General features: G+C 38.3%; 55 protein-coding genes, 1 tRNA gene and 1 pseudogene (1 of these 57 running past the window's edge). 37 read left to right on the plus strand and 20 right to left on the minus strand.

The annotated features are described in order from the left end of the window. Nucleotides 1-293: transposase (locus B0B05_RS01635; RefSeq protein ID WP_143745927.1), on the plus strand; the 293-nt coding region annotated here is incomplete at its 5' end. Between the two features lie 141 nt (nucleotides 294-434). Here B0B05_RS01635 and B0B05_RS01640 read toward each other — a convergent pair. Both B0B05_RS01640 and clpB read right to left on the minus strand, forming a co-directional pair. After that, complete coding sequence (locus B0B05_RS01640) at nucleotides 435-1,403, minus strand: zinc metalloprotease (protein ID WP_076781770.1); 969 nt, start codon at nucleotides 1,401-1,403, stop codon at nucleotides 435-437. A gap of 213 nt (nucleotides 1,404-1,616) precedes the next feature. Then, on the minus strand, nucleotides 1,617-4,208 hold the full coding sequence (clpB, locus tag B0B05_RS01645) for an ATP-dependent chaperone ClpB (RefSeq protein ID WP_076781771.1): 2,592 nt from the start codon (nucleotides 4,206-4,208) through the stop codon (nucleotides 1,617-1,619). A gap of 430 nt (nucleotides 4,209-4,638) precedes the next feature. Between clpB and B0B05_RS01650 the strand changes: the two genes are divergently transcribed. The 7 genes from B0B05_RS01650 to B0B05_RS01685 all read left to right on the plus strand — a co-directional run bounded on the left by B0B05_RS01650 (nucleotide 4,639) and on the right by B0B05_RS01685 (nucleotide 10,246). Continuing rightward, a complete protein-coding gene (locus tag B0B05_RS01650; RefSeq protein WP_076781772.1) occupies nucleotides 4,639-5,430 on the plus strand; it encodes an enoyl-CoA hydratase/isomerase family protein in 792 nt (263 codons plus the stop codon). Continuing rightward, nucleotides 5,431-5,844, plus strand: coding sequence for a hotdog fold thioesterase (locus B0B05_RS01655; protein ID WP_076781773.1), 414 nt, complete (start codon nucleotides 5,431-5,433; stop codon nucleotides 5,842-5,844). A 180-nt stretch (nucleotides 5,845-6,024) separates the two neighbouring features. After that, nucleotides 6,025-6,642 carry a hypothetical protein gene (locus tag B0B05_RS01660; protein WP_076781899.1) on the plus strand — a complete coding sequence of 206 codons (618 nt, stop codon included), beginning with the start codon at nucleotides 6,025-6,027 and terminating at the stop codon, nucleotides 6,640-6,642. Between the two features lie 112 nt (nucleotides 6,643-6,754). Continuing rightward, nucleotides 6,755-7,045, plus strand: a complete 291-nt coding sequence (locus tag B0B05_RS01665) for a winged helix-turn-helix domain-containing protein (RefSeq protein WP_076781774.1) — start codon at nucleotides 6,755-6,757, stop codon at nucleotides 7,043-7,045. Nucleotides 7,046-7,428: 383 nt separating this feature from the next. Then, on the plus strand, nucleotides 7,429-8,265 hold the full coding sequence (locus tag B0B05_RS01675) for a metallophosphoesterase (protein WP_076781775.1): 837 nt from the start codon (nucleotides 7,429-7,431) through the stop codon (nucleotides 8,263-8,265). Nucleotides 8,266-8,270: 5 nt separating this feature from the next. Then, entirely contained in the window at nucleotides 8,271-9,662 is a 1,392-nt protein-coding gene (locus B0B05_RS01680) for a DUF4153 domain-containing protein (RefSeq protein WP_076781776.1), read from the plus strand. An 86-nt stretch (nucleotides 9,663-9,748) separates the two neighbouring features. Continuing rightward, complete coding sequence (locus tag B0B05_RS01685) at nucleotides 9,749-10,246, plus strand: hypothetical protein (RefSeq protein WP_076781777.1); 498 nt, start codon at nucleotides 9,749-9,751, stop codon at nucleotides 10,244-10,246. A 109-nt stretch (nucleotides 10,247-10,355) separates the two neighbouring features. On the opposite strand, the gene B0B05_RS01690 is transcribed toward B0B05_RS01685, so the two are convergent. The 3 genes from B0B05_RS01690 to B0B05_RS01700 form a co-directional block, all read right to left on the minus strand. After that, the gene (locus B0B05_RS01690) at nucleotides 10,356-10,907 is read right to left on the minus strand and encodes a YMGG-like glycine zipper-containing protein (protein ID WP_076781778.1); all 552 of its coding nucleotides are present in this window, start codon (nucleotides 10,905-10,907) and stop codon (nucleotides 10,356-10,358) included. Nucleotides 10,908-11,089: 182 nt separating this feature from the next. Then, on the minus strand, nucleotides 11,090-11,725 hold the full coding sequence (locus B0B05_RS01695; protein WP_076781779.1) for a peroxiredoxin: 636 nt from the start codon (nucleotides 11,723-11,725) through the stop codon (nucleotides 11,090-11,092). A 135-nt stretch (nucleotides 11,726-11,860) separates the two neighbouring features. Then, nucleotides 11,861-12,400 carry a hypothetical protein gene (locus B0B05_RS01700; protein ID WP_076781780.1) on the minus strand — a complete coding sequence of 180 codons (540 nt, stop codon included), beginning with the start codon at nucleotides 12,398-12,400 and terminating at the stop codon, nucleotides 11,861-11,863. Nucleotides 12,401-12,516: 116 nt separating this feature from the next. Between B0B05_RS01700 and B0B05_RS01705 the strand changes: the two genes are divergently transcribed. The 5 genes from B0B05_RS01705 to B0B05_RS01725 all read left to right on the plus strand — a co-directional run bounded on the left by B0B05_RS01705 (nucleotide 12,517) and on the right by B0B05_RS01725 (nucleotide 17,568). Continuing rightward, the gene (locus tag B0B05_RS01705; protein WP_076781781.1) at nucleotides 12,517-14,268 is read left to right on the plus strand and encodes a glycoside hydrolase family 3 protein; all 1,752 of its coding nucleotides are present in this window, start codon (nucleotides 12,517-12,519) and stop codon (nucleotides 14,266-14,268) included. 72 nt (nucleotides 14,269-14,340) lie between these two features. Next, a complete protein-coding gene (locus tag B0B05_RS01710; protein WP_076781782.1) occupies nucleotides 14,341-14,718 on the plus strand; it encodes a GxxExxY protein in 378 nt (125 codons plus the stop codon). Nucleotides 14,719-14,807: 89 nt separating this feature from the next. Then, nucleotides 14,808-15,968, plus strand: a complete 1,161-nt coding sequence (gene bshA / locus B0B05_RS01715) for an N-acetyl-alpha-D-glucosaminyl L-malate synthase BshA (protein WP_076781783.1) — start codon at nucleotides 14,808-14,810, stop codon at nucleotides 15,966-15,968. Nucleotides 15,969-16,066: 98 nt separating this feature from the next. Further along, nucleotides 16,067-17,329 carry a DUF2851 family protein gene (locus B0B05_RS01720; RefSeq protein ID WP_076781784.1) on the plus strand — a complete coding sequence of 421 codons (1,263 nt, stop codon included), beginning with the start codon at nucleotides 16,067-16,069 and terminating at the stop codon, nucleotides 17,327-17,329. 17 nt (nucleotides 17,330-17,346) lie between these two features. Continuing rightward, a complete protein-coding gene (locus B0B05_RS01725; protein ID WP_394332780.1) occupies nucleotides 17,347-17,568 on the plus strand; it encodes a PspC family transcriptional regulator in 222 nt (73 codons plus the stop codon). 167 nt (nucleotides 17,569-17,735) lie between these two features. On the opposite strand, the gene B0B05_RS01730 is transcribed toward B0B05_RS01725, so the two are convergent. From B0B05_RS01730 to B0B05_RS01740, 3 genes are read right to left on the minus strand one after another with little or no spacing between them, the layout of a single operon-like run. Further along, a complete protein-coding gene (locus tag B0B05_RS01730; protein ID WP_076781786.1) occupies nucleotides 17,736-18,509 on the minus strand; it encodes a succinate dehydrogenase/fumarate reductase iron-sulfur subunit in 774 nt (257 codons plus the stop codon). Between the two features lie 23 nt (nucleotides 18,510-18,532). Then, complete coding sequence (locus B0B05_RS01735) at nucleotides 18,533-20,542, minus strand: fumarate reductase/succinate dehydrogenase flavoprotein subunit (protein ID WP_076781787.1); 2,010 nt, start codon at nucleotides 20,540-20,542, stop codon at nucleotides 18,533-18,535. A 14-nt stretch (nucleotides 20,543-20,556) separates the two neighbouring features. Further along, nucleotides 20,557-21,216 (minus strand): succinate dehydrogenase cytochrome b subunit, encoded by a 660-nt coding sequence (locus tag B0B05_RS01740; RefSeq protein WP_076781788.1) that lies wholly within the window; start codon nucleotides 21,214-21,216, stop codon nucleotides 20,557-20,559. A gap of 203 nt (nucleotides 21,217-21,419) precedes the next feature. On the opposite strand from B0B05_RS01740, the gene B0B05_RS01745 reads away from it, so the two are divergent. Beyond that, complete coding sequence (locus B0B05_RS01745) at nucleotides 21,420-23,027, plus strand: AMP-binding protein (RefSeq protein ID WP_076781789.1); 1,608 nt, start codon at nucleotides 21,420-21,422, stop codon at nucleotides 23,025-23,027. Between the two features lie 48 nt (nucleotides 23,028-23,075). Here the strand turns inward: B0B05_RS01745 and rpoN are convergent, their stop codons facing one another. Next, nucleotides 23,076-24,539, minus strand: coding sequence for an RNA polymerase factor sigma-54 (gene rpoN / locus B0B05_RS01750; protein ID WP_076781790.1), 1,464 nt, complete (start codon nucleotides 24,537-24,539; stop codon nucleotides 23,076-23,078). Between the two features lie 160 nt (nucleotides 24,540-24,699). Further along, nucleotides 24,700-25,821: a 3,4-dihydroxy-2-butanone-4-phosphate synthase gene (gene ribB / locus B0B05_RS01755; RefSeq protein WP_076781791.1), complete on the minus strand. Its 1,122-nt coding sequence runs from the start codon at nucleotides 25,819-25,821 to the stop codon at nucleotides 24,700-24,702. A gap of 324 nt (nucleotides 25,822-26,145) precedes the next feature. Between ribB and B0B05_RS01760 the strand changes: the two genes are divergently transcribed. From B0B05_RS01760 to B0B05_RS01790, 7 genes and pseudogenes are all read left to right on the plus strand, one after another. Then, nucleotides 26,146-26,216 (plus strand) — tRNA-Cys (locus tag B0B05_RS01760). Nucleotides 26,217-26,568: 352 nt separating this feature from the next. Further along, nucleotides 26,569-26,985: a hypothetical protein gene (locus B0B05_RS01765; protein WP_076781792.1), complete on the plus strand. Its 417-nt coding sequence runs from the start codon at nucleotides 26,569-26,571 to the stop codon at nucleotides 26,983-26,985. 110 nt (nucleotides 26,986-27,095) lie between these two features. Further along, a complete protein-coding gene (locus B0B05_RS01770; RefSeq protein WP_076781793.1) occupies nucleotides 27,096-28,433 on the plus strand; it encodes a UDP-N-acetylmuramate--L-alanine ligase in 1,338 nt (445 codons plus the stop codon). Nucleotides 28,434-28,438: 5 nt separating this feature from the next. Then, on the plus strand, nucleotides 28,439-28,777 hold the full coding sequence (locus B0B05_RS01775; protein WP_076781794.1) for a helix-turn-helix domain-containing protein: 339 nt from the start codon (nucleotides 28,439-28,441) through the stop codon (nucleotides 28,775-28,777). Beyond that, nucleotides 28,750-29,160: pseudogene (locus B0B05_RS01780) on the plus strand (SDR family NAD(P)-dependent oxidoreductase); the annotation flags it as partial. The gene B0B05_RS01775 and the pseudogene B0B05_RS01780, both read left to right, overlap by 28 nt. 155 nt (nucleotides 29,161-29,315) lie before the next feature. After that, on the plus strand, nucleotides 29,316-31,391 hold the full coding sequence (locus B0B05_RS01785) for a TonB-dependent receptor plug domain-containing protein (protein ID WP_084173852.1): 2,076 nt from the start codon (nucleotides 29,316-29,318) through the stop codon (nucleotides 31,389-31,391). Between the two features lie 104 nt (nucleotides 31,392-31,495). After that, a complete protein-coding gene (locus tag B0B05_RS01790) occupies nucleotides 31,496-31,975 on the plus strand; it encodes a thioredoxin family protein (protein WP_084173853.1) in 480 nt (159 codons plus the stop codon). Between the two features lie 169 nt (nucleotides 31,976-32,144). Here the strand turns inward: B0B05_RS01790 and B0B05_RS01795 are convergent, their stop codons facing one another. Further along, nucleotides 32,145-32,828 (minus strand): Bax inhibitor-1/YccA family protein, encoded by a 684-nt coding sequence (locus B0B05_RS01795; RefSeq protein ID WP_076781795.1) that lies wholly within the window; start codon nucleotides 32,826-32,828, stop codon nucleotides 32,145-32,147. 367 nt (nucleotides 32,829-33,195) lie between these two features. Between B0B05_RS01795 and B0B05_RS01800 the strand changes: the two genes are divergently transcribed. From B0B05_RS01800 to B0B05_RS01830, 7 genes are all read left to right on the plus strand, one after another. Next, nucleotides 33,196-34,350: a homogentisate 1,2-dioxygenase gene (locus tag B0B05_RS01800; protein ID WP_076781901.1), complete on the plus strand. Its 1,155-nt coding sequence runs from the start codon at nucleotides 33,196-33,198 to the stop codon at nucleotides 34,348-34,350. 151 nt (nucleotides 34,351-34,501) lie between these two features. Further along, nucleotides 34,502-35,989: a succinyl-CoA:acetate CoA-transferase ScpC gene (locus B0B05_RS01805; protein ID WP_076781796.1), complete on the plus strand. Its 1,488-nt coding sequence runs from the start codon at nucleotides 34,502-34,504 to the stop codon at nucleotides 35,987-35,989. A gap of 136 nt (nucleotides 35,990-36,125) precedes the next feature. Then, the gene (hppD, locus tag B0B05_RS01810) at nucleotides 36,126-37,256 is read left to right on the plus strand and encodes a 4-hydroxyphenylpyruvate dioxygenase (protein WP_076781797.1); all 1,131 of its coding nucleotides are present in this window, start codon (nucleotides 36,126-36,128) and stop codon (nucleotides 37,254-37,256) included. Nucleotides 37,257-37,347: 91 nt separating this feature from the next. Then, the gene (gene fahA, locus B0B05_RS01815) at nucleotides 37,348-38,598 is read left to right on the plus strand and encodes a fumarylacetoacetase (RefSeq protein ID WP_076781798.1); all 1,251 of its coding nucleotides are present in this window, start codon (nucleotides 37,348-37,350) and stop codon (nucleotides 38,596-38,598) included. A 49-nt stretch (nucleotides 38,599-38,647) separates the two neighbouring features. Continuing rightward, a complete protein-coding gene (locus tag B0B05_RS01820) occupies nucleotides 38,648-39,055 on the plus strand; it encodes a GxxExxY protein (protein ID WP_076781799.1) in 408 nt (135 codons plus the stop codon). An 83-nt stretch (nucleotides 39,056-39,138) separates the two neighbouring features. Then, complete coding sequence (locus tag B0B05_RS01825) at nucleotides 39,139-39,972, plus strand: flavin reductase family protein (protein ID WP_076781800.1); 834 nt, start codon at nucleotides 39,139-39,141, stop codon at nucleotides 39,970-39,972. Between the two features lie 27 nt (nucleotides 39,973-39,999). Continuing rightward, on the plus strand, nucleotides 40,000-40,245 hold the full coding sequence (locus B0B05_RS01830; RefSeq protein WP_076781801.1) for a hypothetical protein: 246 nt from the start codon (nucleotides 40,000-40,002) through the stop codon (nucleotides 40,243-40,245). A gap of 8 nt (nucleotides 40,246-40,253) precedes the next feature. On the opposite strand, the gene B0B05_RS01835 is transcribed toward B0B05_RS01830, so the two are convergent. From B0B05_RS01835 to truA, 4 genes are all read right to left on the minus strand, one after another. Next, nucleotides 40,254-40,565, minus strand: a complete 312-nt coding sequence (locus B0B05_RS01835; RefSeq protein ID WP_245799165.1) for a type II toxin-antitoxin system RelE/ParE family toxin — start codon at nucleotides 40,563-40,565, stop codon at nucleotides 40,254-40,256. After that, complete coding sequence (locus tag B0B05_RS01840) at nucleotides 40,565-40,798, minus strand: hypothetical protein (RefSeq protein WP_076781803.1); 234 nt, start codon at nucleotides 40,796-40,798, stop codon at nucleotides 40,565-40,567. The genes B0B05_RS01835 and B0B05_RS01840 overlap by 1 nt, the downstream gene beginning before the upstream one ends. 57 nt (nucleotides 40,799-40,855) lie before the next feature. Continuing rightward, entirely contained in the window at nucleotides 40,856-42,604 is a 1,749-nt protein-coding gene (locus B0B05_RS01845) for an ABC transporter ATP-binding protein (RefSeq protein WP_076781804.1), read from the minus strand. Nucleotides 42,605-42,774: 170 nt separating this feature from the next. Beyond that, on the minus strand, nucleotides 42,775-43,509 hold the full coding sequence (gene truA, locus B0B05_RS01850; protein ID WP_076781805.1) for a tRNA pseudouridine(38-40) synthase TruA: 735 nt from the start codon (nucleotides 43,507-43,509) through the stop codon (nucleotides 42,775-42,777). Between the two features lie 206 nt (nucleotides 43,510-43,715). On the opposite strand from truA, the gene B0B05_RS01855 reads away from it, so the two are divergent. The 3 genes from B0B05_RS01855 to B0B05_RS01865 all read left to right on the plus strand — a co-directional run bounded on the left by B0B05_RS01855 (nucleotide 43,716) and on the right by B0B05_RS01865 (nucleotide 45,101). Then, nucleotides 43,716-44,021 carry a hypothetical protein gene (locus B0B05_RS01855; protein ID WP_076781806.1) on the plus strand — a complete coding sequence of 102 codons (306 nt, stop codon included), beginning with the start codon at nucleotides 43,716-43,718 and terminating at the stop codon, nucleotides 44,019-44,021. A gap of 15 nt (nucleotides 44,022-44,036) precedes the next feature. Next, complete coding sequence (locus B0B05_RS01860) at nucleotides 44,037-44,534, plus strand: metallophosphoesterase family protein (RefSeq protein WP_076781807.1); 498 nt, start codon at nucleotides 44,037-44,039, stop codon at nucleotides 44,532-44,534. 72 nt (nucleotides 44,535-44,606) lie between these two features. Beyond that, nucleotides 44,607-45,101, plus strand: coding sequence for a Smr/MutS family protein (locus B0B05_RS01865; protein WP_076781808.1), 495 nt, complete (start codon nucleotides 44,607-44,609; stop codon nucleotides 45,099-45,101). Nucleotides 45,102-45,104: 3 nt separating this feature from the next. Here B0B05_RS01865 and B0B05_RS01870 read toward each other — a convergent pair whose 3' ends face one another. After that, entirely contained in the window at nucleotides 45,105-45,653 is a 549-nt protein-coding gene (locus B0B05_RS01870; RefSeq protein ID WP_076781809.1) for a YqgE/AlgH family protein, read from the minus strand. A 245-nt stretch (nucleotides 45,654-45,898) separates the two neighbouring features. On the opposite strand from B0B05_RS01870, the gene pdxH reads away from it, so the two are divergent. Both pdxH and B0B05_RS01880 read left to right on the plus strand, forming a co-directional pair. Beyond that, complete coding sequence (pdxH, locus tag B0B05_RS01875) at nucleotides 45,899-46,549, plus strand: pyridoxamine 5'-phosphate oxidase (protein WP_076781810.1); 651 nt, start codon at nucleotides 45,899-45,901, stop codon at nucleotides 46,547-46,549. A 364-nt stretch (nucleotides 46,550-46,913) separates the two neighbouring features. After that, the gene (locus tag B0B05_RS01880) at nucleotides 46,914-47,495 is read left to right on the plus strand and encodes an N-acetylmuramoyl-L-alanine amidase family protein (protein ID WP_076781811.1); all 582 of its coding nucleotides are present in this window, start codon (nucleotides 46,914-46,916) and stop codon (nucleotides 47,493-47,495) included. Between the two features lie 15 nt (nucleotides 47,496-47,510). Here B0B05_RS01880 and B0B05_RS01885 read toward each other — a convergent pair whose 3' ends face one another. The 3 genes from B0B05_RS01885 to B0B05_RS01895 form a co-directional block, all read right to left on the minus strand. Further along, nucleotides 47,511-48,302, minus strand: coding sequence for a lysophospholipid acyltransferase family protein (locus tag B0B05_RS01885; protein ID WP_076781812.1), 792 nt, complete (start codon nucleotides 48,300-48,302; stop codon nucleotides 47,511-47,513). 44 nt (nucleotides 48,303-48,346) lie between these two features. Continuing rightward, on the minus strand, nucleotides 48,347-48,976 hold the full coding sequence (locus B0B05_RS01890) for an NUDIX hydrolase (RefSeq protein WP_076781813.1): 630 nt from the start codon (nucleotides 48,974-48,976) through the stop codon (nucleotides 48,347-48,349). A gap of 115 nt (nucleotides 48,977-49,091) precedes the next feature. Then, entirely contained in the window at nucleotides 49,092-50,453 is a 1,362-nt protein-coding gene (locus B0B05_RS01895) for a TolC family protein (RefSeq protein WP_076781814.1), read from the minus strand. Between the two features lie 383 nt (nucleotides 50,454-50,836). Between B0B05_RS01895 and B0B05_RS01900 the strand changes: the two genes are divergently transcribed. The 4 genes from B0B05_RS01900 to B0B05_RS01915 all read left to right on the plus strand — a co-directional run bounded on the left by B0B05_RS01900 (nucleotide 50,837) and on the right by B0B05_RS01915 (nucleotide 55,523). Then, nucleotides 50,837-51,526: an ABC transporter ATP-binding protein gene (locus tag B0B05_RS01900; protein WP_076781902.1), complete on the plus strand. Its 690-nt coding sequence runs from the start codon at nucleotides 50,837-50,839 to the stop codon at nucleotides 51,524-51,526. Between the two features lie 125 nt (nucleotides 51,527-51,651). Beyond that, entirely contained in the window at nucleotides 51,652-52,881 is a 1,230-nt protein-coding gene (locus B0B05_RS01905) for an ABC transporter permease (protein ID WP_076781815.1), read from the plus strand. Nucleotides 52,882-52,993: 112 nt separating this feature from the next. After that, entirely contained in the window at nucleotides 52,994-54,262 is a 1,269-nt protein-coding gene (locus B0B05_RS01910) for an ABC transporter permease (RefSeq protein WP_076781816.1), read from the plus strand. 67 nt (nucleotides 54,263-54,329) lie between these two features. Further along, nucleotides 54,330-55,523 carry an efflux RND transporter periplasmic adaptor subunit gene (locus B0B05_RS01915; RefSeq protein WP_173786321.1) on the plus strand — a complete coding sequence of 398 codons (1,194 nt, stop codon included), beginning with the start codon at nucleotides 54,330-54,332 and terminating at the stop codon, nucleotides 55,521-55,523. Between the two features lie 78 nt (nucleotides 55,524-55,601). Here B0B05_RS01915 and B0B05_RS01920 read toward each other — a convergent pair whose 3' ends face one another. Further along, nucleotides 55,602-57,671, minus strand: partial view of a TonB-dependent receptor domain-containing protein gene (locus tag B0B05_RS01920; RefSeq protein WP_076781818.1) — the 3' portion only. 510 nt of this gene lie beyond the right edge of the window; the window shows 2,070 of its 2,580 coding nt (coding positions 511-2,580); its start codon lies beyond the right edge, outside the window — the gene reads right to left on this strand; the stop codon is at nucleotides 55,602-55,604.

Raw genomic sequence — 57,671 nt, forward strand, 5'->3', positions numbered from 1 at the left:
TTGATAATCAAAGCATTGTTTTCACGGATAAAAGCACATCATACGTTGATATTTCAGATTTTGTTGAACTTCATATCACCGAAAAATCTGATAAAGAAACTACCAACGAAACCTTAAAATGGGTTCACATCACCATCAGCAATGCTAAAAGAAATCTATTGGGAAATTATCATAAAATCAAAAGAAAATATCTTCAATTGTATCTCAACGAATTTATTTACAAACTAAATCGAAGATATTTCGGAGACAAACTATTCGAAAGGCTCATTATTGCTAATATTACAGCAGTATGATTAAAAACGGATATACATATTTTTTTTTGTTATCTAAAAAAAATACGTGGTGTTCTAAAAATAGTCATTTTAAAATTTAAAAAAGGAAAAGCTGCCTTTGCCAATGCAAAGACAGCTTCGTGATATAATGTATAATTTATATTAATAAACTCTTAGTCCAGATCTAGATCCACCGGAAGCTACTACTGACTGAATTCTGCTTTTTTGACCAGCCGAGAACATAAACATTGCGGCATCATTTACATAGTCCATGTAATTCATAAACATAACAGATCTAGAAGTTCCGCTACAAGTATTATACAACGGATATGTTGGTGTTCCATAGTTTGCACCAGTCTGAGTAGGTGTATCAGCAACCAAGTCATTACCGCAAGTCGCATCACCCCAGATGTGTCTTAGGTTTAGATAATGACCAACCTCGTGCGTCGCCGTTCTACCAAGGTTGTAAGGCGATGTAGCGCCTGTTTTTCCAAAATAGGGTGCAGCAATTACAACACCGTCATTCCATAATCCTGCGGATTCTGGGAATGTAGCATAGCCAAGGACTCCGCCCATATTTCCAACTACCCAAAGATTGAAGTAGCTGCTTGGAGTTGTGGCGTCAATACCACCCGTGGATGCTTTTTTCATAGCATCATTCGTTCCCCATTTTGTCTTTGTTGTAGATTTTCTAACCGTTTTAATCAGGTGAAATCTGACTTTTGTATCACCTGCTTTTACACCTGAAAATTCTGTTGGAATTTTTGATGCGTCAGTGTTTGTTCCAGCGAAATCAGCGTTGAGAATGGCAATTTGCTCAGCGATTCTTGCATCTGAAATGTTTTCTGCACTGGTTTTATAAATGACGTTTACGACAACTGGAATATCAACACTACCATCAGCTAAAACCTTTCCCGCAAAAGATTGTACAGCAGATTCTATATTAGCATAACGTTGTCTTGCTGATGCATCACTTTTTAAAAGCTCAGCACGAATTTCTTCCGAAGGACAACTTCTTCTGGATGCTGTGGACGTGGTTGGGTTCTCAGAAGTTATGCTTTCTGTTTCATTAGTGTTGTTACATGCTGTAAGAACAGCAGCAGAGATCAAGTAAAAGAATGTTTTCTTCATAGGATTATATTTATAATTGTACTCAAAAGTATAAATTATTATCAATTAAACAAATAAAATAGTAATGAATATTTAAGTATAGTTGTATTATGTTAAGAATGAGTTATTTTAAAACAATGTATAAAAATTGGTTAAGTCAAACAAAAACTGCGTTTTACAATTTGTAAAACGCAGTATGTAAAGAGTTTTTAATATGAAGAAAAATTTAAATTTTTATTCCACCGGTCTGAAAACCAAACCTGTTTCCTCAAAATAATCTAGGGTAATTCTGTCGCCATCATTGATATTGCCGGCAAGGATTTCTTTGGAAAGTTTATTGAGGACTTCCTGCTGAATCACTCTTTTCAACGGTCTTGCTCCGAAAACTGGATCGTAACCTTTGTTGGTGAGATAATCCAAAGCATCTTGTGTTGCAGTCATAATGATATTGCGTTTTGCTAACATATCATTAAAGCCTCTCAGCTGATATTGAACGATTTTTGCGATTTCTTTTTTTCTTAAAGGCTGGAATAAAACTATTTCATCAATTCTGTTGAGGAATTCCGGACGAAGTGTTTGTTTTAATAAATCAAAAACCTGAATTTTGGTTTTATCAACAATTTCATCTTGGTTTTCTTCTGTGATATTTTCAAAATTCTCCTGAATGATATGCGAACCTAAATTCGAAGTCATAATGATAATCGAGTTTTTGAAATTCACAACTCTACCTTTGTTATCCGTTAATCGTCCGTCATCCAAAACCTGCAACAACGTGTTGAAAACATCAGGATGCGCTTTTTCGATTTCGTCTAAAAGTACCACAGAATAAGGTCTTCTTCGAACTGCTTCAGTTAATTGTCCACCTTCATCATAACCTACATATCCCGGAGGAGCACCAACTAATCTCGAAACACTATGACGCTCCTGATATTCACTCATATCAATTCTCGTCATATTGTTTTCATCATCAAATAAAAACTCAGCCAAGGCTTTTGCCAGCTCGGTTTTTCCGACTCCGGTTGTTCCTAAAAATAAGAACGAACCAATTGGTTTTTTATCGTCGCTTAATCCTGCTCTGTTTCTTCGGATTGCATTTGCCACGGCTTCAATGGCTTCTTCCTGGCCGACCACTCTCTTGTGGAGCTCGTCCTCCAGATGTAATAATTTTTCTCTTTCGGATTGTAAAAGTTTGGTGACAGGTATACCTGTCCATTTTGCGATGACTTCGGCGATGTTTTCAGAAGTTACTTCTTCCTTAATCAGCTCATTTTGGTCATTCTGCATTTCCAGTTCCAGTTTCTGCAGTTGATCTTCTTTTTCACGGAGTTTCCCATATTGGATTTCTGCAACTTTGGCATAATCTCCGGTTCTGGAAGCACGTTCAGCTTCTAATTTCAGAGCTTCAATCTCTTTCTTAACCTGTGTAAGATCTTCAGATTTTTGTTTTTCTTTCAGCCATTTTGCATTGATTTCATTTCTCTGTTCAGAAATTTTAGCAATATCTTCCTTCAAATGGTCAATTTTCGCCTGATTTCCTTCTCTTGAAATGGCCGCCAATTCAATTTCCAACTGCATCAATCGTCTGTCGAGAACATCCAGCTCTTCTGGTTTTGAATTGATTTCCATTCTCAGTTTAGCCGAAGCTTCATCAATCAAATCAATCGCTTTATCCGGTAGAAATCGGTCTGAAATATATCGTTGAGACATTTCCACTGCCGCAATAATCGCTTCGTCTTTGATTCTTACTTTGTGATGCGCTTCATATTTATCTTTGATACCACGAAGGATCGAAATTGCAGATTCGGTATCCGGTTCTTCCACCATTACCTTTTGGAAACGTCTTTCCAGCGCTTTATCTTTTTCAAAATATTTTTGATATTCGCTGAGTGTGGTTGCACCAATGGCACGCAATTCACCTCTTGCCAAAGCAGGTTTTAGGATATTAGCAGCATCCATGGCGCCTTCTCCGCCTCCGGCTCCCACCAAAGTATGGATTTCATCAATGAAAAGGATAATCTGTCCGTCTGATTTGATAACCTCATTCACAACAGATTTCAAACGCTCTTCAAACTCACCTTTATATTTTGCACCGGCAATTAAAGCACCCATATCTAAGGAGTACAAAGTTTTATCCTGCAAGTTTTCAGGAACGTCACCATTGATAATTCTGTGTGCAATTCCTTCTGCAATCGCAGTTTTACCAACTCCGGGTTCACCAATCAGAATCGGATTGTTTTTGGTTCTTCTTGAAAGAATTTGTAAAACTCTTCTGATTTCTTCATCACGACCGATTACAGGGTCAAGTTTCCCTTCTGCAGCGAGTTCGTTGAAATTTTTAGCATATTTATTTAAAGACTGATACGTTTCTTCTGAACTTGCAGAAGTCGCTTTCGAACCTTTTCTCAATTCTTTGATTCCGCCTTCCAAAAGGTTTTTCGTAACGCCCATATCTTTTAGCATTTTTGAAGCTTCTGAATTGGTTTCTAAAAGTGAAAGCCATAAATGTTCAATCGTTACGAATTCATCGCCCATTTTTTTGGCGATGTTGACCGCATCAAGCAAAACTTTGTTTGCTGATTGGGAAAGGTAGATGTTTCCACCTTCAACTTTTGGTAGTCTTTCCAGATTTTCGCGGTTGCGTTCTCTCAAAAGATTGGCATCCACTTCAGATTTTTTGAGTAGAAAAGGAGAAATATTTTCGTCTACCTGAAAGATGCCTTCCAGCAGATGTTGAGGTTCGATTTGTTGGTTGCCAAATTCCAGTGCTACCTGTTGGGCCGCCTGAATGGCTTCCTGTGATTTTACAGTGTATTGGTTTAGATTCATATTATTTTTATTAATGTTATTATTTAGTATTGCAGCAAATTTTATGCAATTTCTATCCTTAGAAATTATTTTTTTTGAAAACCTAAGAGATTAAAAGTTTTTCATTTTAATCTCTTAAGGCTTCTGTCAATTATTTATTCTTCAACAGCTTCTCAAAAAGTATTCATTTTAGTTTTTATGTTGAAATTAGGAAAAAATGTCTGGTTATCATATTGTTTGCTGTAGTTTTGAGTGACTTTCTGTCGTGTTTTTAGTGACCGATTCGATTTTTAAATTTAATAAATTTTGATCATAAAAGTTTCTTATAATCTTAGCAAACTTTTGACAAAGATAAAATAAATAAGTGAACCTTTCTGGAAATCTAATCTTGTAAGCGTAGCTGTTTTTCGTTAAATTGTAAATAATCTTTATATTTGAAAAAACCAAAATTATGTATTCGCAAATAGATATAGACACGCACTTTGATGGGCGGTTACAGCTGATCCATCTTAACCAGCCCGAGAGCTACAACAGTCTCACGCAAATTATGTTACACGAATTGCGCACTGCAATCCATAAGTGTAGCGAAGATGCCAATGTCAGATGTGTCGCCATTACAGGGAAAGGAAAAGCTTTTTGCGCAGGCCAAAACCTGAAAGAAGCGTTGGCTTTTGGGGACGGCGACAGGTCTATCCAGAGATTTGTGATAGAATATTATAATCCGCTTGTACAGGAGATTGTAAACTGCAGAAAACCTGTGATAGCAGTGGTTAATGGCCCTGCTGTGGGTGCTGGTGCGATGCTGGCTTCGATTTGTGATTTTACTTTAGCGACAGAAAGTTCTTATTTTTCTTTTGCTTTCGCTAATATTGGTTTGATTCCTGATACGGCAGGAACGTATTATTTACCGAAATTAGTAGGAAGACAGTTGGCGAGTTATTTATCTTTCACAGGGAAAAAAGTTCCAGCGACAGAAGCTAAAAAAATTGGCTTGATTGCTGATGTTTTTTCTGACGCAGAGTTTGTGGAGAAGTCTATGGAAGTTTTGACACAATTGTCTCATGCTGCAACAAAAGCATTGTCTTTCACCAAAAAAGCCTTTAACAAATCCTACGATGCAACACTGAAGGAACAGCTGGATTATGAATCCATTATTCAACAAGATGCAGCAGAAACCGAAGATTTCAAAGAAGGCGTTGCTGCCTTTATCGAAAAACGGCTGCCAAAATATAGAGGTAAATAAATGACAGCAAGAGAAACAGCAGATTATATCTTTTCCAAAGACCAATTTTCGCAATGGTTAGGAATAGAATTATTAGATATCAAAGACAATTACTGCCTTATAAAAATGCCTATAAAATCTGAAATGATTAATGGTTTGGGAACTGTTCATGGCGGCGTTACATTCGCTTTTGCAGATTCGGCACTGGCTTTTTCCTCCAATAACAACGGCGATGCTGCGGTGGCGCTCAATTGTTTTATCAGTTTTTCAAAAGCGGTAAGAGAAGGGGATATTCTGGTTGCGGAAAGCGTGCTTCTTACCGATACCAGAAAAACGGCGGTATACGATATCATCATTACAAATCAGGATGATGAGGTGGTTGCAGGTTTCCGCGGGACAGTTTATAAAATAGGCAAGAAGGTTACTGAGTTATAATTTTTGGGCAGCTTATCCGCGCTCCGTTCCCGCTATTTTTTTGCATGGCTTATCCATCACAAAAAAATGAGCTCCACTCAGCTCGGGCTGCAAGCAATTCTACGCATAAATATCAAAAACTTCAGAATTTATTTTGAAGTTTTGATTTATTTTATAACTTTGTATTTCAAAGTTCTTTTTATGGAATCAAAAAATTATCAGGATGAGTTAGCGCATATCCGTCAGATGATGGAGCGCAGCTCAAGATTTATTTCATTAAGCGGATTGTCCGGCGTTATTGCAGGAATTGTCGCTTTGTTGGGTTCTGTTTATGTCTATTTCATTTTCCAGAGGGAAGGCATCAATTATTTTGATGGACAAAGAAATATTTACACACCATCTTTAGCCAAAGAATTATTTTTTGTAGCTATTATGGTCTTGATTTTGGCGATCTCCAGTGGATACATTTTCACAGCACGGAAAAGCAAAAAACAAAACCTCAGAGTTTGGGATGCTACTACCAAGAGGCTTCTGATCAACTTTGCGATTCCGTTGGTTGCTGGTGGTTTTTTCTGTCTGGCACTTTGGTATCACCATTATTTTCCTTTAATTGCGCCTTCAATGCTCATTTTTTATGGATTAGCTCTGATTAATGCTGAGAGATACACTTTGTCCGATGTCAAATACCTGGGGATTTGTGAAGTCATTCTTGGTATAATTGCCTTGTTCTGGCTTGGTTGGGGATTAATTTTTTGGGCGATAGGTTTTGGTTTTCTGCATATTTTTTATGGTACTATGATGTATAGGAAGTATGATTAAACGATAATTGTCAAATCATCTATTTCAAAATTCATTATAAATATATTCATTGAAAATTATCATAGGAAAAAAGATAAAATTAATAAAATAACAACAGATCAGCTGACAACTAATGCTAAACATCAATCAACTCAACAAAGAATTTGAAAGCCGTGTAAGACTGGGCATTATGTCCGTTCTTATGGTAAACGACTGGGTTGATTTTACCGAAATGAAAAACCTGTTGAAAGCAACTGATGGTAATCTTGCAAGCCACAGCTCAGCTCTTGAAAAGGCTGAATATATAGAGGTGAAGAAAGAATTTGTTGGTAAAAAACCGAAAACCTCTTACCGTGTCACTCAAAAAGGACGAAGTGCTTTCACCGAACACATTAATAATCTCGAAAAACTACTGGGTAAATAATCTCAATTTTTTTTGGAAAATAACTTTGTAATTCAAAGAACTTTTAAATTTATATTATGATGACAACTAAAAAAAGAATTCTATTGTACACCGTTCCTCTGGTGTTTTTATCAATCCCTTTTGTCGCTGGATTTTTCACAAAAGAAGTTAATTGGTCTGTAACTGATTTTATAATCGCTGGTGTGTTATTATTTACGACCGCATTTACAGTGGATTTTATTTTGTCAAAAGTAAAAAATGAGAGGTCGGCAGTTTCTCTACATTTCATTAATCCTTATAGCACTTTTCCTGATTTGGGCAGAACTGGCCGTTGGCATTTTCGGAAGTCCATTCGCAGGTAATTAAAAATTTTCACTTTCAACTTTGAAATTCAAAGTAAACTTATGACCCGGAAATCATTCATCAAAAAATCGTTTTTAGCAACCGCTGGTATATCGTTGCTGTACAGTTGGAAAATAGAACCCTTTATGCTGGAATTTGTCCACCAGGATTTACCCATCAAAAATTTGCCTTCCCGGCTTCATAACAAAATTCTTATGCAGATTTCGGATTTGCACGTGGGCAATCGTTTTGATTGGCATTACCTGATTGATTCTTTCAAAAAAGCAAAAACCTACCAACCGGATTTTGTAGTTTACACAGGCGACTTTGTCTGTTGGGAAGATAATCCGGAACAATTTGAACAGTTGAAAATCGTCATGAAGGAAGCTGTTCTCGGGACTTTAGGAACTGTTGCCATCCTCGGAAATCACGATTATGGCGCAGAGTGGAGGGATGAGTTTGTAGCCAACGAGGTTTCTAAAATTCTCAGCAATTCTAATATTGAGGTTCTGAGGGACTCAAAAGCAGAGATCAACGGGCTCCATATCTATGGATTCGAAGAATTGTGGGGAACCAATTTCCATCCAGAAAAATTGACTAAGATTGTTAATCCAAGCGAAGCCAATCTGGTGCTTTGCCATAATCCTGACGTTTGCGATTTGGATGTCTGGAATGGTTATAAAGGCTGGATCTTGTCTGGGCATACACATGGCGGGCAATGCAAACCGCCATTCCTGCCACCACTCATTCTGCCGGTAAAAAACAGAAAATATACCTCAGGCCTTTTTGACTTAGAAGACGGACGCATGCTTTACATCAACAGAGCTTTGGGCCATTCTTACCAGGTACGCTTCAATTGCAGGCCGGAGATCACCATTTTTACACTTAAATCTATCTAAAAATTATGAAAAAACAACACCTTATCTTCATCACCTTATTAGCGGTTATTATTCTTTTTTACAGAGAATATATTGCACTGAACCTTGGGATTTTGGGAATCCTTCTCAGTATTTTAACGTTTACACAAACAGAACCAAGACTTAGGACGAGGAAGTTTATGGCACTTTTTGTAACTTCTGTATTTTCATCATTGGCATTTGCATGGTTTGGAGATGCTATTTCTTTCGTCGCTGTCTTTGTTTCTGTATTTTTATTGAGGTTCACCGGGACTTATCCTCGCCTAAAACCATTGTTCTACATTGAGATTTTGTTTTTTAATCTCTTTACATTTTTCGGCAGAGTATTCGATATAGAACAGTGGTACGCAAAATCGAGCGAACGGAGTTTTACCAAGAAGCTAATTACTTTTATCCTGATTCCGGGATTGTTTGTTATTATTTTCTTTTTCATCTACGCATTCGGGAGCGATCATTTTGCAAGTCTTTTCAGGGATTCTGAGTGGGATTTTCAGCCATTAACATTCATAGTTGTTGCAATGATTGGATTTTATTTAGGTTTTATTTTCTGGAATTTCGGTGTAGAAAAATTCATTTTTAAACAAAATAATTGGCTTAATGATAATTTTGTAGATTCGGAAAAACCTGAAAAACCAACATTTTCTTTTCTGGATATCAATTCTGAAAGAACAAGTGGTGTTATCACATTTTTTGCGCTGAATATATTGTTGTTGATTTTTATAATCACGTATAATTATGAACAGTTTTTTGAGGTCAAAAGCCTGCCGAGAGATTTAAGCGCAGAGACGCATGAACGCGTCAATGCGGTTATCATGTCTATTGTGATGGCAATTTTGGTTATATTATTTTACTTTAAAAAAGGATTTAATTTTGATAAGAAATCACAAATTCTTAAAATCTCAGCCAAATTATGGATCATTCTGAATGCTGTTTTGGTAATGTCGGCATCGCTGAAAAACTCAGAGTATATCGTCAATTTTGGGTTTACGTATAAACGTCTGGGTGTCTGCGGTTTTCTGGCTATGGCCCTCATTGGTTTGATTTTCACCTTTGTCAAAATTCAGAAGAAAAAGACCAATGCTTTTCTTTTTAACAGGATGTTTTGGGCTTGTTATGGCTTGATTTTGGTTTGCAGTTACGTCAATTGGGGCGGGATAATTACATCAGCCAATATTAAGAGACAGGACTTTTCTGTGAATTACCATTTAGAAAATGTTAATTACAATGAAGCAATTTTGCTCGATTATGCTAACAAAACGGCCAATCCAAAACTGAAAACTCAACTCACGGAAAGAATCAGATTTTATCAGAATGAAACTTTTCTTTCAAAAATTTTATTTTATGAATTCGTGACGATTGAGAAACATAAACAACAATAATGATTGGCGGTTGCAAATGATTTAAAAGAAAAATATCTCCATATGAAACAATTAATATCAATTCAAATTCTAAATGATAATAGACAATGAAAACACTGAACTTCACAAAATTACCAAAAACTAGTATTAAATATTTAGCATTGATACCTCTATTGATGGTCGCCTGTAAAAAAGAACCGGCGGTAACAGAACAGAAAGTAGATACCATTAGTACAGTAGAAAAACCTGTGGACACAATCTCTACAATTCTGAAAACCGAGAAAGAATCCAATCAGAATATTATAAGCGTGGATGCGTCGAAGTTGCCTATCCGCCTTAACTTGGAAATCAAAAATCCTGATGATCAGATTATACTGAAACTGCAACATCTCAATCAACCCAAGATTCATGCTTATCTCAAAACGGAAAAGCCAATGAATGTCCGTTTTAATCAGATCAGGATGCCTGATAATACATTTGATGGCCCATTTTCGCAAACCCTGGATTATGATACTAAGCAGGAAGGTGAGTACTGGTTGATTCTTGCAAAAAGCAATATGGCGTCAGGCAATCCTACCGGAAAATTCTTTTTGAAAGTTGAATAAAAAATTGAGAATTTCTATTAACTCCTACGATCTCATAAACATTCCCATAAAAAAAGCTGTTTCACAATTTGTAAAACAGCTTTTTTTATGTAATTGTCTTAATAATTCGTTACTTTTTTTGGACCCTTCCCGATTTTCGGTCATCGGCTCTACCAATGGTATAACCTGTAGCGCCTCCCGCTATACCACCTATGACAGCTCCTAATCCTGGGTTTTTCTTGGAAATAATTGCACCGGCTGCCGCACCACCTACTGTACCAATTACAGTCCCTTTAGCTGCGCTGCTCCAGCCTTTTTTCTTTGTGGCAGTAGTTCCTGAAGTGCCTGACGAAGCGGCAGATGAAGATGATGAATTATTAGAAGCAACGCTACCTGAAGAAGAATTTTTTGAAGTTGATTTTCTTTTGCTGACGCTGCGGTTAACTTCTTCCTTGCGTGCCTGTTCTTTGTCTTCTGCCACTTTATTAAGGCTGTCTTTTTGACGTTCGAAGTTGATTTTCTCTTTTTCTATTGCTAATTTTTGCTTTTCCAGATCAATCTGCCTGCTTTGGTAATCCAGCTTTTGCTGCTCAAGCGATGCTGTCTGCATCTTTTCGTCATCTTTTTTACAAGAAGATAACGTGATGATAGATAGTGTTGCTAGTAAAAATAATCCTTTCATAACTTTTAATTTTTCACAAAAATGTGAGTTCTAAATAAAGACATTCCAATTTTGATTCCAAATTGAAAAAATGCCTGTTAAAATTTGTTAAGTAGGATTCGCTGTTTAATATTTAGGGCAAATAAAAAGCCGGAAGAGTAACCTTCCGACTTCTATCTAATCATCCTTTTAAGATTTCAATATTATTTATTGGGCTGCGGTGTATACCTAAGATAAGGTTTTACCACTTTTACGCCTTTTGTAAATTTTTTCTCAGCATCTTCCTGTGATACAGCCGGCGGAATAATGACTTCATCACCATCTTTCCAGTCAACCGGGGTTGCGATACCGTAGCCGTCAACCAATTGCAGAGAATCCAAAACACGAAGGATCTCTGTAAAATTTCTGCCGGTGGAAGCCGGATAAGTAATAATCAATCTTACTTTTTTGTTCGGATCAATAATTAATAAAGACCTTACTGTTAACGATGCACTGGCGTTGGGATGAATAAAATCATAAAGTTCAGACACTTTTCTGTCCTGATCTGCAATAATTGGGAATTCAACTTCCGTATTTTGAGTTTCATTAATATCAGAGATCCAGCCCTTGTGGTTATCAACACCATCTACGCTCAGGGCGAGGACTTTGGTATTCCTCTTATCAAATTCGGGTTTCAGAGAAGCGGTTTTTCCTAATTCGGTGGTACAGACAGGTGTATAATCTGCAGGGTGCGAAAACAAAATTCCCCAGGAATCCCCGAGATAATCATATAAATTAATTGTTCCTAAACTGCTGTCAGCTGTAAAATCCGGAGCAGTGTCACCTAGTTTAATAGACATATTGTAAATATTTTTTGATTAACGGATAACAAATGTAGTAAATAAAAGAAATAATTCATACTAAGTTAGTATAAATTATTATTAATTAAAAAAAAACCGCTCTGTTCAGAACGGTTTAGTCTTATTTAAGATATATTATTTCAGCGTTGTTACGTTGCTGTCATTGATGTTATATTTTTTAATCACATCCTCATATGACATTTTGCGGAGATCCGTAGCGTTTGCATTTTTATTACCATAAATAGTAGGAACTAATACAACTCTAAAAGTTTGATTGTTCATATACCTACTTTTAATATCTGAGGTTGCGGCGCTTAGATTAAAACTTGAATCTAAATTAATCTGTACATTATTTGTAACAAAATTATAATTATATTCCAAACTACCATTATCAACATAATAAGTTTTAGGTAACGATTGCCAGTATGGTGCATTATTATTGTCATAATCTCTTCTATATACAAGAATAATATCCTGACTCAGCATCCCACTAAAATCATGAGGATAATAATAAGTAAAATCGTTAACCTTCGTGAAGTTAAAAGTTAAGTCAAATACAGCTGGATATTCTACATTAACATTGTTATTATTTGAATCATTGTCATCACTGTTATCACAGCTAATTATAAACAAGCTGGAAATCAACAGAATTAGTAAAGGCCAAAATTTTTTCATAAGTTTTATTATTTACGTTGTTATTTTTAGTTACAAATTACAGACCACAAAAATAGCATTTATCACAGGAATTAATATCTTTATGGAAACTTTCTAAAAATATAGATTCCCAAATAATGAAAAGGTTAAGTGTTCTGGCTCTCATTCTTGTTTCAAAATTGTATAACGCACAATATCAGCCTAGAAATATTTCTGATTCCGAAATCAAAACAGCCAATGATTGGGTTAATAATACTTACAATTCACTTTCTCAGGATGAGAAATTAGGCCAGCTTTTCATCGTAGCGCTTTATACCAACAAAGATGAAGCTCATATCAATCAAGTCAGAACGATTGTAACTCAGGATAAAATTGGTGGATTAATCCTGATGCAGGATGATGCGGCAAGAGAAATCAGCCTCGTTAACGAGTTTCAGTCCAAATCAAAAGTCCCGCTTATGATTGGGATGGATGCAGAATGGGGAGTTTTCCAAAGGATTGCCAAAGCGCACAAATATCCCTGGGCGATTGCTTTGGGAGCCATTCAGGACAAGAATCTCATCTACGAGATGGCTGCTAAAATTGCTGCAGATTGCAAAAGAATGGGAATTAACTGGGATTTTGCGCCGGTTGTGGACGTGAATACCAATCCCAATAATCCGATTATTGGGAACCGGAGTTTTGGTTCTGATGTGGGTAATGTTGTGAATTCAGCTGTAGCATATGCTAATGGTTTGCAAGATAACCGGATTCTTGCAGCCATCAAACATTTCCCTGGCCACGGCGATACGGATAAAGATTCTCATCTGGATTTGCCGGTTGTTTCCCATAATATTGACCGATTGGAAAGAACAGAGATAGCGCCTTTCAAAGCATTGATGAATAAAGGCATTGGCGGCGTGATGGTAGCGCATCTTTATGTCCCAAGCCTGGAAAATCAAAAAGGGATTCCGGCTTCTGTTTCTTCAAAAATAGTTACAGGACTTCTGAAAGAAAAATTAGGTTACAAAGGTTTGATTATAACTGATGCCCTTAATATGGGAGCTGTAGCCAACAAATTTAAAGCCGGGGAACTGGATGCAATGGCTTTCAAAGCGGGAAATGACATTATGCTTTTCTCTCAGGATGTCGCGACAGGTAAAAAGCTGATTCAGAAAGCCATTGACAATGGAGAGATCCCACAAAGCAGGGTAGAGGAGAGTGTTAAAAAAATCCTGTTAACCAAATATTATCTTGGGCTTGATCATTACAATAATATAAATCCCGAAAACATTAATAATGATCTCAATAATGCATCACATTCAGTTCTGGTTCAGAAAATGTATGCTAATGCACTGACTTTGCTGAAAGATGATAGAAAGTTGCTGCCGTTGGATTGTAAAGGCACTTATTATTACGTCCCTCTGGAAGAAGCGCCTTATGAAACGTTCTTCAACCAACTGAATACTAAGACGGCTGTCATCGTAAAAAAAGCTTCTGAAATTAATACAATACCTGCCAATTCTAAAGTAATTGTCGGTTTTCATAAAGATAATTCCACAGCATATAAACCTTACAAAATCTCTGAAGCCAGCAAAAAAGTTTTATCAGATCTAAGTAAAAATCAAAATGTCATTCTGGATGTTTTTGGAAGTCCGTATGCTCTGAAAGATATTGATATTTCCAAAGTTTCCACAGTTTTAGTTTCTTACGAAAATAATGATGATGCCATGAAAGCTTCAGCAAAAGGCATCTTGGGACAAACAAAAATCTGGGGAAGGCTTCCTGTTTTGGTTAATGATAACCTGCGATACGGGATGGGAATAGATGTTGATATACAAAATCCAACCAATGCATCTGATAGAAAAAATAATTCGGAAACGAAAAATTCTAAAATTGTAATTGAGTAAATTTATCACCACAAAAGTCACAACAGTTTTTTTCATTATTAAGTTATAAAATGGAATAAAGCTAAAGCATAAATGATGATAACACAATCCTATTTGACTGATTTAACCTACAAAATAAATGGTGGATTGTTGGAAAGTGTTTATTCTGAAGCTTTGAAACAGGAGTTAGCTTTGAGAAATATCAATTTCAAAGCTGAATTTAAAATTGATATTTTTTATAAAAGTAAAATGTTAAATTGTGATTTCCGATGCGATTTTTTAATTGAAGAAATAATTGTATTAGAAATAAAATCTGTCAAAAATTTTGATGAAATCCACAAAGCACAATTGTTAAATTATATGGGATTATTAAAGGTTCCGAAAGGAATACTTATTAATTTTAATGTGAAAAATATTGTTCACGAAGGACAACAAACGTTTGTAAATAAATACTACGAACAATTGATGTAGGTGAATACCTTATTTTTACTTTAGAACGAAATCATATTATTAAATATATCTTTTATGACTTTTGTGGTAAAAAAAATAATTCGTTAAAAATGAAAATAGGAATACTTTGTTATCCCACCTACGGCGGCAGCGGAATTGTAGCTACAGAACTGGGAATGAGCCTTGCCGATAAAGGCTATGAAGTTCATTTTATAAGTTCGGCTTTGCCCGCCCGTCTGGATGTTACCAATCCGAATATCTTCTTTCACAAAGTGAATGTGCAGACCTATCCGCTGTTCCAGTATCAGCCTTATGATATCGCGTTGTCATCGATGATTTACCGTGTTGTGAATCTTTATAAGCTGGATATTCTGCACGCACATTATGCGATTCCTTATGCATACGCAGCCTTTACCGCCAAACAAATGCTGAAAGCCGAAGGCAAGGATGTTCCGTTGGTTACGACATTGCACGGTACAGACATCACTTTGGTAGGGCAACATCCGAGTTACAAACATGCCGTTGAGTTTTCGATTAATCAGAGTGATACGATTACTTCGGTTTCTGAAAGTTTGAAAAAAGATACGCTTCAGTTTTTCCATATCAAAAAGGAGATTCAGGTGATTACCAATTTTATTGATAATACAGAATTTGAAGAGTGTACAAGCTGCCAGCGCAGTCAGTTTGCCAATCCCGATGAAAAGATCCTGATTCACGTGTCTAACCTGAGACCGGTAAAACGAATCCAGGATGTTTTGGAGATATTTAAAAATGTCAACAAAAAGGTTAAATCAAAGCTAATAATTATTGGTGAAGGGCCTGAGATGGAGAAAATATCGGAGTTCCTGGAGCACAACCCAGAACTGATAGGGCACATCAAATTATTAGGCAAAGTCAACAATCTTTATCATATTTTGCAGCTCTCAGACGTGTTTCTTCTGCCGTCTGAACAGGAGAGTTTTGGCCTGGCAGCACTTGAAGCGATGGCCGCCAGAACGCCTGTTATCAGCAGTAATGCCGGCGGAATCCCCGAAGTTAATATACAAGGCGAAACAGGATATCTGGCCGAAACCGGCAATGTAGAAGCAATGTCCAATTACTGTATCAAACTTCTAAGCGATGATGAGCTGTTGGCCAAGATGAAAATTAATGCCAAGAACCGTGCATTAGAATTTGATCTTAAAAATATTCTTCCAATTTATATTGAGATGTATAAAAATACCATCGCAAAGTTTGAAGAGGCAAAATTGATAGATGCTGAAGTTAAATAAATAGCTGATAAAAAATCAGTTACATCAAAAATATTTTGTAATTTAAACCTTTCGGAGCATTTCCGGAAGGTTTTTTTATTCACTAATACTAATAACCGATGAATGAAGAACTATTACAATACCTATGGAATTTTAAAAAATTCAGGACGTTTGACTTCGTTTCGATTGACGGAAGAAAAATCGAAATTATAGACTTTGGAGAATGGAATAAAAATTCCGGCCCGGATTTTCTTCTGGCTAAAATCAAAATTGATGGGATAGTTTTCGTTGGTAATATCGAGATTCATACCAAGGCTTCGGATTGGTTTTTCCATAACCATTCCGGCAATCCCGAATTTGGTAATCTAATTCTTCATGCTGTTTATGTCAATGATTGTGAAATTCCCGAACTCGATAACCAACAGGTTGCAACGGTAGAACTAAGAGATTATTTTGATGAAAGCTTGCTCCAAAAGTATCAGCTCCTTTACCAGGAGCATACTTTCATTGCCTGTGAAGATTTATTTGATGTCGATAAAATTCCGCTCTTTTTTGAAGAAGAAGTTTTGCTCAAAAAACTGGATGAGAAAGCTGAGGGTTTTGAGCTTTCGCTTAAACGAAACCATAATAATTATGAAGCTGTGCTGTTCCAAAATCTGGCCTATACGTTTGGTTTAAAAGTGAACGCAGAAATCTTTCTTCAGTTGGCAGAGCATCTGGATTTTTCGGTAATTCAGAAAGTCAGGCAGAATCTGTTACAATTAGAAGCGTTGTTTTTCGGTATTTGTGGTTTTCTGGATTCTCCGTCTGATGATATGATGCAAATCTGGAAACGTGAATTTGCTTTTCTAAAAGTCAAGTTTAATTTATCAGATCTCCGTATTCACCCCAAGTTTTCCAAGCTTCGCCCACCCAATTTCCCAACAATCCGATTGTCACAATTAGCCAACCTTTATCATTCACAACCCAATCTTTTTTCAAAATTGATTGAGGCAAAAGGGATTGATGATGTATATAAAATCTTTGAAGATGTTAAGGCTTCTGAATATTGGGATAATCATTTTAATTTTGGGAAGATTTCCGCAGTTTATGGTAAGAAGTTGCTGAGCCGGGATTTCATCGATTTGATTATTATCAATACGGTTTTGCCGCTGAACTATTTTTACCATAAGAATCATAATCCTGAGATTGTTGATGATATTTTCGATTTCTATAAACAGATGAAGCCGGAGAAAAATGCTGTTCTGGATGATTGGAAAAAGTTAGGAATTAAATTCCAAAATGCTTTGGAAACACAAGCTTTCCTTTATCAGTATAAGGCATTTTGCAATCAGAAAAAATGCTTAAATTGCAGTATCGGTTATAAGCTTTTAAAAGAATAGAAATGAAAGAACCTAAGGTGATTAATAATTTTCGGCATAATGCAGAGCGCGAATGGTTTGGTGTATTGACAAGATACGGGACCAAGCTGGGTATCCCGGTGTCTAAACTGCGTGTTTTTTTTATTTATTCAACGTTTGCAACCGCTGGTATTTTCTTTCTTTTCTACCTTGGTTTAGCTTTTATGCTTTGGGTGAAAGACTGTATCGTGATCAAGCGGCCAAGCGTTTTTGATTTGTGACCAGTTAAACCGTTTATTGCGATAGATTAATAATGCTTAAACGTATGACAGAAATGCTGCCAAAGCAAAAAAGTAATTATACTATATAAAAAAATCCGATTGAGTTATCAATCGGATTTTATTTTGGAAGAAGTCTAATATCTGACTTCTAAAATCTTATTTGCAGATTAGGAATTGGCTGTAGTAATGTTAGCTACAGTATATTCTCTGTTCATTCTTGCAATGACTTCAAGAGAAATACCTTTAGGGCATTCTACTTCGCAGGCACCAGTGTTAGAGCAGTTTCCGAATCCTTCTTCGTCCATCGCTTTTACCATGTTCAGAACTCTTCTTTTTGCTTCTATACGACCTTGCGGTAACAGTGCAAACTGAGATACTTTTGCACCAACAAATAACATGGCAGAACCATTTTTGCAGGTGGCAACACAAGCACCACAACCGATACAAGCTGCTGCATCCATCGCTTTGTCTGCATCTTCTTTAGGAACCGGGATGGCGTTGGCATCCAAAGTATTACCTGAGGTGTTTACCGAAACAAATCCGCCGGCTGCCATCACTCTGTCAAATGCACTTCTGTCAACCACCAAATCCTTAATTACCGGAAAAGCGGCACTTCTCCAAGGTTCTATATGGATGGTTTCGCCATCTTTGAAATGTCGCATATGCAACTGGCAAGTAGTGATACCTGTGTCGGGGCCATGCGCTCTACCATTGATGTATAGGGAACACATTCCGCAGATGCCTTCACGACAGTCGTGGTCAAATGCTACAGGGTCTTTTCCCTCGTTGATCAGCTGTTCGTTAAGGATATCCAACATTTCCAGGAATGAAGAATCCGTAGAAACATCAGAGATTTTATAAGTCTCGAACTGTCCTTTTGATTTATTGTTTTTTTGTCTCCAAATTTTCAGCGTAAGATGTAAGCCTTTTTTTGCACTCATTTTTATATATTTTTGAATGGAGATTATTTATAACTTCTGGTTTTAACTTCAATATTTTCATATATCAGTTCTTCTTTATGCACTGTTTCTGCATTGATGTCAGCACCATTATACTGCCAAGCTGCAACATACTTGTAATGCTCGTCATCACGCTCTGCCTCTCCATCCGGGGTAGAGTGGTCTTCGCGGAAGTGACCTCCGCAAGATTCGTTTCTGTTCAGCGCATCAATCGCCATCAGCTGTCCAAGTTCCAGGAAGTCTGCAACACGGAAGGCCTTTTCCAGCTCAGGATTAAGGTTATCAGCTTCACCAGGAACTTTTACATTCTGCCAGAAATCTTTTCTAACTTCTTCGATCTCCTTGATAGCTTCTCTTAATCCTTCAGGTGTTCTTGCCATTCCCACTTTGTTCCACATAATGTGCCCAAGCTGTTTATGGAAATGGTCTACGGTATATTGCCCGTTGTTGGTTAAGAAGAAATTGATTTTATCTTTGACGCCTTTTTCAGCTTCGTCGAACTCTGCAGTGTCTGTAGGGATTTTCCCGGTTCTGATATCTGCAGAAAGATAATCTGCAATGGTATATGGCAATACAAAATAACCGTCTGCCAAACCTTGCATCAAAGCAGAAGCACCAAGTCTGTTAGCCCCGTGATCCGAGAAATTAGCTTCTCCAATGACAAAACATCCAGGGATTGTTGACATCAGGTTATAATCAACCCAAACGCCACCCATTGTGTAGTGAACAGCCGGATAGATCTTCATTGGTGTTTTGTAAGGATCATCAGCTGTAATTTTCTCGTACATGACGAAAAGGTTACCATATTTTTCTTCAATCCAGGCTTTTCCAAGATCATAAATCTGCTGATCTGTAGGATTGTGGATGTGTTTTTCTATGGCTGCTTCTTTACCTTTTTTGATAATCTCGGTAGAGAAATCTAAGAAAACACCTTCTTTAGTTTCATTATTTTCGATACCGAAACCTGCGTCGCAACGTTCTTTAGCTGCTCTTGAAGCAACATCCCTCGGAACCAGGTTCCCAAATGCAGGATATCTTCTTTCAAGATAGTAATCGCGGTCTTCTTCTTTTATATTCTCTGCTCTTAGCTTCCCTTCACGGATGGCTACTGCATCTTCAATCTTTTTAGGAACCCAGATTCTTCCTGAGTTTCGGAGAGATTCTGACATTAATGTCAGTTTAGATTGCTGAGTCCCATGGACAGGGATACATGTTGGGTGTATCTGTACATAGCAAGGATTGGCAAAATAAGCTCCTTTTTTATGGATTTTCCAGGCAGCAGAAACGTTTGATCCCATCGCATTGGTAGACAGGAAATATACATTACCATAACCTCCCGACGCAATAACAACGGCATGGGCAGAGTGTCTTTCAATCTCGCCTGTAACCAGGTTTCTTGCGATGATACCTCTTGCTTTTCCGTCTACTATGACAAGTTCCATCATCTCATGACGGTTCATCATTTTGATTCTGCCTTTACCAATTTGGCGGCTCATTGCAGAATAGGCTCCTAGTAATAATTGTTGCCCCGTTTGTCCTTTGGCGTAAAAAGTTCTTTTTACCTGGACACCACCAAAAGAACGGTTGTCTAACTGACCGCCGTAATCTCTACCAAAAGGAACGCCCTGAGAAACACATTGGTCTATAATATTGGCAGAAACCTCAGCAAGCCTGTAAACATTAGCTTCTCTAGCTCTGTAGTCACCTCCTTTTATGGTGTCATAAAACAATCTGTAAGTCGAGTCACCATCACCCTGATAATTTTTGGCAGCATTGATACCGCCCTGTGCAGCAATAGAGTGCGCTCTTCTGGGAGAATCCTGATAACAGAAAGCTTTTACATTGTAGCCCTGTTCTGCAAGTGTTGCAGCGGCAGAACCACCGGCCAATCCTGTCCCAACGATAATGATGTCTATTTTGTCCCGGTTGTTAGGTGCAACCAGATTCATGTGATCTTTATGATGTTTCCATTTATCCTTTAAAGGACCTTCAGGAATTTTTGAATCTAAACCCATAATTTTATTTTATATTATTGAGTAACGAAATGATAAATTGCGATAATAATGAATCCAAGCGGAATGATAACGGAGTACCAGCTTCCGAAAGCCTTGATAAAAGGCGTGTACTTTGGATGTCTTGCTCCAATGGACTGAAATGATGACTGGAAACCGTGTGCCAGGTGTAATCCTAATAATACAAATGCAATCACATAAAGAACAACCCTCCATACATCATGGAATTTGTGGTGTAGTTCTTCCCAATATCTCAGTTCATCCGGATTGTTGCCTTGTATGTACTTGTAACTAATCTCCGGAACCCAGAAATCATAAAAGTGCAAGGCTAAAAATGCCAGAATCACAGCGCCGGAAATAATCATATTTCGGGACATCCATGTAGAGTTGGCAGAACCATTGTTCATCGCATACTTTACAGGTCTCGCCCGGTTATTCTTAATCTCCAGTACAAAGCCCATAACGAAGTGGAACACTATTGCAAACATCAGGATGGGCTGCATCAGAAATTGAACTGCAGGATTATATCCCATAAAGTGCGATGCAGCGTTGAAATTGCTCTCGCTAAAAACGGAGATCATATTGGTGGATAAGTGCATCACCAAAAAAATCAGCAAGAACATTGCTGAAAGTGCCATAGCATATTTTCTGCCTATAGAAGACGTAATACCTGCCATAATTCTATTGTTGTTTGAATTTTTACAAATTTAAAAAATAGTTGATTCACTTAATGTTGAGAAATGTCAGAAAATGACAGTTTGTAATCTTTCTAAATAATATGTTAACATTGCGATGATGCTTGGGGTTAGGAAGGTTTTTTTGTTTTTGAATTGTTGTTTATCCAAATTATTTTAATTTTAAAACCTTAAAATTTTATAACATGAAGTTATCATACACTTGTGGCGACTCCAATATCCCGCTGCTGGGTGAAACTATAGGTGAAAATCTTAGAAAGACAGTTGATCAATTTCCCCAAAGAGAGGCATTAGTCTCTTATCATCAAAATTACAGAGCAACTTACGAAGAGTTCTATAAACAGACAACCCAAGTGGCAAAAGCGCTTGTCGGTCTTGGTTTGTCAGCTGGTGAGCGTGTTGGTGTGTGGTCTACCAACCGCTACGAATGGGTATTATTGCAATATGCCACAGCAAGGATTGGGGTCATCCTCGTCAATATTAATCCTGCCTACCGAACCAGTGAACTTATTTTTGTCATTAATCAGTCTGAGATATCTTACATTTTTTCATCATTAACATTTAAGTCCAGCGATTACAAAAAAATGATTTTAGACGCCAAAGAATTCTGTTCTACTCTCAGATCGGAGATCTTCTTTGATGATAACTGGAACGATTTTTTAGAGGGTGCCAGTTCTGTTTCTGATGATACTTTGCTGGCTTTTGAAAATGAAGTGCAGTTTGATGATCCAGTTAATATTCAATATACATCGGGAACCACAGGTTTCCCAAAAGGTGTTACATTGTCACATCATAATATTCTTAACAACGGCTACTTTATAGGAGTCCGCTTAAAGTATACCGAGAATGACCGGGTTTGTATTCCGGTGCCGTTTTACCATTGTTTTGGTATGGTAATCGGTAATATTTGCTGTACGGCACACGGAGCCTGTATGGTGATTCCTAATGACAGTTTTGATGCAGAATTGACGCTGGATGTTGTGTCAAAAGAACGGTGCACCTCTCTGTATGGAGTTCCTACAATGTTTATTGCGGAACTGGCTGTGAAGAATTTTGGAGATTACGATTTATCCCATCTCAGGACTGGTGTAATGGCTGGGTCTGTTTGTCCGCCGGAGATTATGAAAAAAGTGGAAAGCCTGATGAATATGAAAGAAGTGTCAATATGTTATGGCATGACAGAGACATCACCAGTTTCTACCCAAACACTAATTGGGACACCTCTAGAGAAGCAGGTTTCTACCGTTGGTACAGTTCAGGATCATTTGGAAATCAAAATTATCGATAATAACGGCAAGATTGTTGAGCGGGGCGTGCATGGCGAGCTTTGTACACGTGGTTACTCGGTGATGCTGAAGTATTGGAATGATCCCGAAAATACCAAAAAAGTTATAGACGAGGGCAGGTGGATGCATACCGGCGATCTTGCTGTGATGGATGATGAGGGGTATATCACGATCTCCGGGCGAATAAAGGATCTAATCATCCGCGGTGGTGAAAATATTTCGCCTAAAGAGATTGAGGATTTTCTATATACTTATCCCAATATTTTGGATGTTCAGATTATTGGTGTGCCTAGTGAGCGTTTTGGTGAGGAAGTAATGGCATGGGTAAAAATTAGGGAAGGTTACGAATTGTCTGAGTCTGATCTTTTGGAATATTGCCAGGGCAAGATTGCGCATTATAAAATCCCAAAGTACTGGAAGTTTGTAGACGAATTCCCGATGACGGTCTCCGGTAAAGTGAGGAAAGTGGAGATGCGGGAGTTGTCGGTTAAAGAATTAGGTTTGTAAATTAAGTTTTAAAAATAAAATGCTCCTTTTTTTTCAGGAGCATTTGTTTTATAATTCTTTTCTAAGCCTTGCGACAGGAATATTAAGTTGTTCCCGATACTTGGCGATGGTACGTCTTGCGATGTTGTAGCCTTTTTCCTTTAAGATGCCTACAAGCGCATCATCTGTGTACGGTTTTCTTTTGTTTTCTTTTCCGATGGCTTCTTGCAGGTGCATTTTGATCTCTTTTGTAGAAACTTCTTCACCATCGTCATTGGTAAGCGAGTCGGAGAAAAGATTTTTGAGGTATACAATACCATTCGGTGTGTCAGCATACTTGCTTTTTACAACCCGTGATATGGTTGAAATATCAAAGCCGGTAATATCAGCCACGTCTTTTAGAATCATTGGCTTAATGTTTTTCTCATCGCCGGACAAGAAATAATCTTTCTGAAGCTTAACAATTGCTGTGATAGTTTGCAATAATGTATTTTGCCTTTGGTTAATAGCGTCAATATACCATTTTGCCGCATCCAGCTTTTGTTTGATAAAAAGAGCTGCCTGCTTGTGTTCTGCAGAATTTTTATCATGAGAGTAGGTCGATAAAATCTCTTTGTATTCGTCAGAAACACGCAATGATGGCGCATTTTTGTTATTGAGCGTTGGGATGACTTGGCCATCTTTGATCTGAATGGCAAAATCCGGGATAATCTCCTGATTGATGGTGATGGTTTGTGTGTCAAAATTACCACCTACTTTAGGGGATAATCTGGATATCTCATCCAAGGCGTCTTTCAGGTCTTCTTCTTCGATATCATACTTCTGAAGAATTTTATTGTAATGTTTGTTGGCAAGCGCATCAAATTGATTTCTGAGGATGTTCCCTGCCAGTATAATGCTTGGGTTGGAGCTTACTTTTTTCTCTATTTGAAGCAGAAGGCATTCTCTCAGGTCTCTTGCACCTACGCCAGGCGGGTCCAGTTTCTGAATATAATTTTCCAGGATGTCTGTTACTTTCTCAATCGTTGTATAAATACCTTGTGAAAAGGCCAGGTCATCAACGATGGATTTGATTTCCCTTCTCAGGTAACCATCAGTATCCAGGTTACCAATAATGTATTCTGCAATTTTCAGATCATCATTATCGATATTAATCAGTCTGATCTGCTCTATGAGATAGTCATATAATGTTTGGCCTTCTGTTAAGAGGGATTGGTTGTCGAATTCCTCGTCATCCGGAGAGTAATTGCTGCTGGCGGTTTTATAGCTGGGTTCGTCATCGTAGAGGTATTCGTTAACATCAAAATCGGTTTCTATACTCTCGCTACCTTCGTTTTCAAATTCTTCATCAGCCTTAGAAAAATCTTCCTCTGCGTTTTCATCTGCCACTTTTTCCAGAGCTGGATTTTCTTCCAGTTCTCTTTCCAGTTCCTCTTCAAACTCCAGGGTGTGGAGTTGTATCAGCTTCATCAATTGAATCTGTTGAGGTGCTAATTTTTGACCGAGTTTAAGTTGTAGATTTTGCTTTAGCATAATAAAAATGTGTTATCAGATTTGATTAACGCTGACGAAGTTAGAAATTTTTTTTTGAACCACAATAAGTTTAGCACGATTTTTGATGTAATTGTTTTGAAATAAAAAACCCTGCCGGTATTACACTCTGGCAGGGTTTATCTTTATTAGTTATTAAGTCCTACAATGCAACCATCTCTGTGACCTCTACATCATAACCAGAAATAACCGGTTTTATATTCGGGTTTTGTGTAATGACTTTAAACTTGTTAATACCAAGGTCTTTCAGGATCTGTGTACCAATACCGTAATCCCTAAAGTTGGGGGCAATAGTGGGCTGTTCGCTCGTTCCATCCTGGAAATTGAGGAAGTGCTGAATTTTGCTGAGCGTACTCTCTTTGCTGGAAACATTATTGATAAACACGACGGCGCCTTTCCCTTCTTTATTAATAAGGTCTGTCACCTGCTGCATCAGTGGGTTTTCACCATTAGATAATTTGCTGAATACGTCAAAATATGAGTTTGATGACTGTACCCGTACCAGGATTGATTCATCAGCAGACCATGTCCCTTTGGTTAGTGCATAATGGATTTGTTCGGTAGGTTTTTCCTCAAATACATAAAAATTAAAATCACCAAAATGAGTTTTGATTTGGCGTTCTTCGATTCTTTCTACAAGGCCGCCCTGTCTCAGTCTGTAATGGATGAGGTCTTCTATAGATATCACTTTCAGGTCATGTTCTTTCCCGAATTCAAGCAATTGTGGTAATCTTGCCATGCTGCCATCTTCCTTCAGGATTTCGCAGATTACGCCACCTTCCTTAAGCCCGGCAAGTCTTGTAAGATCTATCGCCGCTTCTGTGTGGCCTGCTCTTTTCAGCACACCGCCTTCTTTAGCACGCAATGGGAAAATATGGCCGGGGCGCATCAGGTCACCAGGTTTTGTTTCCGGATTCATAATGGCCTGTATTGTTTTTGCACGGTCTCCTGCACTGATGCCGGTGGTAGCACCTTTGCCAAGAAGGTCAACAGAAATAGTAAAAGCTGTCTCCTTAGGATCTGTAGAATTGGCAACCATAGATTGCAGCTCCAGTTCATCACACCGCTTCTCGGTCAATGGCATGCAAATAAGGCCTCTTGCATAGGTTGCCATAAAATTGACTGTTTCTGTAGTTGTAAGTTCGGCTGCGGCCAAAAGATCGCCTTCGTTTTCACGGTCTTCGTCATCTACAACAATTACCATTTTACCTTTTTTAAGGTCGTCAAGCGCTTCTTCTATTGTATTAAGTTGGAGATTATCCATTTTTAAAATAATTTTTACAAAGATACTTATTTAGAACCTAAATAAAGATTGTAAAAATCAATTAAAAATATGTAGAAAATGAATTTTTAGGAGCCGGGAACCTGCTGTCCACTATTATCTTTTTGCTATTGCAAAGAAAGGTCGCAGGACAAAGAACTTTCCAATAATTGCAATAACAAAAAGGATAGCCGTTTCCATCAGGGCTAGTATGCAATTCTCTGCAAATACTACTTAATATATTAGAGGTTAAAAAAAAATGAATAAAAAACAGTTAGAGAATTTGAAATTTAAAAAAAAAGTCTAAATTTGCAATCCAAAGAAAATGGTACTTTGGCCGAGTGGCTAGGCAGTGGTCTGCAACACCATCTACAGCGGTTCGAATCCGCTAGGTACCTCACAATAAAACCCTAAAACGAAATAAACGTTTTAGGGTTTTTTGTGATGGTATATTAATATTGGTATCTCCATTTGTGTATGGTCTTTGGATTTCAAAAGTTAGAAATTCTCAAATATTATAAGCTTTTGTAAATAAACTTCACTGCAAAGTTGAGCAATAATTATATTTTTACCAGATGATCATTTTTAACAATATAATTCGCTACAATTGTTAAATTTTTTCTATTTCATTATGTTTTGAGAATTAATCAATTTAATTTTGTCACAATGTTTATATTGAGTTAATATTTGGCAGATGTTTTGTTTATCAGACCTATATAATTTTCAATTACTACTAATACAATAATAAAGATGGAAGCCTCAGAACTTAGACTTAATAATCTGCTAATGTACGAAGATTCGATTGTGCCAATTATCGGGATGGAGAATAATGACGAGAGTGTTATTGTAAAAATTAATTCATTAACATCAGTCGATTATAAAAAGCTAAAACCAATTGCGCTGACTGCCGAATGGTTTTCTAGACTTGGGTTTAAAGAAGCTTACCGCTCAAAAAGCAGAGTGAGGTTCGATTTGCCCAATTATTGCAGATATGATTTTGATCTCGATTCCAACAAAATTCTTCAGGGTTTTTTATTTTTCGGGAACTATATCAAATGTAATTATCTCCACCAGCTGCAGAATATCTATTTCACACTGACTGGTGAAGAGCTCAAAATAGAGCCGGCTATTTCAGCTGTTCCCAAAGTCCAAATCACACTATCATAGTTATTATCAAAACCTGATTTTTGCAAGTCAGGTTTTTTATTTCTAAAAATCTGGCATTGGACTTCTGTCATCTGACATCTTTCCTTACTTTTGTGTAAAATTGTTTAGAATTGAAAACTCATTTCATTGCCATTGGCGGTTCTGCGATGCATAATTTAGCCATTGCGCTCAAAGATAAAGGCTATCAGGTAACTGGTTCCGATGATGCTATTTTCGAACCTTCAAGATCAAGATTAGAAAAAAAAGGGATTCTGCCGCAGGAACTGGGTTGGTTTCCGGAAAAATTAACATCGGATATTGATGCTGTCATTCTTGGGATGCACGCCCACGCAGACAATCCCGAGCTGGCAAGAGCAAAAGAATTGGGTCTGAAGATCTATTCTTACCCGGAGTTTCTTTACGAACAATCCAAAGAAAAAACCAGAGTAGTCATTGGAGGTTCGCACGGGAAAACAACGATTACATCGATGATCCTCCACGTTCTTAATTTTCATCACAAAGACATCGATTATATGGTTGGTGCTCAGTTGGAAGGCTTCGATTGTATGGTGAAAATCACGAATGACAATGATTTTATGATCCTTGAAGGTGATGAATATCTCTCTTCTCCAATAGATCTTCGTTCAAAGTTTCTATTATATCAGCCCAATATCGCTTTGATTTCCGGGATTGCCTGGGATCATATTAATGTTTTCAAGACATTTGATGATTATATCGATCAGTTCAGGAAATTTGTTGCAACCATCACGCCCGGTGGCGTTCTGGTTTATAACGAAGAGGATCCGGAAGTGGTAAAAGTCGTGGAAAGTGCCGAGAATTATTTTAGAAAAATCCCGTACAAAACGCCTGAGTATGAAATCATAGACGGTGTTGTGAATCTAAAAACCGATATGGGCGATGTTTCGTTGTCTGTTTTTGGTAAGCATAACCTGCTGAATATGGAAGGTGCCAGATTCATCTGTTCCCAGTTGGGGATTATGGAAGAAGAATTCTACGAGGCAATTATGAGCTTCAAAGGGGCGAGCAAACGACTGGAAAAAGTAGAAAGACCTGACGGTGGTTTGCTTTACAAAGATTTTGCACACGCACCTAGCAAAGTGAAAGCCACGGTGGCTGCTTTTGCTGAACAATTTTCCAAAACCGAAACCTTCGGCTTCTTAGAATTACATACCTATTCCAGCCTTAATCCAATTTTTCTTGAGCAGTACGATCACGCTTTGGATGGCCTAGACCACGCTGTGGTTTTCTATTCGGAAGAGGCTTTGAGAATCAAGCGGATGGATCCTATTTCACCGGATTTGATTAAGGAGAAATTCAGGAATCAGGATCTCAAAGTATTTACTAATGCCGCAGACCTTCATCAATATTGGGAAACGTTAGACAAAACAAAAGGTGCTTTTCTGATGATGAGTTCCGGTAATTTCGGTGGCTTAGATTTGACAAAATAAAAAAAATGAATGCGCTTCCTCAGAAAATATTGGCCCGGCAAAAAGAGATTACCAGTGATTTTATGAAAATCGTTGATGAGAACCTTGCCGATGTTTTGTCCGGAAAATCTGAGCATATCTACGAAATAAGGGATGTAGCGGAATTGTTGCATATCCATCCGAGGCATCTAAGTAATACGATCAAGCTGGTGACAGGCAATTCGCCCTGTTCTTTTGTGGAAGGCAAAATTCTTGACATTGCCAAACAGCATTTAGAAGATAATAAAATGAGTATTGCAGAAATCGCAAAAATGCTGACTTATGATCCTTCTAATTTATCCAATTCAAAGCACCGTTTTACCTGACTCAGAAATCGCTGGAATTACTGAATGACGGCGGCGGAATTATCAATATTTCTTCCGGTTTGGCAAGATTCTGTTTGCCAGGTTATGGCGCTTATGGTGCATTGAAAGGTGCTGTGGAAGTCCTTACAAGGTATGAAGCGCAGGAATTTGGCAAGCGCGGCATTAATGTGAATGTTGTTGCTCTGGGTGCGATTGAAACAGATTTCGGTGGCGGCGTTGTAAGAGACAATGCACAGGTTAATCAGCATATTGCCGGAACAACGGCTTTGGGAAGGGTAGGGCTTCCGGCTGATATTGGCGGTGTTGTCGCCTTTCTTTGTACCGATGATGCCAAATGGATCAATGCGCAAAGGATAGAAGTTTCCGGCGGTTCAAATTTGTAAAACCTAAATAATTAATGTCTTTAACCTCCGGAATTTTTTCCGGAGGTTTTTTTTGTTATGAGGGTTATGTTGGAAAGATTTAAATATTTATTTAGCTAATTAATTTGTTAGATTAATCTAACTTTTATATATTTGCAATATAATATATTAATTAAATGAAGCTAAGATTATTTTCTCTATCAGTTGCTGCTCTTTTCGGTGGTTACCAATTGGCTTACTCACAGGTAGATAGCCTGGCTGTGCCAGCGGTAAAAAATGATAGTTTAACCACAAAAAAAGAAGTTGTAAAAACAGGAGATATAGAAGATGTGGTGATTACCGGTACAATGAAGGCCGTGAGCAGGCTGGAAAGCCCGGTTCCCGTAGAGGTTTATACCCCAACATTTTTTAGGAAAAATCCTACACCTAGTATTTTTGATGCTCTGCAAACCGTCAATGGTGTCCGCCCACAACTTAATTGTAATATCTGTAACACCGGCGATATCCATATCAACGGTTTAGAAGGCCCTTACACGATGGTTTTGATTGACGGAATGCCAATCGTGAGTTCTTTAGGAACGGTCTACGGATTGTCCGGGATTCCAAATTCTTTGGTAGAAAGAATCGAGGTGGTAAAAGGTCCTGCCTCTTCTCTCTATGGGAGTGAAGCAGTTGGAGGTCTTATCAATATTATTACCAAGAAACCTCAGAATGCACCATTGGTGAGTGCCGATCTGTTTTCTACAACCTGGGGCGAATATAATGTGGATTTGGGATTTAAATTCAATGCCGGGAAAAAAGCAAGTGTCCTTACCGGGATCAATTATTTTAATTTCCAAAACAGGGTCGACAATAACCATGATAACTTTACCGATGTCACCCTGCAAAACAGGATATCTATTTTCCAGAAATGGAATTTTGAACGGAAAGAAAACCGTTTGTTTACACTCGCTGCACGTTATATGTACGAGGACCGCTGGGGCGGTGATATGCGCTGGGACAAATCCTACCGTGGCGGCGATGAGATCTATGGCGAGAGTATCTATACCAACCGCGCAGAAATTATTGGTAATTACCAGTTACCGGTGAGCGAAAAAATGTTCTTTGGATTTTCCTTCATCAATCACGATCAGGACAGCCGCTACGGTGATGTTTCTTACATAGCCAACCAAAAAATCGCTTTTGGGCAGCTGACCTGGGATAAAAAAATAGGGAGACACGATCTCTTGGCAGGTACTGCTCTCAGATATACTTATTACGACGACAATACGCCGGCAACAGCCTACTCAAACGGGCAAAATGAACCTGAAAATACCTGGTTGCCCGGGGTTTTTATTCAGGATGAGATTGCGCTGGCAGAAAAACATAAGCTGTTACTGGGGTTCCGTTATGACCATAACAATATCCACGGCAATATTTTTACCCCAAGAGTGGCTTACAAATGGGCGATTAACAAAAATGATATCATCCGCTTGAATGCCGGAACCGGTTACCGTGTCGTTAATCTTTTTACAGAAGACCACGCGGCACTTACCGGAGCGAGGAATGTTATTATTCTTAGCGATCTGAAACCGGAAAAATCTTATAATGCTAACCTTAATTTTATTAAGAAATTTTATCTTAATTCCGGTAGTTTTATAGGGTTGGATGCTACCGCTTTTTACACTTATTTTACCAACAGGATTGTTCCGGATTATGATACCAACCCTAATGAAATCCTCTACGACAATCTTGATGGGCATGCGGTGAGCAAAGGTATCAGTCTTAATGCTGACCTGACATTTTCTAACGGTTTAAAATTCATTCTCGGGGGCACATTGATGGAAAACACATTAACCGAAAACGGAATCACCGAACAACAGATGCTCACAGAAAAGTTCACAGGAACCTGGGCCGTGTCGTACAAAATTAAACCTTGGCATCTGAGCATCGATTATACCGGTAATGTTTACAGCCCAATGCGTTTACCTTTACAGGGCGATCTGGATCCAAGACCTGGCATGTCACCTTGGTGGAGCATACAGAATATTCAGTTTACTTATAGTGGAGTCCGAAATTTTGAATTTTATGCCGGTGTGAAAAACCTACTCAACTGGACACCTGCCAAAGGAACTCCCTTTCTTATATCTCGCTCAAATGATCCTTTTGGCGAGCCTACAGCAGACAATCCTTTAAATTTTGATACATCATATGTTTACGCGCCAAACCAGGGGATCAGGGGCTTTTTAGGGGTAAGATTTAATTTTGATTAATATAATTGAGAATATCAATAGAGGCGGGCTTTAGCCCGTCTCAAAAATTACAATTTAATTAGGCTTTAGCCAAAATTGATAATTGATTGAGAAACAAAAAGAAAATGAAAATTCGTGATGCCATATTACGACTGGCGATTCTGGGAAGTATTTTACTTTCCGGAATTTGCTTTTCTCAGGCCAAATCCTATCAGTTTGAAGCGATAGAAAACTTACAGGAATCAGAAAAAAAAGATGTTGTAGTTTTCATCCATACCAATTGGTGCAATTACTGCAAAGCGATGGAAAATACCACGTTTAATAATCAGAAAGTGGCTGATCTCATTCAACAGAATTTCTATTTTGTAATATTGGATGCAGAAGAAAAGCGTGATATTAGCTTTGCCGGAAAAACATTCCGATACAAACCCACAGGAAAAGATACCGGCATCCACCAACTTGCAGAAACATTAATGGGCGGGAAAACAACTTACCCGAGTTTAATCATATTAAATACTAAAAACGAAATCATTTTTCAATATAACGGCTATTTAAAATCCTCAGAACTTCTGGATATTCTCAAGAAAATAAAATCAGAACGATAGAAACTCTTTTAGCAAATCAAATTTTGCTGAGCGAAGCGCCTTTGCGTCTCAAGATATTTCCGATTATTAAAATAATCTTTGCGGCCTTTGCGTTAAAATTTTCCATTAAGCAAAAAAAAGTGCCCAGATAGTTCCGAACACTTCAATAATAATTGATATTGGTTAAATCCTAATCTCTTCTATTCAAGAAAATTCTCAAAATATACCAGAACAGCAGCATTATCGACGCAAACATCTGCAAAGCAGCACCAACATATTGCTCTTTGTTATAAACATTCTTGATGTTGTAGGTTTCATAAAGAATACTCGCACTCGCCAATCCAACCATTGCCAGGGAAAACCAAAGTCCCAGGTTCCATCCGAAGATAGAGCCGGCAACAATTACTCCTAAAGCTACAAATCCGCCAATCACGATGATATTTCTAAGAAAAGAAAAATCCTTGTTGGTAAAAAATACCGTTGCTGTTAATCCTGCAAACATAAAAAGCGTTACTAGAGCGGCCTGCGTAATCACCTGAGGTGCGTACAGACTTGCGATGCCCAACATTGGCAGGAAGATGACGGCTTCTATCAGGACATACAGACCCAATCCTAAATATTGTGTGTTTCTGGAGAGTGAGAAAGACAATTTGGTCGCCAGCATAGATGCCAGCCAAAAAACGCCAATCACGGCCAGCCAGATATACCTTCCCGAAACCATCGCAAGCACCGTTTCCAGCGGAACCGTTTTCAGCAGCAGATATTCCACTGCGCCAAAAGCTAAAATGGCCACTGCAACGTGCATATACGTTTTTCTGTAAAATTCTGCTTTTTCGATTTCTGACAGTTGAGAAACCATTAACGAATCATTCATTGTGTGTAAAATTAGTAGTCTCAAAGATAACATTTTATAATATAAAACAGTCCTAAGGCTCTCATAATTCTTTTTCAGGAGCCGGGAACCTGCTGTCCACTGTATCTTTTTCTGCCAAAGCTAAAAACCTCATAGGTTTTCAAAACCTATGAGGTTTCCCCCAGCCAAGAAAAAGGATGCCGTTCCCATCAGGGCTAAGGGTTTCAATATCAAAACAACATACGTCTTCCAAATCAAAATTTAATTCATTTTTTCCACTCAAGTAACTTTTTGCCTCTTAAAATAGTTTCAATAATTAACAAAAACCTCTGCGGACTTTGCGTTCAGAGAAAAAATATTACATTTGAGAAAAGCCAAATCTAATACAATGAGATACATTCAGTTAGGTAAAATTCCGCCAAAAAGACACACGGTTTTCAAATCCGAAGATAACCAGTTTTATTACGAGCAGCTCTTTGGTACAGAAGGTTTTCACGGCATCGCATCCTTGCTGTATCACGTACATCGCCCAACTCAGATCAAATCCATTGGCAATGTAAAAGACGTAACTCCCAAAATTGCGGTGGAGAAAAACGTCACACCAAGAATGATAAAAGGGGCAAAAGTAAAACCCGAAGACGATTTTTTGGAAAGCCGGAAGGTTCTGATGTTTAACAACGATTTGAAAATGGGTTTGGCAAAGCCCAGACAATCAACTGATTATTTTTATAAAAATGCAGAATGTGATGAGTTGCTCTTTGTCCACCAAGGTAAAGGAACGCTGAAAACAATGCTTGGCAATATTGACTTTTCTGTCGGCGATTATCTCATCATTCCCAGAGGAACTATTTATCAGTTGGAATTAGATTCGGAGCAAAATGTTTTCTTTTTCATAGAAGCGCATTCACCGATTTATACACCAAAACGTTACCGTAATGAGTTTGGGCAATTGTTGGAGCATTCGCCGTTCTGTGAACGCGATATTATTCCTCCAACTTTTACAGAACCAAAAGATGAAAAAGGCGATTTTCTTATCAAAGTCAAAAAAGAAAATCAAATTACCGATTTCATTTACGCCACTCATCCGTTTGATGTCGTTGGCTGGGACGGTTATTTTTATCCTTATAAATTCAATATCAAAAATTTTGAGCCAATTACCGGTCGCATTCATCAGCCGCCTCCGGTTCATCAGAACTTCGAAGCACATAATTTTGTGGTTTGTTCATTCTGTGCAAGGATGTATGATTATCATCCGGATGCCATTCCTGCACCTTACAATCATTCCAATATCGATTCGGATGAGGTACTGTTTTATACAGAAGGCGATTTTATGAGCAGAAACCACGTAGATCTGATGGATTTTTCATTGCATCCTGGCGGGATTGTCCACGGCCCGCATCCTGGAGCGATGGAGCGGAGTATCGGTAAAAAATTCACAAACGAATATGCGGTAATGGTAGATCCTTTCCGCCCTTTGAAATTGACAGAGGAAGCGATCCGAGCAGAAGATCCAACTTACAAAACAAGCTGGCTAGATGCTTAGTTTAGAACGGTTTCAAATCCAAATTAAATGACGATTTATCTGATGGATAGAATGTTTTTTTTGTAAATTTGTAACATTAGGTTATAACACTCTTGCCAATCTTTATTTAGTTAGAAATAATGGGAAGTGTGAGAGGTAAATTCAATATCAGATGATTGAAAGAATTAGACTGGAAAGTCTGCGCGATAAAGTTACAACAGCTGAGAATGCGGCGCAGATAATCAAAAATGGTATGGTGGTAGGTACCAGCGGTTTTACAAAAGCCGGAGACAGCAAAGCTGTTTTACCAGCCTTAGCCGAAAAAGGTAAGACAGAAGATCTTAAAATTACGCTCATGACAGGCGCTTCTTTGGGCCACGGGACAGACGGCAAGTTAGCCGAGGCTGGCGTATTGGCTAAAAGAATGCCTTTTCAGGTAGATCCCATCCTAAGAAAAAAAATCAACGAAGGCGAAATCCTTTTTATCGATCAGCATCTTAGCGAAAGTGCGGAGATCCTGCACGGCAAAACCAAGCTGGATGTCGCGATTATCGAGGCTGCTTATATTGACAGGGACGGGAGCATTGTTCCGACAACATCAGTAGGAAACTCGGTAACTTTTGCCGCCATGGCCAAAAAAGTCATCATCGAAATTAATACGCAGGTTCCCGAGGAAGTTTATGGTATCCACGATATTTACCAGGCAGAAGATTACCCTCACAGAAACGTTATCCCTATCGTTGCCCCGTGGAACAAAATTGGCCGTAAAACCATTCCTGTAGATCCTGATAAGATAGAGGCGATTGTTTTTACCAACGTCAAAGATAGTCCTGCTGACATCGCAGAACCCGATCACAAGACAACAGCCATTGCCAAACATATTCTCCGATTTTTCGAAAATGAAGTAAAAGAAGGTCGCCTTACAGACCGTTTGCTTCCTTTGCAGGCAGGCATCGGTAAAGTGGCGAATGCGGTTTTGACAGGTTTTAAACACAGTAATTTTTATGACTTAACCATGTTCTCCGAAGTTCTTCAGGATAGTACTTTTGATTTGATAGATGCCGGCGTTTTAAGTTTTGCATCAGCTTCATCGGTAACCGTTTCTAAGGAATGTTACGAGCGTGTTTTTGGTAATCTTAGCAAATACAGAGACAAATTTGTTCTCCGCCCTCAGAATATTTCAAACACGCCAGGGCTTATCAGAAGATTAGGGATTATCGCTATTAATACAGCGATTGAATTTGATATTTATGGCAATGTCAATTCCACCCATCTTGTCGGAACCAAAATTATGAATGGTATTGGAGGATCAGGCGATTTTGCCAGAAATGCCTACCTGAGTATTTTCGTAACACAAGCCGCTTCCAAAGAGAATAAAGTGTCACACGTACTGCCGATGGTTTCTCATACCGATCATACCGAGCACGATGTTGACATCCTGGTAACTGATGTTGGTTTAGCAGATCTCAGAGGGCTTGCGCCACGGGAAAGAGCGCAGACCATTATAGACAATTGTGTGCATCCGGATTATAAAGAAGAATTGCAATCCTATTTTGACCGTGCTTGTAGGAGAGGCGGCCACACGCCACATTTGCTGGAGGAAGCCTTCAGTTGGCATATGCGGTTTTCTGAAACCGGGACAATGAAAAAAGATAAATAATATAATAAGAGAGCTGTTTGTAAAATCAGCTTTTTTTGTGTTAATTTAGTTATGTTTTTTAAAAAACTAACAATCGTTAGTTAGTTTGGTAAAAATGTTTATCTTGGCTTTGATCATCATAAAATAAAAAAGTCCAATGTCAACACTCACTTTTGCCGAGAAAATCGCACAAGCCGAAAATTTTCTCCCGATCAACGGAACAGATTTTATAGAGTTTTATGTGGGAAATGCCAAGCAAGCCGCCCATTTTTACAAAACGGCGTTCGGTTTTCAGTCGGTTGCGTACGCTGGCCCGGAAACCGGCGTCAGAGACAGAGCATCTTATGTTTTACAGCAAGGGAAAATCCGACTGGTGCTGACTTCCGGGCTCAAATCCGACTCACCGATTTGCCAGCATCAACAAAAGCACGGCGATGGGGTTAAGGTCTTGGCGCTTTGGGTAGATGATGCAGAAAAAGCCTTTGAAGAAACCACAAAACGTGGCGGAAAAGCTTACCTGGAACCACAAACTCTGACCGACGAATTTGGTGAAGTGAAGATGTCTGGGATTTATACTTACGGAGAAACTGTTCACATGTTTGTGGAGCGCAACAATTACAGCGGCGCATTTATGCCCGGTTTCGAAAAATGGGAAAGTGATTACAATCCTTCGGATGTTGGGTTATTATATGTTGACCATTGCGTGGGAAATGTCGGCTGGGACAGGATGATCCCAACGGTTGAATGGTATGAGAAAGTGATGGGATTTGTCAATATCCTTTCGTTTGATGACAAACAAATTAATACAGAATATTCTGCACTGATGTCAAAAGTGATGTCCAACGGAAATGGTTATGCCAAATTCCCGATCAACGAACCAGCCGAAGGCCAAAAAAAATCCCAGGTAGAAGAATATCTGGATTTCTACGAAGGAGAAGGCGTTCAGCATATTGCGGTGGCCACCAAGGATATTGTGAAAACAGTAACAGAACTCAAAAACAGAGGTGTGGAATTTTTGTCACCGCCGCCGGAAGCTTATTACGAGATGATCCCGGAGAGGGTAGGAGATATTGATGAGGATATCAAAAAACTTCAGAATTTGGGGATTCTTGTGGATTGTGACGAGGAAGGTTACTTGCTTCAGATTTTTACAAAACCTGTGGAAGACCGTCCAACTTTGTTCTACGAAATCATCGAGCGGCACGGTGCGCAAAGCTTCGGAGCCGGGAATTTCAAAGCACTTTTCGAAGCCTTGGAAAGAGAACAGGAGAGACGGGGTAATTTGTAATTCCATATATTTTTTAAACATCAACCCTTTCTGAGTTTCAAACTCAGAAAGGGTTTTCAAATTCTTTTTATATTTCAAAATAAATTAAACAATGAAATCCTTTATAAACTATCCTTCAGACTCCGATTTTTCGATTTATAATATTCCGTTTGGCGTTTGTGTTTTCAATAAAGAATATATTGCTAATGCAACGCGGATTGGTGATATTGTTATTGACTTGGCAACATTATTTGACCTTGGCTATTTTGAAGATATCAAAGGTTTGAGCGACAATGTTTTCGAAGGTTACACGATTAATGAATTTATAGAGCTCGGTAAACCGGTGACCAATCAGGTTCGTGAAAGAATTCAGGAATTGCTGTTGGAAGATTCTTTATTATCGAAAGATGAGAGAGCTTTGGAAGAATGTTTTTATAATTTGGATGAAATCCAGATGATGATGCCTTTGCACATCCCAAATTACACCGATTTCTACAGCAGTATCCAGCACGCCACCAATGTAGGAATGATGTTCCGTGACCCCGCGAATGCATTGTTGCCAAACTGGAAACATCTGCCGGTTGGCTATCACGGGCGTGCGTCGTCTATTGTTTTGTCAGGGATTGATATTACAAGACCTTGCGGACAAATCAAACAGATTGATTCTGATCAACCAATATTCAGCGCATCAAAACAACTCGATTTTGAACTGGAAATGGCTTTTGTGTTGAATAAAAATACAGATTTAGGAGAAAGGATTTCTGTTTCCGAAGCAGAAGATGCAATTTTTGGGATGATGATTTTCAATGATTGGTCGGCGAGAGACATCCAAAGCTGGGAATATGTTCCGTTGGGTCCATTTTTAGGGAAAAACTTCGGTTCGTCCATTTCGCCTTGGATTGTAACTTTGGAAGCTTTGCAACCATTTAAAACTCAATCTCCAAAGCAAGAACCGGAAGTTTTAGATTATTTGAAATTTGAAGGTGATCAAAATTATGACATCAATCTTCAAGTTTATCTAAAACCTCAAAATTCAGAAGACAATCTGATCTCTGAGAGCAATTACAAATTGATGTATTGGAATATGTTTCAGCAATTGGCGCATCACACGGTGAATGGCTGTAATGTGGAAGTTGGTGATGTTTATGCCAGTGGGACGATCTCGGGAGAAGGTGAAAAATCCTATGGTTCTATGCTGGAACTGACCTGGAGAGGAACAAAACCTTTGCAACTGAAAGACGGAATTGAAAGAAAATTCATAGAAGATGGCGATACTGTGACAATGAAAGCCTGGTCAGAAAAAGATGGTATCCGGGTTGGTTTTGGGGAAGTGACTGGGAAGATTTTACCTGCCAATTATTAACCACAAAAGTCACAAGAGTTTTATTTTTAATATTTAAGTTCAGAAAAGGATGATTACTCAAGCTTATATTACAGATTTGACTTATACAATAAATGGAGCTTGCATCGAAGTTCACAAAATTCTCGGTCCAGGATTATTGGAAAGTGTTTATCATAAGTGTTTGGAAGAAGAATTTAGACTAAGAAATATTAACTTTCAGTCTGAGCTGAAAATTCCAATAATTTATAAGGGAAAAGAAATAAACTGTGAATTTTTCTGTGATTTTCTAATTGAAGACTTGATCGTTCTTGAACTAAAATCTGTTTCATCAATTACAGATATTCATAAAGCTCAGATTATCAATTATATTAATCTTATGAAAAAACCAAAAGGAATTTTAGTGAATTTTAACGTTAAAAACTTGTATCACGATGGTCAAGAAACTTTTGTGAATAAATATTATGAAACCTTGCGTTAAACCAATTCATTAAAAATACTTTGATTGTCGAAACTTTTGTGTGCTTTTTACTAATTCAATATTAAACCTAATAAAAAACTTTTATGACTTTTGTGGTTAAGTCTATAACTCCTTCCGATATTTCTGCAATGCAGCTTCAGCAAGTAATGCAAACTGCCATTGCGCCGCGGCCAATTGCTTTGGCAAGTACGATTAACAGCAAAGGAAAAATCAATCTTTCGCCGTTCAGTTTCTTCAATATGTTCAGCACGGTTCCGCCGGTTGTGATTATTTCGCCTTCCAGAAGAGTCCGAGATAATACGACGAAACATACTCTTGAAAACTTGAAAGAAGTCCCGGAATTGGTCATCGGTAATGTTAATTTCGAGATGGTTCAGCAGGTTTCCCTGGCCAGTACAGAATACGAAGACGGCGTGAATGAATTCCTCAAATCCGGATTAACAATGAAACCTGCCGCCATCGTAAAACCACCTTTGATTGCTGAATCTCCCGTTAATTTCGAATGTAAAGTTCTCGAAATTAAATCTCTTGGAAATTTTGGCGGAGCCGGGAATCTTGTAATTGCAGAAATTGTTAAAATTCATATCAATGAAAAATACCTGGACGAAAACGGGAATCTTGACCAGAAACAATTGGATCTGGTAGCGAGATTGGGAAGTAATTTCTACTCCAGGAATAATGAGAATAATATCTTCGAAGTGCCTAAACCGCTGGTTACAAAAGGGATTGGTTACGACAAATTGCCTTATGAAATCAAATCCAGCGATATTTTCACAGGGAACGATTTGGGAATGCTGGCCAATGTAGAAATTTTGCCCATTGGTGACTTTTCTTCGGAAAAAGATGTACATTTAGTGGCACAAAAGTTTTTGAAAACTAACGAAATCAAAAGAGCCTGGGAAATTCTTAAACTTTGAAAAACTAAAAAAAGCCAAAACTAAACTATGAGAAGGGCGGTATATCATGCCATTATCAGTATCCTGATTTTGGTAATTCTGGTATCTGTTATCGGTGTGCTCAGTACTTATGTAAGCCTGAAATACGAAACCGGGAATCCGAAAGATTGTATCTCTGTCGTTACCGGCAGAGATCTTTGCCTGTGGATGAAGACTCAAAAAATTATCATTATTGCTTGCCTGATTGTAGTGACCGGAATGGTGAGTTTTAGAAATAAATTATTAAAAAGTTAGAAAAAAATCTACTTTTCTCTATTGATTTTAATGGGATTTTGGCGTGTGTCGAAAATATCAACGATTTCAATCCTATTCCTTTCTTTATTAAACCAATAAATTATTTTGTAATTTTTGGAAACCAAATATCTGAAATTTTCTTTTCTGTCAGAGAGTAAATCTTCTTTTTGTCCTATTTTGATTTGAAAATCTAAAATGTTTGTTTGTTCAATAATTTCGGTAATCAATTTTTGAGCAATTTTAGGGCTTGCTTTTAATTTATAATAATCGTAAATATTCCTTAACTCTCTTTTAGCGAATGCTGTCCAAAATATTTTCATTACCAATGTTTGATTTCAGAAAGCAGTTCATTTGATTCTGTTACTTTATCGTTTTTAGAATCTTCTAATGAAACGTCTATGCGGTAATTTAATTCTTCAATCGTAAATGGGTTCAATTCTTTCTCAGATTGTTTGGCTTTTTTCAATAGTTTTTCGAATTGAGAAATTAATTCCTCGCTTTGAAGATTCATAAAAGCCTGAACAAATTCTATTTTTCTCGATTCGATATTCATTTTCAGTATGTTTTAATCAAAATTACAAATTAATTTTTAATCAATATCAAATTGTTTTTAAACCAATTTCTCCCCATCCGCGCTCACAACCTGCGCTTTATAAAGGACAGAATAATAACCATTCTTAGCCAAAAGTTCGTCGTGTGTTCCTTCTTCCACGATCAGTCCGTGATCCATCACGATGATTTTGTCCGCTTTTTCTATAGTAGAAAGCCGGTGCGCAATGATGATTGACGTTCTGTTTTTGGTGATTTTTTCAGTCGCTCTTTGGATCAATTTCTCACTTTCCTGGTCAATGGATGAGGTCGCCTCGTCCAGAATCAGGATTTTAGGATCAGAAAGATAAGCCCGCAAAAATGACAGCAATTGTCTCTGCCCAAGGGAAATAGAAGAGCCTCTTTCACTCACGACGTAATCATAATTCCCGGGTAACTGCTCGATAAAATCATCCACTTCAATCTCGTGTGCTGCTTTTTTGACGTCGTCCAGAGTAATGCTTTCATCACCCAAAGTCAGGTTTTCAAAAATGCTGCCGTGGAAGAGGAAAACATCCTGCAAGACAACGCCAATGTGGCTCCTCAGATTATACAATTCATAATCCCTGATGTCCACATCGTCCAGCAATATTTTTCCTGAATTGATATCGTATAATCTGGTTATGAGACTGATGATTGTCGATTTTCCGGCTCCGGTTGCGCCAACAATGGCGACAGTTTCGCCCGGATTAACCTTGAAATCGATACCTTTCAGTACTTCCTGCTTGTCGTCATAGGCAAAATGAACATCTCGGAATTCTATTTTCCCATCAAAATGGTCTTTGGCAATGGTTCCGTTATTGGGCATCGCCTGATCTTCGTCCATCACACCAAGAACTCTTTCCGCGCCTACAATTCCTCTCTGGATATTATTGAATCTGTCCGCAATCTGCCTCAGCGGCCGGATCAGCATATTAATAAACTGGATAAAAGCAATGATAACACCCGGCGTAGATTTGATAAAACCGCCGTAGAACAGGATGAATCCAATGAAAAGCGACGAAATCAATTCGACTACCGGGAAGAATAATGAGAAAATGAACACCGTTCTCAACAGTGCTTTTTTCAACTCAATATTGATATGGTCAAATTTTGAGAACTCAGCTTCTTGTCTGTTAAAAACCTGTATCAGTGGCATGCCTGCCAAACGTTCCTGTACAAAACTGTTTTGTGTCGCTGTCCAGCTTCTTTCCAGCCCAAAAGCAACCTTCAGTTTTTTCTGGAAAACCCTGGTGATCACCACCATTATGGGTAGAATAGCCAACGAAATCAAGCTAAGATGAGTATCTACCTGAAACATGGCAAACAGGACCATCACAATCCTAAGAATATCGCCAAAAACCATCAGGAAGCCGTCTGTATAAACTGTGGCAATGGTCTCAACATCGCCAACAGCTCTGGTTACCAGATTTCCGATCGCGGTTTTATCAAAAAAAGCGGTTTTGAAGTAAATCAATTTATGATAAAGCCTTTCCCGGATGTCCCTAATTACATTCTGAGAAATAAAATTGGAGAAATAAACCAGAAAAAAATTGAGAATAGTCTCTGCAACTACCAAACCGATCAGCAGATAGATATGTTTCATCAGCTGGGCTTTATCCTTCAGTTGCACAATGTCTATATCAACTACATTTTTCGTTAGAATCGGGCGATAAGTGGAAACAATAGCTAAAACGATAGAGATAATCAGGGTGAGGATAAACCACGAACGGAATTTCATCCCAATCAGAAATAATCGCTTTACTATATCCCAGGTATTTTGTTGTTTCATCTGTTTTGGTTAATTGTTCTAAGTTTATTCCGGTATCTTAATCAAAAGATATTGGCTAGAGTTCCTTTATTACACTTAGAATTCAGCAGATTTTTCCTAAATCGAAAAAAAATCTTTGCAAAAATAAGATTTTCAAAATTGAAATGCTGAGTCAGTCATTTAAATATCAATTAAAAGTCATAGCCGACATCTACCAGGAAAAGACCCTGTGCAGGTGCGGAAACACCAGCTGAATTCCGGTATTTTTCTTCGATAATTCTTCGCAGATCCTGAGACGCAATTTTTCCGGTTCCAATCTCTACCATCGTTCCCACAATGGCGCGTACCATATTTCTCAGGAAACGGTCAGCAGAAATCGTAAACCGCAGTTGATTTCCCAATTGTTCCCATTCTGCTTTATAAATTTTGCAGATATTGGTCTTATTGTCGGCATGCAGTTTCGCAAAACTCGTGAAATCATCATACTCAAAAAGGATTTTGCAGGCCTCGTTCATAAGGTTGATATTCAGAGTTTCTTGGCGCCAGTATTGCCAGCTGGAGTCTTTTGAAAACGGATTTTTTTCCAGGGAAATATAATATTCGTAAGTCCGGTAAGTTGCACTGAACCTGGCGTGCATATCATCATCAACTTTAAAAATTCTTTTAATCGCGATGTGTTCTGATAAGAATGAATTGAGTTTATAAATCAGGTTTTCGGGAAGTAGCTGATTGGTTTCAAAATGGGCAAACATTTTTTTTGCGTGTACGCCGGTGTCCGTTCGCCCGGCGCCGGTTGTTTTGATCGGCTCCCGAAGAATGGTGGATAAGGCTTTTTCCAATTCCTCCTGCACAGAAATCTGTTTGGGCTGGATCTGGTAACCAAAATACGCGGAACCGTTGTAAGAAAACTCTATAAAATATCTCATCTCAGGCGCAAATTTCTTCTTTTTTTTTCAATTATTAAAGTAAGTCATAGTTTAATCACAAAGAGGTAAAATTTGAGAATGATAATTCAACTTTTTTAATTACCAAATCCTTTATTGTGACTGAAAGGGCTTTTTAATTTTAGATGATCCGGCTGTACGATAAACTAATAGTAATTCGTAATTTTGTACATTATAAAAATAGAAGAATGATGAAACAAACGCCTAAAAATAGACTCTCTCAGCCATCGGAATTTATAAAAATGATGGTTATTATTTTAGTTTTTGTTTCCGTTTTTCTTTTTAGTAAAAAGATTTCAGAAGAGCAGATTATTGTGAACCTGATCGTTTTACTGATACTTTTTTTTATTCTGCAGTTGGTTTTTGTGGTGATGTATAAAAAAGGCGTAAGAAGCGGGGCTTTTTGGTTGCTTATTCTCATTATATTAGCCGGTTTAGCGGCTGGCATAACCATCTGGTATATGCTGCAACCACAGCAGATTATCATCCATTAAAATCGAAAATTAATAATGAAAAGGATTCTACTTCTCTCAGACACCCATTCTTACATCGATGACAGGATTCTCGATTATGCTAAAGATGCGGATGAAGTCTGGCATTGCGGCGACTTTGGGAATATGAATGTGATTGAAGAGCTCGAGAAAATCAAGCCTCTGCGCGGTGTTTATGGCAATATTGATGACGCTAAAATCAGGACTGTTTTCCCGGAAGTCTTGAGTTTCAGATGTGAAGAAGTCGAAGTATTGATGATTCATATCGGAGGATATCCGGGGCGTTATTCACCTTTGGCAAAGCAGGAGATTGCAGAGAAAAAACCAAAATTATTCATCTCCGGACATTCTCATATCCTGAAAGCTATGTTTGATAAAACCAATAACCTGCTGCATCTTAATCCCGGTGCGTGTGGCAAATCCGGCTGGCACAAAGTAAGGACCATGATGCGTTTCACAATCAATAAAGATGAAATCAAAGATCTGGAAGTTATCGAATTAGGAAGTCGGGTTTGAGCGTTTTAGAATTAAAGAGTTTTTGAATTCTTTATTCATTTATAAATCATCATTTATCAATTATAATTAAGGATGAAAGTTGGAGATTTAGTTTCTGTCATTGATGACAATCTGAAAGGAAAAGTTCTGAATATTATTGCCAATCAGGTGAAAATAGAGGACGAACACGGCTTTACCTATAATCTCAACAAAGAGCAATTAACGATTATTGATTCCGGTTTATATGAGAATGTTCCCGTAATCACGAAAAAGGAACCTGCTAAAATCACTTCCAAAAAGCATAATAAGGCGCCTTTGAAATTGGATCTTCATTTTAATTTCCTTGTCAAAGATCCGTCAGGTTATGATGCCTTCGAAAGGCTGATGATCCAAAAAGAAAAACTATTGGAAACCATCGATTTCTGCCGAAAAAACCATATCAAAAATCTACAGGTTATCCACGGCATAGGCGATGGTGTATTGCAAAAAATGGTCTATGATGTTCTGGAAGGTCTTACAGGTGTAGAATATGATAGTGACGGATTTTTCTACCATCAGTCAGGGAAAGTTGATGTACGTTTTTTATAAATATCAATTCAAATTGACATTCTCCGGTGCATTGGCCCACAGAAGAAACTCCCCGCCCAGGTTTTGCATTATTTTTTTCCAGAGGTTTTGGTCATTCGGCATGGTATAATCCAGATTATAAACATCCACAATAGTCCACATTTTGTTCTGTAGTTCGCTTTCCAGCTGCATCGCGCCCCAACCGGAATATCCCGAAAAAACCTTGATGTCATTGATGCTTATTCTGCTTTCTACAATAGATGTAACCACAGCATCTATATCTTCTGTCAGGTAAAAATCATCATTGATTTCAGAATAATTCGGGGTGATTTTTTGGCCTTTCAGGATGAAGAACACTTTATCATTTTCCATAGGACCACCTTCATACAGCTCTACAGGAAAACCAAATATATCCAACAGCCTGGAACTCATATTCAGGTTTTTTTTGTTAAGAATCAGGCCAAAAGCACCATTTTCGTTATGCTCTGTTATCAAAACCACAGAACGGGAAAATATATCTCCCGAAGAATCCGGAGTTGATATTAATATTTTACCTTTGTAGGAGTAATTCATATATCAAAGCTATAAAAAAATATTTTTTTTGAAAAATGAAAATGCGAAGAATTGTGGTTAAAAATTCAAATCCAAACATTTTTTTAGCAACTTAATTGACCTGAGTTAAGACGCAGCATTTGGATAGTCGAGTTTTTTGAAAATATGATTTCTGCTTATGTCAACTAAAGAGATTCATGTTTCATAAAAATTATAGCGACATTGTTCTACAGTATATAATTTAGTTTACATCACCCCATCATACCATGAATAGCGAAAACCTTCACGACAAAAGAAAAGTGTACAACAAATCTCAGCTTATTGAAAGCGAAGTTAGAGAAAATCCTATGGAACAGTTCCGCGATTGGTTTCTGGAGGCGGAAGAACATCCTGAGATTACCGAAACCAATGCCATGGCCATTTCTACCGTAGAAGATGACGGATGCCCGAGGACGCGGATGGTCTTGCTGAAGGCTTATAACTGGGAAGGTTTTGTTTTTTATACCAATTATGGCAGCCGCAAGGGCCGGGCAATAGCTGAAACACACAAAGCGTGCCTTCATTTTTTCTGGCCAAGCCTGGAGCGGCAGATTATTATCAAGGCCAACGTAGAAAAAATTGCAGGTAATCTAAGCGATGGTTATTTCCATTCCCGCCCAAAAGGCAGTCAGTTGGGGGCTGTGGTTTCGCCACAAAGCCAGGTGATTCCCAATCGGGATTATCTGGAAGATAAACTCAAACAATTAGAAAAAGAATACGAAAACAAAGAAGTGCCGAGACCGGATAACTGGGGCGGCTATATTGCAAAACCTTACGAAATCGAATTCTGGCAAGGCAGGCCAAACCGTCTTCATGACAGGATTTTGTATTCTTTGACAGAGGATTTTGACTGGGAAATTACAAGACTGGCGCCTTAGATTTCACAAGTGCATATTTATCAGGTTCTTGAAAAGAATTAATATTATAGAGGTCATAAGATATTTTCATATCACCAAATATTCTTTATTAAAAGGATTTCTGACTATTTTTAATTCTCGCAGATTATTCCGATTACGCTGATGCTAAATTTACAATCTGTAAAATCAGCCTTATCAGCGAGAATATTACATTTTTTTAGTTTTAAATTAAGCTATGACGTCTATAAATATTTAAAACTAAAAGTTTTATTGTGAGTCTTTTATCTACAAAGTCGATTTATTAACAACTTTTATAATTATTTTAACTCATTTTTAACTCGTGTTTTTCGTTATTTGTTTGTAATAACAATGTAAACAATTAATTATGAAAAATGTATTGAGAATCATCAGCGTGTTGTCACTGGGTGTTCTATTATCCTTTAGTTTGTTGAACACGAAAAAAGTGGTGGTTATTGACGCAGGCCATGGCGGAAAAGATTATGGTATCAATCGGGATGGCTTTGTGGAAAAAGACATCGTTTTGCAGGTCGCTAAAAAAATTAAAGAACTTAACAAAAATCCCAACCTCGAGATTATATTAACCCGTGATGATGATACTTATCCAACGCTGTCTGAGAGGACAGATCTTGTAAACAAGATAAATCCCGACCTTACACTTTCGCTTCATATCAATAGTGTATTAAAAGCTGATTCGGAGAAAAAAGGGGCTGAAGTCTATTATAAAGATAATGATGCTTCTAAACAGTTAGCTGAGAAACTGTCAATCAAATTCAGTCATTGCCCGGTGAAAACACAGAAACTTCATATGCTGAGAATGTCCAATAATCCTGCACTCTTGCTGGAGCTTGGTTTTGCCAACCAAAAAGATGAACGCGAATACCTGGCCAGTGAAAAAGGACAAAATGAAACAGCAGAGAAAATTTTGAGTTTCCTGAACGAAAATTAGTATACTGATTATTGATTACGCCAGAGGCTTCGGTTCTTTGAGCTTTTCGTCATAATCATGCAGCAGGTTGTGCTCGGGCGTCTGTTCTATGGCGTGCATGATTTTGTCAAGGATTTCTGTTGCCGATTCGTTATCATAGTCGATATCCAGTGCCGGTTTGAACTCCATTGTTGGTTTTACGCCGGTTACTTTTATCTTAAGGCCTTTTTTGTCAAAAGCTCTGCGGAAGCCGTTGATTTTGATGGGAATTACAATTGGTCTCTGATTTTTGATCAGTTTGGCGGTACCTTTTCTGCCTTGCGCATATGCTGAAGTTGTCCCCTGCGGAAAGGTGATGACCCAACCGTTGTCCAGAGCTTTCATAATATTTTCAACCTCTGTAAGGTCCACCATACGGTTGACATTTTTACCTTCTGCACGCCAGGTTCTTTTCACGGTCACGGCCCCGGCAATTTTAAAAATCCTTGCCAAGATCCCTTTGTTCATGGTTTCTTCTGCTGCAACATAATAGAAATCCACTTTTGGGTTTAGCAGATAAACCGGATTTTTAATCGTGTTATGATAACCGTTGTTCACAGCGCAAAATGCGTGATACATGGCAGCAACATCAGCAAAATAAGTCTGGTGATTTGACACGAAAAGAACATTGGTGTCCGGCAGGTCGGTCAGGTTTTCGGTTCCGGTAATTTTAAGTTTGTTAAAACCATTAAACCGTCTGTAAGAAACCAATCCAAGGATGAAAATAATAAGTCTTTTGAGGACATAGATATTGCCAAAAGAATCGGTGAATATATTTTTTTTTGCCATTGATAATCAATTATTGATTTTCTGAACAGAAAATCTCTGCAAAATTAAACATTTTTTAACAAGTTACTGAATTCACTTAAAATCATTGCGGTTGCACCCCATACAATATAACCGTTAAAATCGATAACAGGAACTTCATGGCCTCTGGTAGAAGGCAGTACAAGCATCTTTGGCTGGTCGGGAAGACCTAATAATGATGCGATGGGGAACTCTATCAGTTCAACAGCTTCGGTTTCCTGCAAAAAGAATTGTGGATTTTTCTTGGTGTACGAAATAAAAGAATGCACGTAGAAATTGCTTGGCGGGATATAGATGGGCGACATCTCGCGGATGATTCTCACATAGTGCATATCAATGCCCAACTCTTCTGAAGTTTCGCGTTTTGCCGTAAAAGAAAAATCAGGATCTTCTTTCTCCCGTTTTCCGCCTGGCAGCGAGATTTGCCCACTGTGTCTGTCATTCTCATTAATGCTTCTGACGATTAGGGGAAAATGCCATTCATTGTCTTTGAGATAAAGTAAGATATTGACAGCTGCTAATTTGGGATTTTTGGTCAGGATATCTTCATAACTGTACACGGGACGATACGGCGGCGAATATATTTTGTGGGCATTTTCCCCTAATAATTCCGCTTTTCTGATATCTGTAAGTAAGTCTTTTCCAAAGATTGGCATATCTCAAATATACGAAAAATCAAAAGATTTATTATCGCTAATTGGCAAAAATTATAAACCAATAGTTATAAAAAAGCCAATGCCTTAACATTGAAAATTGGCAGTTATAAGATTCTTAAAGTGAAATCCCTCTTCCCGCATAGAAATCCAATACCTTTATACTGAACAGATAATTGTATTTGGCTTGAGCAACAGAGCCTTGTGCATTAGCATAATTATTTCTGGCGATATTGACGTCATATATGGTGGAACGTCCGGCTTCATAACTTTTCTCAGCAAAATCCAAAGCCAGTTTTGTGCTTCTTTCAGCTTCAACTGCTGCAATATAAGCTTCATAATTAGAATCTGCATTGAACTGTGCCTGCTTAATATCCTGCTTCAGTTGCAGTTTCTGCTGATCCAGATTATTCTTGGCAATCACTTCATTAATTTTGGTTTGCTCCACCTGAAGTTTGGTGATCCCTTTGTTGAAAATCGGGATGTTAGCGGATAAGCTGAGCTGTTGTCCAAAGTTATCACTGTATTGCTGGGTAAAATTTCTTTCAGTGATTGGGATAGCATTACCTGCGGCATCTATGTTATAGCCAATTGTATTTTTATTCAGAAGATTGTTGTAAAAACTTCCGATACCGGCAGTAGCACTGATGGTAGGCCAAAAGTTGGTTTTCACCACTTCGGTTTGGGCTTCTGCAGATTTTATTCTCGTTTCGGCCGCTTTTACAACCGGCTGATTTTCATAAGCGATATTAATAACCTCTTCTACAGATTCTGTCTGAGGCTGCAAACTGTCCGGGACAGGAATATCCACCACGTCAAAAGTCCTGTAGTCTGGCAGTTGCAGAAGTTGCGCCATAGCAAATAATGCTTTGTCCACATTGATTTGCGCCGTTTTTACATTCTGTTTTTCTCTCGCCAGAGAGGCTGTTGCTTCTGCCAAGACCGTTTGAGTTGTGGTGCCTACTTCGGTGGTTATTTTGGCGCGGTCGTACAGTTTTTGGGCATTTTGCATGGCGCTTTCAGAGATTTTTTTGATCTCTCTGTTCAGCATCACATTCAGGTATTGTTGCGCAATCTGCAGGGCAATATTATTTTTGATGGTTTCTATATCCTGCAGGTTAGCTTCCAGGTCATAACTGGTTTTACGCACTGTTTTCTCCAGCCTTCCGTTGTTATAAACCAAAATACTGGCGCTCACATTAGCACCGTTATAGTAACTGTCGTTGCGGATGCTGCTTGTTCCCACAAGCGTCTGTCCAAAATTGGCATTGTTGGAGATTGTTCCAGAAACCGAAGGCAGATACTGTCTTTTTGCCATGTCCAGATTTTTGGCCTGCACATCTTTGTTGTAGGTCTGCGCCTGGATTTGCAGGTTATTTTTAATGGCGTAATCCACACATTCCTGAATGGTCCATTTCTTTTGGGAAAATCCCAAAATCCCTACAGACAAAAGCGAAATACAGAAAACCTTTCTTAGCATAACAGAAAATTTATATACAATAAGACATCATAATTATAGAAATGTTACGCTTACAAGAAAATTTATTTGGGCGTGTCCCTTTGTTTTTCCTTCACCCTAAGTCAATGGAAAGGAACTTAGATAGAGGAAAAAACAAGCGGGCCGGTCTGCGGGCAGTCGCTTTTTTGTTTTCAGTCGCTTGGGTCGTTTAATAAACTTTGAGAAGAAAAACAAAAAGAGCTCCGACAATGCCCTTCGCCCTCACGCATTGGCAAGCCTTTAAGCTTTTTCCCCTCAGTTCTTTTCTGATTAATTATTTTTTATCATTTAAATTTTAATAATCTTTGTAACATATCGTTATTCCGCTTTACTTATCATCTAAAATCCCGCACATGTCTCATCCCATTCTCAAAATAGAAGATCTTAACAAATCCTATGACACGGGGAAAAGCAAACTCCACGTGCTGAAAGGGATCAACCTTACGATCAACCAGGGTGAGTTTGTGTCTATTATGGGAAGTTCAGGTTCGGGGAAATCAACTTTGCTTAATATCATTGGCATTTTGGATGAGGCGGACTCCGGCGTTTATGAGCTGGACGGTTTTCCTATAAAAAATCTGACCGAGGTAAAAGCCGCCGAATACAGGAGCCGCTTTTTGGGTTTTATTTTCCAGTCATTCAATTTGATTAATTATAAAACGGCATTGGATAATGTGGCTTTGCCATTGTATTATCAAAATGTTTCGCGAAAAGAGCGTACAAAAAAAGCAGAAGAATATTTGGAGAAAGTGGGATTGCGCGATTGGGCAGAGCATCTGCCCAGTGAACTCTCCGGTGGGCAAAAACAGAGGATTGCCATCGCCAGAGCGCTGATTACAGACCCAAAACTGATTTTGGCCGATGAACCGACAGGAGCTTTAGACTCCAAAACCACGCACGACATTATGAAGCTGCTTCAGGAGATTAACAACGAAGGCAAAACCATCGTAGTGGTAACCCACGAGCCCGATGTAGCCGCACAAACCAAAAGAAACGTAGTCCTGAAAGACGGCCGAATAGAAAGTGACGAATTTATCAATCAAATTGTTTTATAAAGCTGGATGATGGAGGTCGGATGACGGAAATCAATCAACTGAAAAATAAAGTAATTAATCAATAAAATAATGCGAAAAGCTGGAAACATCAAACTTCCAACTTCGAGCTTCCAACCTAAAAAAATATGTTTGACCTAGACCGCTGGCAGGAGATATTCAGTTCCATTCGCAGTAATGTATTGCGGACGGTACTTTCCGGCTTTACGGTAGCTTTGGGATTATTTATCTTCATCGTTCTTTTTGGTATTGGTAATGGTCTCAATAATTCGTTTTCCAAAGCCTTTATGCGGGATGCTACCAATCTCATTATGATCTATGCCGGGAAAACAACAGTTCCTTATGCCGGATTGCAGTCCGACAGGCAGATATCGTTTAATAATTCAGATTTTGACGCGATACAGAAGGAAAGCGGAAAAAAAATGGAATATGGCTCACCCAGATATACGAGTAATATGCTTGTAAAATATGGCAACGAGAGTGGAAATTATCAGGTCAACGGCGTATTGGGTGATGAGAAATTCCTGGAAAACCGTACTATGATAGACGGCCGTTATATCAATGCAATGGATAATGAGCGCAAACAGAATGTAGCATCTATAGGTAGAATGGCCTGGCGCGATCTGATAAGAGACGGAAACCCCATTGGTAAAGATCTGGAAATCAACGGCACGATGTTCAAGGTTGTTGGCGTTTTTTCTGATCCCGGCGGAGATAACGACGAGAGGCATATTTCTATACCACTTTCTACGCTCCAGCAGATGAAGAAAAGCTCTGATACCGTAAGTACCATTATGTTGTCTTATGATCAGACAATGACGCCCGACCAAGCTGTAAAATATGGTAACGAAATAGAAAAAACGGTGAGGAAAAGACATAAAATTTCGCCGGATGACCAGCAGGGTATTTTTGTAAATAATAATGCCAGCAATACCAAGGATTCTTTTGCTTTCCTGTTTGTGATTACGGCTGTTGTAGGATTTATAGGTCTTGGGACGTTGTTGGCAGGGATTATCGGGATTAGCAATATTATGGTGTATATCGTAAAAGAAAGAACCAAAGAGATTGGCGTAAGAAAAGCGATTGGTGCTAAACCTGCCGGGATTGTCGCTCTGATTCTTCAGGAGAGTATTGTTATTACAGTAATCTCCGGATTGATAGGCGTTGGGCTTGGTGTTTTGGCGCTCAAATTAATAGGCAATAATCTGGAAGGTTATTTTATCACAGAACCTTCTGTTGGATGGGGACTGATCGCTGTGGCATTTTTCTGTCTGGTAATTTCGGGGACTATCGCGGGGTTTGTGCCGGCTTACCGGGCATCCAAGATAAAACCTATTGAAGCACTGAGAGCAGAATAATTATACGAGTTTAGGAGTCTGAGGATTGGCGAGTGAGAAAAGAAAGCTTATGAGTTTTCAAATTGTAGAAAATTAATAATATCAACCATTAATTATCATTAATAAATAAAACGTGAACATACTTTTTAAAAGAGATACCTGGCAGGAGATTTATTATTCCCTTCGGAATAATAAACTGAGGACCTTTCTTACAATGATAGGCGTGGGTTGGGGTATGTTCTTGTATGTTAGTCTTTTGGGAGCGGCAAAAGGGATGGAAAACGGATTCAATAAGTTGTTTTCAGGTTTTGCGACCAACTCTATTTTTCTTTGGCCACAAAAAACCAATATCCCGTATGAGGGTTTTCCCAAAGGGCGAACTATGAATCTTCATCTCAAGGACATTGATTATCTACAGAAAAAAATACCGGAAATCGATTATATTTCGCCACAAAGTGTGAGAGGTAATTTTGGAACACCGGGCGATCAGATTTCCCGGAACGGTAAAAAAAACACCTATATGATTACCGGGGATTTCCCTGTCGGTAATCAGATTTCGCAGAAAAAATTGATTTTTGGACGTTACCTCAATGACCAGGACATCAGCCAGAAAAAAAATGTGATTGTCATAGGAGAAGAAGTTTACAAAAATTTGTTTGATGCTAAAAAGAACGAAAATCCCATTGGGAAATCTGTCAGTTTAAAAGGCGTTTTTTTTTCGGTAATTGGTGTCTTTCGGGTTAAAAAAGGTGGCGGAATGGAGAGTGACCGCTCAGCCTACATCCCATTTACAACCTATACAGGTTTGTATAACGAGGGTGATAAAGTTGGTTTTTTTGCCATTGTCGGCAAACCAAATGCCGATGTTGCCAGCATAGAAACCAAAGTGAAAGAGGAGTTGAAAAAAATCAACCATGTCTCGCCAGAGGATACCAATGCATTTGGAAGTTTTAATGTGGGAAAAGAATTTAAAAAACTCACAGGATTCCTCTCCGGGATGCAGTTGCTGACGATTATTGTCGGGACACTGACGATTTTGGCAGGTGTTATCGCCATCTCAAATATCCTCTTGATCACCGTGAAAGAAAGAACCAAGGAAATAGGCATTAGAAGGGCTTTGGGAGCAAAACCGTCAGAGGTAAGAAATCAGATACTTTTAGAGAGTGTTGTGATTACTTTGTCTTCCGGATTGTTGGGTTTTTTGTCGGGGATTTTTTTGCTGATGATACTTAATATTGCGACGATGAACAATGATGCTTTCCCATTTTATAATCCAACGGTAGATTACAGCAACGTGTTTACAGCCATGGGGATTATGATTGTACTGGGACTGCTTATCGGCCTGATCCCGGCGCAAAGAGCGGTGAAAATCCGTCCTATTGAGGCATTAAGAACTGAGTGATTAATAATCATAAAAATCATTGACTTTATATTGAGTCGTAAAAAATAACAAACTATATTTCTATATAATGGAAAAAAAGAAATTTACATTCAAAAAGGCTGTTTCCATCGTTCTGGGGATTATTTTTGTCCTGGCGGTTGTCGGCGGAATCGGTTATCTCGTCAAATCCAATTCTAAGGAGAATGAAGTTTTCCTTACCAGAAAACCTAGTATCCAAAACCTGGATGATAAAGTAATGGCAACAGGTAAAATCGAGCCTCGGGAAGAGATCGAAATCAAACCTAATATCTCCGGAATTATCCAAAGCATTAATGTGGATGAAGGTGACAAAGTGGTGGCTGGCCAATTGTTGGCAACCATCAGGATTGTCCCCAATGTTACCGATGTTAACAATGCCACAATGAATGTAAACAATTCTCAAATCCAGTTGAGTAATGCCAAAATTAATGTTGACAATCAGCAAAAACAGTTTGCAATGCAGGAGAAGCTTTACAAGCAAGGTGTTATCTCTAAGCAGGAATATATCACTTCCCAACAGCAGTTGCAGACCACGTTACAGCAGCAGAAGCTGGCTGTTCAGCAACTGAATGCGGCTCAAAAACAATTACAAATTGTAAGAACAGGTGCTACGCCGGAATTGCAAAGTATGGCAACAACCCAGATCCGTGCAAAAGCTGCCGGGACCGTTCTGGAAATCCCTGTGAAAGTTGGTAGCCAGGTGATTGAGGCTAATGCCTTCAACGCAGGGACAACGATTTGTTCTATTGCCGACCTTAATTCATTAATCTTCAAAGGTGATATAGATGAAGCCCAGGCCGGAAAACTGAAACAGGGGATGGAGATGAATGTGGTTATTGGTGCGTTGCAAAACAAAACCTTCCCGGGTAAACTGACTTTGATTGCACCAAAAGGAACCGAGGAAAGCGGAACGATAAAATTTGCGGTAGAAGGTGATGTTTACAATAAAACCGGAGAATATATTCGCGCGGGTTTCAGTGCAAACGGGGAAATCTTATTAAGTTCTCAGAAAAATGCATTGCTTCTGGATGAGTCGCTCATCCAATACGAGAAAGGGAATAACAAAGCTTTTGTAGAAGTAAAACAGCCTAATGGCAGCTTCAAAAAAGTGTATGTAAAACTGGGTGCAAGTGACGGTATCAACGTTCAGGTTTTGTCAGGCATTGATAAAAATGCAGAGGTTAAAGTCTGGAACCCGTCTGATAAAGACAAGGAGGAGCTGAAAGACGCACAAAAAAAATAGACCTTTAAGTTATAATTGTTAAAAAGGAAATGGCTGCAAAATTTTGCAGCCATTTCTTATGTTTGGAAACCTTTGATATTACATTGGCCCTTGTTGTTCATCACCATTATCGTTGGCGTTGATGTCTTTTTTACGTTTTGGCTGGTCGATCTTTTCACCCTGTTTGAATCTGTAGGTTAAAGAGATGGAAGCCTGTCTCGGTTGCCATTGCATGTAAGAATCTCGTGTACTATTGGCTGTATAGGTTGTCGCACGCATAGATCTGGTGTTGAAGATATCCTGAATGTTAAAAGCAATGGTTCCATTGCCATTCCAAATTGTTTTGGATGCTCCAAAATTAACAGCATACATATCTTTCCTGTTCTGGTAATCGGTTTTTTGCCCGCCTCTGTAAAAACCTTGCAATTGGAGATTTAAAGTTTTATCAATTTTGAATGTAGAAGTTAGTCTAGATCTCGTAGAGATCCCATTTCCACTAAAGTTAGCTGTTGCTGTAATTGGATTTCCTAATACATCTAGCGTCTCATAAGGTGTGCTACCTTTTATATTGTACCCGAAGACGTCTACATTCCCCATAAATTTTAGCCAACTGGTAGCATCCCAATTAAAGTTAAGGTCTAACCCATACTTATCTTCAGTACCTAGGTTAATAGGTTTTGTGTGGAATTCTATTCTTTTACCGGTTTGTTGTATGCCGTTCTCATCAAAATATTCAAAATTTATGGCTTTATTATAAACCAACATCTTGGTGTCATCAGTTTCGTGCTTGAAGTACAATGTAGGGTTGATAGTAAATTTCTTTTTAGAAATACTGTAACCTAATTCGTAAGAATCTTCATAAGACGGATTCAGGTCGATGTTTCCATCAAATATATTCTGGTTATCACTGTAACTAGGATTTGGAATAAGGAAAAAACCTCTTGGCCGATCGATTCTTCTCGTGTAGTTAAGGAGTAGCTGATTGTCCTTTGCAAATTCGTAGCTTAAAAAGACACTTGGGAAAAGATTGTTGTAGTTTTTCTTCTTATTATCGATCGAATTTGTTCCTGCCAGATTGTGGTAATCGATTGTTACATTAGACTGTTCATCACGCAAACCAATTTGGTAGCCAACTTTTCCAATCTTACTCTTAAACTGAACATAGAAGGCATTGAAAAGTTCTTTATAATTAGCATCAAAAGTGTACAGTCCCAAATATTGTAAAGCAGGATTTACTGCAGTACTTTCCTGCACATTATTATCGTAGTTATTATTATTGGAGTCTAGTCTGTATCCAGCCTCCAGTTTGGAAACTTCTCCAATTGGTAATTCATAATCTGCTTTCAGAACAATATTCTTATTCAGGGTTTTCTGATTGATAATATTCTCAAGCGATGTTACATCACTGTAATTATCATATTCCTTTATGTTCGAATTATTATTAGAACGGTTTCTCTGTAAACTTAAAGATAATGAAAGATTTTGACCTTTATTATCGAATTTATGATCCAAACCAAAATCTCCCTGAAATGCTAGGTTATTAATGGTTCCCAAGTTTTTACGAAGCGTATGTGTGTTGTCTGTATTTAGTAAAATATAATCATAGTCAATATTACCAGTGTTTTGGCTGTCAAAAGTCCTCACTGTTCCGGAGGCATTTACCGATGTTTTTTCAGAAATGTCATAAACAATTCCTGCGGAGGCATTATAATTATCCGTTTTGTTATTAATTTCCGAATTCTGATGAGATTCTATTTGGTCACCTATTTTGGATGCATTATTGTAATAATTATCATTACGGTTTGTGTTTTTGCTTTCTCGGTAACCACCACCACCATTCAGAAACCAGGTGAAGTTACCTTTTCTCCAGCTCAGGTTGGTGTTGAGGTTGGTTTGGGGTAGGTATCCTAAAGTCCCGATAACGCTACCATTAAAACCTGTTTTTTTATTTTTCTTGAGGATGATATTAAGAATACCAGCAGTTCCGCTTGCCTCAAACTTAGAAGAAGGATTAGTGATTACCTCAATTTTTTCAATCTGATCTGCAGGAATACTTTGCAAGGCATTGGCACCATCATCTATCCCAAGTAGGGCAGAAGGTTTACCATTAATCAAAAATCTTACATTGGAGCTTCCTCTCATAGATACAGTTCCGTCTGTGTCCACAGA

This window comes from Epilithonimonas bovis DSM 19482, assembly GCF_900108115.1.
Classification (GTDB): domain Bacteria; phylum Bacteroidota; class Bacteroidia; order Flavobacteriales; family Weeksellaceae; genus Epilithonimonas; species Epilithonimonas bovis.

What these genes read in the sequence shown, in the direction of transcription:
- B0B05_RS01640 (WP_076781770.1), bottom strand. Translation starts at nt 1,403, where the DNA reads ATGAAGAAAACATTCTTTTACTTGATCTCTGCTGCTGTTCTTACAGCA.
- clpB (WP_076781771.1), bottom strand. Translation starts at nt 4,208, where the DNA reads ATGAATCTAAACCAATACACTGTAAAATCACAGGAAGCCATTCAGGCG.
- B0B05_RS01650 (WP_076781772.1), top strand. Translation starts at nt 4,639, where the DNA reads ATGTATTCGCAAATAGATATAGACACGCACTTTGATGGGCGGTTACAG.
- B0B05_RS01655 (WP_076781773.1), top strand. Translation starts at nt 5,431, where the DNA reads ATGACAGCAAGAGAAACAGCAGATTATATCTTTTCCAAAGACCAATTT.
- B0B05_RS01660 (WP_076781899.1), top strand. Translation starts at nt 6,025, where the DNA reads ATGGAATCAAAAAATTATCAGGATGAGTTAGCGCATATCCGTCAGATG.
- B0B05_RS01665 (WP_076781774.1), top strand. Translation starts at nt 6,755, where the DNA reads ATGCTAAACATCAATCAACTCAACAAAGAATTTGAAAGCCGTGTAAGA.
- B0B05_RS01675 (WP_076781775.1), top strand. Translation starts at nt 7,429, where the DNA reads ATGACCCGGAAATCATTCATCAAAAAATCGTTTTTAGCAACCGCTGGT.
- B0B05_RS01680 (WP_076781776.1), top strand. Translation starts at nt 8,271, where the DNA reads ATGAAAAAACAACACCTTATCTTCATCACCTTATTAGCGGTTATTATT.
- B0B05_RS01685 (WP_076781777.1), top strand. Translation starts at nt 9,749, where the DNA reads ATGAAAACACTGAACTTCACAAAATTACCAAAAACTAGTATTAAATAT.
- B0B05_RS01690 (WP_076781778.1), bottom strand. Translation starts at nt 10,907, where the DNA reads ATGAAAGGATTATTTTTACTAGCAACACTATCTATCATCACGTTATCT.
- B0B05_RS01695 (WP_076781779.1), bottom strand. Translation starts at nt 11,725, where the DNA reads ATGTCTATTAAACTAGGTGACACTGCTCCGGATTTTACAGCTGACAGC.
- B0B05_RS01700 (WP_076781780.1), bottom strand. Translation starts at nt 12,400, where the DNA reads ATGAAAAAATTTTGGCCTTTACTAATTCTGTTGATTTCCAGCTTGTTT.
- B0B05_RS01705 (WP_076781781.1), top strand. Translation starts at nt 12,517, where the DNA reads ATGAAAAGGTTAAGTGTTCTGGCTCTCATTCTTGTTTCAAAATTGTAT.
- B0B05_RS01710 (WP_076781782.1), top strand. Translation starts at nt 14,341, where the DNA reads ATGATGATAACACAATCCTATTTGACTGATTTAACCTACAAAATAAAT.
- bshA (WP_076781783.1), top strand. Translation starts at nt 14,808, where the DNA reads ATGAAAATAGGAATACTTTGTTATCCCACCTACGGCGGCAGCGGAATT.
- B0B05_RS01720 (WP_076781784.1), top strand. Translation starts at nt 16,067, where the DNA reads ATGAATGAAGAACTATTACAATACCTATGGAATTTTAAAAAATTCAGG.
- B0B05_RS01730 (WP_076781786.1), bottom strand. Translation starts at nt 18,509, where the DNA reads ATGAGTGCAAAAAAAGGCTTACATCTTACGCTGAAAATTTGGAGACAA.
- B0B05_RS01735 (WP_076781787.1), bottom strand. Translation starts at nt 20,542, where the DNA reads ATGGGTTTAGATTCAAAAATTCCTGAAGGTCCTTTAAAGGATAAATGG.
- B0B05_RS01740 (WP_076781788.1), bottom strand. Translation starts at nt 21,216, where the DNA reads ATGGCAGGTATTACGTCTTCTATAGGCAGAAAATATGCTATGGCACTT.
- B0B05_RS01745 (WP_076781789.1), top strand. Translation starts at nt 21,420, where the DNA reads ATGAAGTTATCATACACTTGTGGCGACTCCAATATCCCGCTGCTGGGT.
- rpoN (WP_076781790.1), bottom strand. Translation starts at nt 24,539, where the DNA reads ATGCTAAAGCAAAATCTACAACTTAAACTCGGTCAAAAATTAGCACCT.
- ribB (WP_076781791.1), bottom strand. Translation starts at nt 25,821, where the DNA reads ATGGATAATCTCCAACTTAATACAATAGAAGAAGCGCTTGACGACCTT.
- B0B05_RS01765 (WP_076781792.1), top strand. Translation starts at nt 26,569, where the DNA reads ATGGAAGCCTCAGAACTTAGACTTAATAATCTGCTAATGTACGAAGAT.
- B0B05_RS01775 (WP_076781794.1), top strand. Translation starts at nt 28,439, where the DNA reads ATGAATGCGCTTCCTCAGAAAATATTGGCCCGGCAAAAAGAGATTACC.
- B0B05_RS01785 (WP_084173852.1), top strand. Translation starts at nt 29,316, where the DNA reads ATGAAGCTAAGATTATTTTCTCTATCAGTTGCTGCTCTTTTCGGTGGT.
- B0B05_RS01790 (WP_084173853.1), top strand. Translation starts at nt 31,496, where the DNA reads ATGAAAATTCGTGATGCCATATTACGACTGGCGATTCTGGGAAGTATT.
- B0B05_RS01795 (WP_076781795.1), bottom strand. Translation starts at nt 32,828, where the DNA reads ATGAATGATTCGTTAATGGTTTCTCAACTGTCAGAAATCGAAAAAGCA.
- B0B05_RS01800 (WP_076781901.1), top strand. Translation starts at nt 33,196, where the DNA reads ATGAGATACATTCAGTTAGGTAAAATTCCGCCAAAAAGACACACGGTT.
- B0B05_RS01805 (WP_076781796.1), top strand. Translation starts at nt 34,502, where the DNA reads ATGATTGAAAGAATTAGACTGGAAAGTCTGCGCGATAAAGTTACAACA.
- hppD (WP_076781797.1), top strand. Translation starts at nt 36,126, where the DNA reads ATGTCAACACTCACTTTTGCCGAGAAAATCGCACAAGCCGAAAATTTT.
- fahA (WP_076781798.1), top strand. Translation starts at nt 37,348, where the DNA reads ATGAAATCCTTTATAAACTATCCTTCAGACTCCGATTTTTCGATTTAT.
- B0B05_RS01820 (WP_076781799.1), top strand. Translation starts at nt 38,648, where the DNA reads ATGATTACTCAAGCTTATATTACAGATTTGACTTATACAATAAATGGA.
- B0B05_RS01825 (WP_076781800.1), top strand. Translation starts at nt 39,139, where the DNA reads ATGACTTTTGTGGTTAAGTCTATAACTCCTTCCGATATTTCTGCAATG.
- B0B05_RS01830 (WP_076781801.1), top strand. Translation starts at nt 40,000, where the DNA reads ATGAGAAGGGCGGTATATCATGCCATTATCAGTATCCTGATTTTGGTA.
- B0B05_RS01835 (WP_245799165.1), bottom strand. Translation starts at nt 40,565, where the DNA reads ATGAAAATATTTTGGACAGCATTCGCTAAAAGAGAGTTAAGGAATATT.
- B0B05_RS01840 (WP_076781803.1), bottom strand. Translation starts at nt 40,798, where the DNA reads ATGAATATCGAATCGAGAAAAATAGAATTTGTTCAGGCTTTTATGAAT.
- B0B05_RS01845 (WP_076781804.1), bottom strand. Translation starts at nt 42,604, where the DNA reads ATGAAACAACAAAATACCTGGGATATAGTAAAGCGATTATTTCTGATT.
- truA (WP_076781805.1), bottom strand. Translation starts at nt 43,509, where the DNA reads ATGAGATATTTTATAGAGTTTTCTTACAACGGTTCCGCGTATTTTGGT.
- B0B05_RS01855 (WP_076781806.1), top strand. Translation starts at nt 43,716, where the DNA reads ATGATGAAACAAACGCCTAAAAATAGACTCTCTCAGCCATCGGAATTT.
- B0B05_RS01860 (WP_076781807.1), top strand. Translation starts at nt 44,037, where the DNA reads ATGAAAAGGATTCTACTTCTCTCAGACACCCATTCTTACATCGATGAC.
- B0B05_RS01865 (WP_076781808.1), top strand. Translation starts at nt 44,607, where the DNA reads ATGAAAGTTGGAGATTTAGTTTCTGTCATTGATGACAATCTGAAAGGA.
- B0B05_RS01870 (WP_076781809.1), bottom strand. Translation starts at nt 45,653, where the DNA reads ATGAATTACTCCTACAAAGGTAAAATATTAATATCAACTCCGGATTCT.
- pdxH (WP_076781810.1), top strand. Translation starts at nt 45,899, where the DNA reads ATGAATAGCGAAAACCTTCACGACAAAAGAAAAGTGTACAACAAATCT.
- B0B05_RS01880 (WP_076781811.1), top strand. Translation starts at nt 46,914, where the DNA reads ATGAAAAATGTATTGAGAATCATCAGCGTGTTGTCACTGGGTGTTCTA.
- B0B05_RS01885 (WP_076781812.1), bottom strand. Translation starts at nt 48,302, where the DNA reads ATGGCAAAAAAAAATATATTCACCGATTCTTTTGGCAATATCTATGTC.
- B0B05_RS01890 (WP_076781813.1), bottom strand. Translation starts at nt 48,976, where the DNA reads ATGCCAATCTTTGGAAAAGACTTACTTACAGATATCAGAAAAGCGGAA.
- B0B05_RS01895 (WP_076781814.1), bottom strand. Translation starts at nt 50,453, where the DNA reads ATGCTAAGAAAGGTTTTCTGTATTTCGCTTTTGTCTGTAGGGATTTTG.
- B0B05_RS01905 (WP_076781815.1), top strand. Translation starts at nt 51,652, where the DNA reads ATGTTTGACCTAGACCGCTGGCAGGAGATATTCAGTTCCATTCGCAGT.
- B0B05_RS01915 (WP_173786321.1), top strand. Translation starts at nt 54,330, where the DNA reads ATGGAAAAAAAGAAATTTACATTCAAAAAGGCTGTTTCCATCGTTCTG.